This window comes from Mesorhizobium sp. M0174 (assembly GCF_040322275.1).
In the GTDB taxonomy this organism is placed as follows: domain Bacteria; phylum Pseudomonadota; class Alphaproteobacteria; order Rhizobiales; family Rhizobiaceae; genus Mesorhizobium.
In genome coordinates this window covers 1-54943 of the sequence record NZ_JAMYTB010000004.1, presented here as the reverse complement: position 1 = coordinate 54943, position 54943 = coordinate 1, and the positions used below count along the sequence as shown (strand labels likewise).

The 54943-nt window shown below is 64.0% G+C and carries 60 protein-coding genes and 1 tRNA gene (1 of these 61 cut by a window edge); 20 read left to right on the top strand and 41 right to left on the bottom strand.

Annotation, left to right across the window (positions count from 1 at the left end; translation table 11 throughout):
- Together NKJ13_RS09715 and NKJ13_RS09710 are read left to right on the top strand one after the other, a co-directional pair.
- Positions 1–173, top strand: partial view of an ABC transporter permease gene (locus NKJ13_RS09715; protein WP_352736705.1) — the 3' end only. Its footprint begins 1141 nt before the window's first position; only the last 173 of its 1314 coding nucleotides appear in the window; the start codon falls outside the window, past its left edge; its stop codon occupies positions 171–173.
- Entirely contained in the window at positions 170–1135 is a 966-nt protein-coding gene (locus NKJ13_RS09710; RefSeq protein WP_254815861.1) for a substrate-binding domain-containing protein, read from the top strand. The genes NKJ13_RS09715 and NKJ13_RS09710 overlap by 4 nt, the downstream gene beginning before the upstream one ends.
- A 68-nt stretch (positions 1136–1203) precedes the next feature.
- Here NKJ13_RS09710 and NKJ13_RS09705 read toward each other — a convergent pair whose 3' ends face one another.
- Genes NKJ13_RS09705 through NKJ13_RS09680 form a run of 6 tightly spaced genes read right to left on the bottom strand, consistent with a single transcriptional unit; the run spans position 1204 to position 8265 of the window.
- Positions 1204–1680 carry a MarR family winged helix-turn-helix transcriptional regulator gene (locus NKJ13_RS09705; RefSeq protein WP_502894214.1) on the bottom strand — a complete coding sequence of 159 codons (477 nt, stop codon included), beginning with the start codon at positions 1678–1680 and terminating at the stop codon, positions 1204–1206.
- Positions 1662–2246, bottom strand: coding sequence for an amino acid synthesis family protein (locus NKJ13_RS09700; protein ID WP_352467809.1), 585 nt, complete (start codon positions 2244–2246; stop codon positions 1662–1664). Before NKJ13_RS09700 ends, NKJ13_RS09705 begins: the two co-directional genes overlap by 19 nt.
- A complete protein-coding gene (locus NKJ13_RS09695) occupies positions 2239–3114 on the bottom strand; it encodes a UPF0280 family protein (RefSeq protein ID WP_352736703.1) in 876 nt (291 codons plus the stop codon). The genes NKJ13_RS09700 and NKJ13_RS09695 overlap by 8 nt, the downstream gene beginning before the upstream one ends.
- On the bottom strand, positions 3111–4655 hold the full coding sequence (locus NKJ13_RS09690) for a 6-hydroxynicotinate reductase (RefSeq protein ID WP_352736701.1): 1545 nt from the start codon (positions 4653–4655) through the stop codon (positions 3111–3113). The genes NKJ13_RS09695 and NKJ13_RS09690 overlap by 4 nt, the downstream gene beginning before the upstream one ends.
- Positions 4652–7405, bottom strand: a complete 2754-nt coding sequence (locus NKJ13_RS09685) for a molybdopterin-dependent oxidoreductase (RefSeq protein ID WP_352736699.1) — start codon at positions 7403–7405, stop codon at positions 4652–4654. The genes NKJ13_RS09690 and NKJ13_RS09685 overlap by 4 nt, the downstream gene beginning before the upstream one ends.
- Positions 7405–8265 (bottom strand): FAD binding domain-containing protein, encoded by an 861-nt coding sequence (locus tag NKJ13_RS09680; protein ID WP_352539932.1) that lies wholly within the window; start codon positions 8263–8265, stop codon positions 7405–7407. The genes NKJ13_RS09685 and NKJ13_RS09680 overlap by 1 nt, the downstream gene beginning before the upstream one ends.
- 272 nt (positions 8266–8537) lie before the next feature.
- Here NKJ13_RS09680 and pncA point away from each other — a divergent pair, with 272 nt between their 5' ends.
- Together pncA and NKJ13_RS09670 are read left to right on the top strand one after the other, a co-directional pair.
- Entirely contained in the window at positions 8538–9137 is a 600-nt protein-coding gene (gene pncA / locus NKJ13_RS09675) for a bifunctional nicotinamidase/pyrazinamidase (protein ID WP_352777698.1), read from the top strand.
- Between the two features lie 40 nt (positions 9138–9177).
- Complete coding sequence (locus NKJ13_RS09670) at positions 9178–10605, top strand: sodium:proton antiporter (RefSeq protein ID WP_352777697.1); 1428 nt, start codon at positions 9178–9180, stop codon at positions 10603–10605.
- Here NKJ13_RS09670 and NKJ13_RS09665 read toward each other — a convergent pair whose 3' ends face one another.
- From NKJ13_RS09665 to gcvA (NKJ13_RS09630), 8 genes are all read right to left on the bottom strand, one after another.
- On the bottom strand, positions 10606–11325 hold the full coding sequence (locus NKJ13_RS09665) for an ABC transporter ATP-binding protein (RefSeq protein WP_352686394.1): 720 nt from the start codon (positions 11323–11325) through the stop codon (positions 10606–10608).
- Positions 11318–12046, bottom strand: coding sequence for an ABC transporter ATP-binding protein (locus tag NKJ13_RS09660; protein ID WP_352506045.1), 729 nt, complete (start codon positions 12044–12046; stop codon positions 11318–11320). The genes NKJ13_RS09665 and NKJ13_RS09660 overlap by 8 nt, the downstream gene beginning before the upstream one ends.
- Positions 12043–13005, bottom strand: a complete 963-nt coding sequence (locus NKJ13_RS09655; protein ID WP_352751766.1) for a branched-chain amino acid ABC transporter permease — start codon at positions 13003–13005, stop codon at positions 12043–12045. Before NKJ13_RS09655 ends, NKJ13_RS09660 begins: the two co-directional genes overlap by 4 nt.
- Positions 13002–13883 carry a branched-chain amino acid ABC transporter permease gene (locus tag NKJ13_RS09650; RefSeq protein WP_352777695.1) on the bottom strand — a complete coding sequence of 294 codons (882 nt, stop codon included), beginning with the start codon at positions 13881–13883 and terminating at the stop codon, positions 13002–13004. Before NKJ13_RS09650 ends, NKJ13_RS09655 begins: the two co-directional genes overlap by 4 nt.
- A gap of 107 nt (positions 13884–13990) precedes the next feature.
- Positions 13991–15295: an ABC transporter substrate-binding protein gene (locus NKJ13_RS09645; RefSeq protein ID WP_352777693.1), complete on the bottom strand. Its 1305-nt coding sequence runs from the start codon at positions 15293–15295 to the stop codon at positions 13991–13993.
- 162 nt (positions 15296–15457) lie between these two features.
- A complete protein-coding gene (locus NKJ13_RS09640; RefSeq protein WP_352751772.1) occupies positions 15458–16915 on the bottom strand; it encodes a hypothetical protein in 1458 nt (485 codons plus the stop codon).
- Between the two features lie 22 nt (positions 16916–16937).
- The gene (pncB, locus tag NKJ13_RS09635) at positions 16938–18242 is read right to left on the bottom strand and encodes a nicotinate phosphoribosyltransferase (protein ID WP_254815847.1); all 1305 of its coding nucleotides are present in this window, start codon (positions 18240–18242) and stop codon (positions 16938–16940) included.
- Between the two features lie 191 nt (positions 18243–18433).
- Complete coding sequence (gene gcvA, locus NKJ13_RS09630) at positions 18434–19408, bottom strand: transcriptional regulator GcvA (RefSeq protein ID WP_352477004.1); 975 nt, start codon at positions 19406–19408, stop codon at positions 18434–18436.
- A gap of 182 nt (positions 19409–19590) precedes the next feature.
- On the opposite strand from gcvA (NKJ13_RS09630), the gene speB reads away from it, so the two are divergent.
- The 4 genes from speB (at position 19591) to NKJ13_RS09610 (ending at position 22917) form a co-directional block, all read left to right on the top strand.
- Positions 19591–20652, top strand: a complete 1062-nt coding sequence (gene speB / locus NKJ13_RS09625; protein WP_352506050.1) for an agmatinase — start codon at positions 19591–19593, stop codon at positions 20650–20652.
- Positions 20653–20788: 136 nt separating this feature from the next.
- Positions 20789–21598 carry a transporter substrate-binding domain-containing protein gene (locus NKJ13_RS09620; RefSeq protein WP_352477002.1) on the top strand — a complete coding sequence of 270 codons (810 nt, stop codon included), beginning with the start codon at positions 20789–20791 and terminating at the stop codon, positions 21596–21598.
- 6 nt (positions 21599–21604) lie between these two features.
- Positions 21605–22273 (top strand): amino acid ABC transporter permease, encoded by a 669-nt coding sequence (locus tag NKJ13_RS09615; RefSeq protein WP_254815843.1) that lies wholly within the window; start codon positions 21605–21607, stop codon positions 22271–22273.
- The gene (locus NKJ13_RS09610; protein ID WP_352736684.1) at positions 22270–22917 is read left to right on the top strand and encodes an amino acid ABC transporter permease; all 648 of its coding nucleotides are present in this window, start codon (positions 22270–22272) and stop codon (positions 22915–22917) included. Before NKJ13_RS09615 ends, NKJ13_RS09610 begins: the two co-directional genes overlap by 4 nt.
- Before the next feature lie 17 nt (positions 22918–22934).
- On the opposite strand, the gene NKJ13_RS09605 is transcribed toward NKJ13_RS09610, so the two are convergent.
- On the bottom strand, positions 22935–24338 hold the full coding sequence (locus tag NKJ13_RS09605; protein ID WP_352777692.1) for an MATE family efflux transporter: 1404 nt from the start codon (positions 24336–24338) through the stop codon (positions 22935–22937).
- 232 nt (positions 24339–24570) lie between these two features.
- Here NKJ13_RS09605 and NKJ13_RS09600 point away from each other — a divergent pair, with 232 nt between their 5' ends.
- Positions 24571–25152: a histidine phosphatase family protein gene (locus tag NKJ13_RS09600; protein WP_352686648.1), complete on the top strand. Its 582-nt coding sequence runs from the start codon at positions 24571–24573 to the stop codon at positions 25150–25152.
- A 19-nt stretch (positions 25153–25171) separates the two neighbouring features.
- On the opposite strand, the gene NKJ13_RS09595 is transcribed toward NKJ13_RS09600, so the two are convergent.
- From NKJ13_RS09595 to gcvA (NKJ13_RS09555), 9 genes are all read right to left on the bottom strand, one after another.
- Positions 25172–26758 carry an FGGY-family carbohydrate kinase gene (locus NKJ13_RS09595; RefSeq protein ID WP_352736680.1) on the bottom strand — a complete coding sequence of 529 codons (1587 nt, stop codon included), beginning with the start codon at positions 26756–26758 and terminating at the stop codon, positions 25172–25174.
- A complete protein-coding gene (locus tag NKJ13_RS09590; RefSeq protein ID WP_254815839.1) occupies positions 26755–27438 on the bottom strand; it encodes an HAD family hydrolase in 684 nt (227 codons plus the stop codon). Before NKJ13_RS09590 ends, NKJ13_RS09595 begins: the two co-directional genes overlap by 4 nt.
- Positions 27439–27453: 15 nt before the next feature.
- Positions 27454–28932 (bottom strand): mannitol dehydrogenase family protein, encoded by a 1479-nt coding sequence (locus NKJ13_RS09585; protein ID WP_352686362.1) that lies wholly within the window; start codon positions 28930–28932, stop codon positions 27454–27456.
- A 71-nt stretch (positions 28933–29003) separates the two neighbouring features.
- Complete coding sequence (locus NKJ13_RS09580; RefSeq protein ID WP_352509354.1) at positions 29004–29774, bottom strand: L-iditol 2-dehydrogenase; 771 nt, start codon at positions 29772–29774, stop codon at positions 29004–29006.
- Positions 29771–30775, bottom strand: coding sequence for an ABC transporter ATP-binding protein (locus NKJ13_RS09575; protein ID WP_352509355.1), 1005 nt, complete (start codon positions 30773–30775; stop codon positions 29771–29773). Before NKJ13_RS09575 ends, NKJ13_RS09580 begins: the two co-directional genes overlap by 4 nt.
- 52 nt (positions 30776–30827) lie before the next feature.
- Complete coding sequence (locus NKJ13_RS09570) at positions 30828–31652, bottom strand: carbohydrate ABC transporter permease (RefSeq protein ID WP_352736678.1); 825 nt, start codon at positions 31650–31652, stop codon at positions 30828–30830.
- 11 nt (positions 31653–31663) lie between these two features.
- Complete coding sequence (locus NKJ13_RS09565) at positions 31664–32536, bottom strand: carbohydrate ABC transporter permease (protein ID WP_352509358.1); 873 nt, start codon at positions 32534–32536, stop codon at positions 31664–31666.
- Between the two features lie 114 nt (positions 32537–32650).
- Positions 32651–33961 (bottom strand): ABC transporter substrate-binding protein, encoded by a 1311-nt coding sequence (locus tag NKJ13_RS09560; RefSeq protein ID WP_254815834.1) that lies wholly within the window; start codon positions 33959–33961, stop codon positions 32651–32653.
- A 214-nt stretch (positions 33962–34175) separates the two neighbouring features.
- Positions 34176–35087 carry a transcriptional regulator GcvA gene (gene gcvA / locus NKJ13_RS09555; protein WP_352509359.1) on the bottom strand — a complete coding sequence of 304 codons (912 nt, stop codon included), beginning with the start codon at positions 35085–35087 and terminating at the stop codon, positions 34176–34178.
- Between the two features lie 110 nt (positions 35088–35197).
- On the opposite strand from gcvA (NKJ13_RS09555), the gene NKJ13_RS09550 reads away from it, so the two are divergent.
- Positions 35198–35383: a hypothetical protein gene (locus tag NKJ13_RS09550; protein WP_254815832.1), complete on the top strand. Its 186-nt coding sequence runs from the start codon at positions 35198–35200 to the stop codon at positions 35381–35383.
- A gap of 75 nt (positions 35384–35458) precedes the next feature.
- Here the strand turns inward: NKJ13_RS09550 and NKJ13_RS09545 are convergent, their stop codons facing one another.
- Complete coding sequence (locus NKJ13_RS09545; RefSeq protein WP_023722533.1) at positions 35459–36418, bottom strand: sugar-binding transcriptional regulator; 960 nt, start codon at positions 36416–36418, stop codon at positions 35459–35461.
- Between the two features lie 361 nt (positions 36419–36779).
- Between NKJ13_RS09545 and NKJ13_RS09540 the strand changes: the two genes are divergently transcribed.
- Positions 36780–37412 carry an HAD family hydrolase gene (locus tag NKJ13_RS09540; protein ID WP_352509360.1) on the top strand — a complete coding sequence of 211 codons (633 nt, stop codon included), beginning with the start codon at positions 36780–36782 and terminating at the stop codon, positions 37410–37412.
- A gap of 22 nt (positions 37413–37434) precedes the next feature.
- Here NKJ13_RS09540 and NKJ13_RS09535 read toward each other — a convergent pair whose 3' ends face one another.
- The 7 genes from NKJ13_RS09535 to ureC all read right to left on the bottom strand — a co-directional run bounded on the left by NKJ13_RS09535 (position 37435) and on the right by ureC (position 43035).
- Complete coding sequence (locus tag NKJ13_RS09535; RefSeq protein ID WP_254815830.1) at positions 37435–38202, bottom strand: class II aldolase and adducin N-terminal domain-containing protein; 768 nt, start codon at positions 38200–38202, stop codon at positions 37435–37437.
- Between the two features lie 81 nt (positions 38203–38283).
- Positions 38284–38925, bottom strand: a complete 642-nt coding sequence (gene ureG / locus NKJ13_RS09530; protein ID WP_352686343.1) for an urease accessory protein UreG — start codon at positions 38923–38925, stop codon at positions 38284–38286.
- A complete protein-coding gene (locus tag NKJ13_RS09525; protein WP_352736675.1) occupies positions 38922–39362 on the bottom strand; it encodes a DUF3995 domain-containing protein in 441 nt (146 codons plus the stop codon). The genes ureG and NKJ13_RS09525 overlap by 4 nt, the downstream gene beginning before the upstream one ends.
- Positions 39359–40048 carry an urease accessory protein UreF gene (locus tag NKJ13_RS09520; RefSeq protein ID WP_352686341.1) on the bottom strand — a complete coding sequence of 230 codons (690 nt, stop codon included), beginning with the start codon at positions 40046–40048 and terminating at the stop codon, positions 39359–39361. Before NKJ13_RS09520 ends, NKJ13_RS09525 begins: the two co-directional genes overlap by 4 nt.
- On the bottom strand, positions 40041–40625 hold the full coding sequence (locus NKJ13_RS09515; RefSeq protein ID WP_352686338.1) for an urease accessory protein UreE: 585 nt from the start codon (positions 40623–40625) through the stop codon (positions 40041–40043). The genes NKJ13_RS09520 and NKJ13_RS09515 overlap by 8 nt, the downstream gene beginning before the upstream one ends.
- Before the next feature lie 56 nt (positions 40626–40681).
- Entirely contained in the window at positions 40682–41275 is a 594-nt protein-coding gene (locus tag NKJ13_RS09510) for a hypothetical protein (RefSeq protein ID WP_352509365.1), read from the bottom strand.
- Positions 41276–41322: 47 nt separating this feature from the next.
- Entirely contained in the window at positions 41323–43035 is a 1713-nt protein-coding gene (gene ureC, locus NKJ13_RS09505) for an urease subunit alpha (RefSeq protein ID WP_502901896.1), read from the bottom strand.
- 179 nt (positions 43036–43214) lie between these two features.
- Between ureC and NKJ13_RS09500 the strand changes: the two genes are divergently transcribed.
- Both NKJ13_RS09500 and NKJ13_RS09495 read left to right on the top strand, forming a co-directional pair.
- Entirely contained in the window at positions 43215–43598 is a 384-nt protein-coding gene (locus NKJ13_RS09500; protein ID WP_023677006.1) for a hypothetical protein, read from the top strand.
- Between the two features lie 126 nt (positions 43599–43724).
- Positions 43725–44219 (top strand): hypothetical protein, encoded by a 495-nt coding sequence (locus NKJ13_RS09495; RefSeq protein WP_352476984.1) that lies wholly within the window; start codon positions 43725–43727, stop codon positions 44217–44219.
- 26 nt (positions 44220–44245) lie between these two features.
- On the opposite strand, the gene NKJ13_RS09490 is transcribed toward NKJ13_RS09495, so the two are convergent.
- The 5 genes from NKJ13_RS09490 to NKJ13_RS09470 are packed head-to-tail and all read right to left on the bottom strand — an operon-like array spanning position 44246 to position 46638.
- Positions 44246–44551 (bottom strand): urease subunit beta, encoded by a 306-nt coding sequence (locus NKJ13_RS09490; protein ID WP_352476983.1) that lies wholly within the window; start codon positions 44549–44551, stop codon positions 44246–44248.
- Between the two features lie 7 nt (positions 44552–44558).
- The gene (locus NKJ13_RS09485) at positions 44559–45152 is read right to left on the bottom strand and encodes a HupE/UreJ family protein (RefSeq protein WP_352477099.1); all 594 of its coding nucleotides are present in this window, start codon (positions 45150–45152) and stop codon (positions 44559–44561) included.
- Positions 45153–45187: 35 nt separating this feature from the next.
- Entirely contained in the window at positions 45188–45445 is a 258-nt protein-coding gene (locus tag NKJ13_RS09480; RefSeq protein WP_254815822.1) for a DUF1272 domain-containing protein, read from the bottom strand.
- 19 nt (positions 45446–45464) lie between these two features.
- Positions 45465–45767, bottom strand: a complete 303-nt coding sequence (locus NKJ13_RS09475; RefSeq protein WP_023677011.1) for an urease subunit gamma — start codon at positions 45765–45767, stop codon at positions 45465–45467.
- Between the two features lie 28 nt (positions 45768–45795).
- On the bottom strand, positions 45796–46638 hold the full coding sequence (locus tag NKJ13_RS09470) for an urease accessory protein UreD (protein WP_502901895.1): 843 nt from the start codon (positions 46636–46638) through the stop codon (positions 45796–45798).
- A gap of 202 nt (positions 46639–46840) precedes the next feature.
- Here NKJ13_RS09470 and NKJ13_RS09465 point away from each other — a divergent pair, with 202 nt between their 5' ends.
- The 3 genes from NKJ13_RS09465 to NKJ13_RS09455 all read left to right on the top strand — a co-directional run bounded on the left by NKJ13_RS09465 (position 46841) and on the right by NKJ13_RS09455 (position 49149).
- Positions 46841–47095 carry an acyl carrier protein gene (locus NKJ13_RS09465; RefSeq protein WP_352509366.1) on the top strand — a complete coding sequence of 85 codons (255 nt, stop codon included), beginning with the start codon at positions 46841–46843 and terminating at the stop codon, positions 47093–47095.
- A 4-nt stretch (positions 47096–47099) separates the two neighbouring features.
- A complete protein-coding gene (locus NKJ13_RS09460; protein ID WP_254815821.1) occupies positions 47100–48308 on the top strand; it encodes a beta-ketoacyl-[acyl-carrier-protein] synthase family protein in 1209 nt (402 codons plus the stop codon).
- A 136-nt stretch (positions 48309–48444) separates the two neighbouring features.
- On the top strand, positions 48445–49149 hold the full coding sequence (locus NKJ13_RS09455) for a glutathione S-transferase family protein (RefSeq protein ID WP_352686332.1): 705 nt from the start codon (positions 48445–48447) through the stop codon (positions 49147–49149).
- Between the two features lie 21 nt (positions 49150–49170).
- Here the strand turns inward: NKJ13_RS09455 and NKJ13_RS09450 are convergent, their stop codons facing one another.
- Positions 49171–49299 (bottom strand): hypothetical protein, encoded by a 129-nt coding sequence (locus NKJ13_RS09450; protein WP_302893450.1) that lies wholly within the window; start codon positions 49297–49299, stop codon positions 49171–49173.
- Between NKJ13_RS09450 and NKJ13_RS09445 the strand changes: the two genes are divergently transcribed.
- Complete coding sequence (locus NKJ13_RS09445; RefSeq protein WP_352686329.1) at positions 49292–49534, top strand: hypothetical protein; 243 nt, start codon at positions 49292–49294, stop codon at positions 49532–49534. The two genes, NKJ13_RS09450 and NKJ13_RS09445, sit on opposite strands and share 8 nt — an antisense overlap.
- A gap of 78 nt (positions 49535–49612) precedes the next feature.
- On the opposite strand, the gene NKJ13_RS09440 is transcribed toward NKJ13_RS09445, so the two are convergent.
- Both NKJ13_RS09440 and NKJ13_RS09435 read right to left on the bottom strand, forming a co-directional pair.
- Positions 49613–50233: a nucleoside triphosphate hydrolase gene (locus NKJ13_RS09440; RefSeq protein WP_254815818.1), complete on the bottom strand. Its 621-nt coding sequence runs from the start codon at positions 50231–50233 to the stop codon at positions 49613–49615.
- Positions 50234–50309: 76 nt separating this feature from the next.
- The gene (locus tag NKJ13_RS09435; protein ID WP_352736673.1) at positions 50310–51416 is read right to left on the bottom strand and encodes a hypothetical protein; all 1107 of its coding nucleotides are present in this window, start codon (positions 51414–51416) and stop codon (positions 50310–50312) included.
- Between the two features lie 221 nt (positions 51417–51637).
- On the opposite strand from NKJ13_RS09435, the gene NKJ13_RS09430 reads away from it, so the two are divergent.
- Positions 51638–52531, top strand: coding sequence for a D-alanyl-D-alanine carboxypeptidase family protein (locus tag NKJ13_RS09430; RefSeq protein WP_352736671.1), 894 nt, complete (start codon positions 51638–51640; stop codon positions 52529–52531).
- A 37-nt stretch (positions 52532–52568) separates the two neighbouring features.
- On the opposite strand, the gene NKJ13_RS09425 is transcribed toward NKJ13_RS09430, so the two are convergent.
- Complete coding sequence (locus tag NKJ13_RS09425) at positions 52569–53309, bottom strand: AraC family transcriptional regulator (protein WP_502901894.1); 741 nt, start codon at positions 53307–53309, stop codon at positions 52569–52571.
- A gap of 374 nt (positions 53310–53683) precedes the next feature.
- Here NKJ13_RS09425 and NKJ13_RS09420 point away from each other — a divergent pair, with 374 nt between their 5' ends.
- Both NKJ13_RS09420 and NKJ13_RS09415 read left to right on the top strand, forming a co-directional pair.
- A complete protein-coding gene (locus NKJ13_RS09420; protein ID WP_352736669.1) occupies positions 53684–54604 on the top strand; it encodes a zinc-binding dehydrogenase in 921 nt (306 codons plus the stop codon).
- 150 nt (positions 54605–54754) lie between these two features.
- Positions 54755–54831 (top strand) — tRNA-Arg (locus NKJ13_RS09415).
- Positions 54832–54943: the final 112 nt, after the last annotated feature.

The following is a 54943-nucleotide window of genomic DNA, read 5'->3' as shown; positions in this document are numbered from 1 at the left end:
TGGTGCTGAAGGGGATGATCATCATCGGTACCGTGCTCGTACAGGAGCGCAATGCCGGTGATCTTCTCTTCTATCTGCGGCTGCCCGGTGGGCAAGCGCACAAGGAAACGGTCGCGGCAAAGCGGCCGTCGCAAGAGACCGCGTCTCTGAATATTGGAGGAAACAAGAAATGAAACGACGTGAATTGTTGAAGCTCGCCGGGCTGACAGCGGCACTCCTGACCACGACCGCCATGCTTGCCGGCGGCGCCCATGCGCAGGACAAGAAGTGGAAGATCGGCTTCTCGCAGGTGACGACCATCGAACCCTGGCGGGCTCAGTTCAACAAGGACATCCTGGCCGAAGCGGCCAAGCATCCGGAAGTCGAACTGATCATCACCGACGGCGAGGACAAGACCGAGAAGCAGGTGGCCGACGTCGAGAACCTGATCCGTCAGGAGGTCGATGCGCTCTTGGTATCGCCGAAGGAATCCGCCGGTCTGACCGGTGTCGTGCAGCAGGCGATCGATGCCAAGATCCCGGTCTTCGTGCTCGACCGCAACGTCGAAACCAATGACTACACGCAGTTCGTCGGTGGCGACAACAAGCTGATCGGCCGGGCTGCCGGTGAATATGCCGTCGAGCTGCTTGGCGGCAAGGGCAAGGCCGCCGGCAACGTCGTCGAGATCTGGGGCGGCATGGGCACCCAGCCGGCACACGATCGCCATGACGGCTTCCATGAATTCACCGACAAGGAGCCGGGCATAAAATACCTGCTCGACCAGCAGTCGGGCGACTGGAAGCAGGACCAGGCCTACAACATCATGGCGACCGCGTTGCGCAACAACGAGAAGATCGATCTCGTCTACGGCCATAATGATCCGATGGCCTATGGCGCCTATCTTGCCGCCAAGGACGTCGGACGTGAGAAGGACATCAAGTTCATCGGCATCGACGGCCTGCCCAATGAAGGCGTGCAGCTGGTCGCCAATGGCGAGCTGACGGCGACGTTCACTTATGTGACGCCGGGCGCCGAAGGGCTGCGGCAGGCGATCAAGTTCCTGAACGGGGAGAAGGTGGAAAAGACCATCACCCTGCCGACGCAGAAGATCACCAAGGAAAATGCCGCCCAGATCCTGAAGGACAACGGCCTCTGAGACGAGGCTTTCCTGCCGGGCGTTCAGCGCCCGGCAGGAACAACAATCAAACGCCGGCAGGCAGCAGATTAAGCCAGCTTGGCCAGCAGCTTCATGAAAATGGCCGCCTCCTTGGCGGAAAGCGGCGCCAGCGTTTCCTGCGTGATCTCGCGGGCAAGCGGGATCAGCCGCTCGATCGCGTCGCGCCCCTCGGCCGTCAGATTGACCAGCAGGCGCCGTTTGTCGACTTCGTGTTTGCTAAGTTCGACAAAGCCACGCGCTTTCAGCCGGTCGATGACGCCCTTCACGGTCGCCGCATCCATGGCGATCAGGCTGCCAAGCTGGTTCTGCGAGGTCTCGCCGACGTCGCGCAATTTGGCCAAAGCGGCAAATTGCGGCGGCGTCAGATCGGCGATGTGTGCGGCGAAGATCGAGACATGGCGCTGATGCGCCTTGCGCAGGATGAAGCCGACCTGCTCCTGCAAGCGATAGTCGTTCTCGTCAGGTTCCTCGGCCTCGACCAGCTTGAGCAGATTGTCTTCGGGGCTCACCGCAGCCCGTCCCATGCCTTGATATCCTTGGCCGCCAGCCCGCCCATGCGGTCGTGCACACGCGGGCCGCAGGTCATTGCGAGGCAGAACAGGATCTCGTCGGGACGCGGGCCATCGCTGATGCCGATTTCCATGGCATCGAAATGGCTGCGCACATAGGCGGCGTTGATGTGGCCGAGCGGCACATCGAGCCGCGCGCCGAAAGCGCCGACCTTCTTTGCCGACGGCACGATCGCCTTGGCGTCGCCGAGCCGTTCGCGCATGGCATAGCCGCCCGGCACATGCCACAGCGCGCCATGCTCCAGCTCGCCCGCCATGCCGACGATGGCGCCCTTGCCGTAACCGTCGATCTGTTTCACGTCGCCGCCCAATGCGGCAATAAGCCTGTCGGAGAGCAGCAGCCCGAGCGGCTTCAAATCCTCCATGGCGCTCTGCAGTTCCTCGACGTAACGGCCGGCGAACGGGTTCTTGACCACAGCCATGGCCGCCGCGCGGCGCCGCGGCACCTTCGCCACCGGCCCGCCCTCGTGAAAAATCTCTTCGGTCAGCACGGCGATCTTGCGGATCGGAAACTCAGGCATGAGCAATTTCCCTCTCTAAAGCTTTATTGGCGAGCCTCATCGGACCTGCGACGCGTGCCTGACCGCCGAGGAAAAGCGCCGCGGCGGCAATCAGGCCGCGCCGCCGAAACTCCTCGGCAACGGCAAATCCACCTTCCAGTGCAATAGCGATTTCAGCGGCGGAAAGCGGCCCCACGCGCTGCGTCACCAAACGGTCGCCGAGATCGCTGTCAGGCGCGAGATCGCGCGCCCGTACGCGCCTAACGGCTGGATGACCGGGCAGGTCGACGGCGTTGGCGATCAAGGTCGCGGCGGCATCGGCTGCAGCACCCGTTCGCGCCAGCACCGTGACCGCGTCGGCGATGCCCAGCGAAAAGGAGCGGCCGCGCCAGCCGCTTGTCGCGACGCCGCGGATCCCGTCTTCGGCGCGGATCGTGAGACGATCTGCCAACCCATGACCTGTCCCGGCAATGGCAAGCGTGATCGACTGGCCGTGGCCGAGGTGGATCGCGCTGTCGCCGCCATTGTTGACATAGGCGCGCTCGAGCTGGCGGCCGGCAAGCAGTGAACCAAGCACTTCGTCGGCTACCGAGCCGGCGACGGCCGCCATCGGTGTTATGAATTGTTTCGCTAGCGGAACGACCGCCGCTTCCATGCGGCGCGCCGTCGGGCCAGCGAAAGGACGTGGCCGCGAGCTGGCCGGGCGCCGCAGTTCGGGCAACTCTTCGACCAGTTCAACCAGGATTGTCTGGAAGCGCGCCACTGCCTGGTGATATGCGGCGCTGCATTCACTCGCCTCGCCGAATGCCTCGACGATCAGGTCGATCGGCCCATGATTGAGGTGAACCCTCCGGCCGTCCTCGAGCCAATGCGCCTGCGGGCCGTTCATCGCCCGGCCCCGTTTGCGGCCGCGCGACGCAACTGAGCCAGCGGCGGCCAGGGATTGTCCGGGGGTGCGGCCGTGCCGCGGCGCGGATTGAGATATTCGCCGCCCTTGGCCAGGATATCGTCGACGCTGCGGATTTCGGCTTCGTAGCCGCCAAGCCTGACATAATCGTCGCGGCGCATGGTGAACTCGATCGGCGCCACCAGCGCCGGCGTCGGCACATAGCCGAAGGCGCCTTCCGGCACGCGGGTGACGTCGACCATCAGCGTGATGCCGCCGCCCGGCCAGACATAGACCGGCGCGCCGCCGACCGTCACATAGGTCTTGAGGCCCTGCACCGAGCGGGTCAGATTGACCGGGTTCTCGGTGACGCCGGCGCGCAGCGAGCCGCCGGCGCCGCCGACGAAAAGCACGGTGCAGAGCGCCGGCTCGCAATTGTCCTCGATCAGTTCGACCGACTTCCGCAGCCGCTCCGGGAACGGTTTCTGCACAGGCTTCAATTCGTCGTCGAGCTCGTAATAGGCGAATTGCTCGCCGGTGGTCGAGACCATCAGCAGCGACATGCCGGGGCGCGCACCCTTTTTGGCGTTCCATTCACCAAGGATCGACAGCGGGTCGGAAATACTGGTGCCGCCCCAGCCGAGGCCGGGCTCCGACACCTTGAAATAACGGCCCGGGGTCGAACGGCGGCCGATGATCTTGATGCCGGTGTCCTGCCAGCCAAGCACCTTGCCGGCCTGATGCTCGGAGACCACGCCGGTAATATGGTCGTCGACGACCACCACCTCGTCGACAAGGCCACGCCACTGGGTGGCGAACATGCCGATGGTGGCCGAACCACAGCCGACACGCATGCGCTGCTCGAGCTTGCCGTCGATGACCGGCGGCTTGCCGGCTTCGACGATGACGGTGGCGCCGCCGTCGATGACGAGCTCGACCGGTTTGCGGTTGCACAGGGCGAGCATGGCGTCACAGGTGGCGCGCCCTTCAGCCTTCGAGCCGCCGGTCAAATGATGTACGCCGCCCAGCGACAGCATCTGCGAGCCGTATTCGCCGGTGGTGACATGGCCGATCGCCTCGCCTTGGGCACGGACCGTCGCCGTTTCGGGGCCGATATGACGATCGGTGTCGATCTTCACCTTGACGCCGCAATAGGAGAAGATGCCCTCGGTGACGACGGTGACCAGATCGACGCCCTCGACCTCCTGGCTGACGATGAAAGGCGCCGGCTTGTAATCGGGATAGGTGGTGCCGGCGCCGATGGCGGTGACGAAGCGGCGGCCGGTGTTGACCAGTTCGCCGTCCCATGCCTCGCCTTCCTCGGCAAAGGGTACGATTGCGGCGCCGGTCTCGGCCGCGTGGTCGAGGATGGTCAGCGGATCCATCCGCACGATCCTGCCGCCAACATTGCCGTAGCGATCGCAGGCGCCGGTGCGGCCATCGGCGATGTAGCACATGACCGGACAGGCATCGCAGCGGATCTTCTCGGCCACCAGCTTCTCGCCGGGATCATGCGTCTCGAAGCGTTCGGCAAGCTCGCTCATCGGCGCGCCTCCTTGTCGCGGATGGCGGCGCGGATGCGGGTCGGCGTCGCCGGAATTTTGGTGACCAGCACACCTGTTGCATGGCGGATGGCGTTGAGGATCGCCGGCGCCGTCGGAATCAGAACATGCTCGCCCAAACCCTTGGCGCCGAAGGGTCCTTCCGGATCCGGAACTTCTATCAGGACGGTCTCGATCGGCGGCACGTCGCCGATCGTCGGGATCAGATAGTCGTGGAGGTTTTCGGTGCGGCCGGGGATATATTCTTCCATCAGCGCCATGCCGATGCCCTGGGCGATGCCACCCTCAATCTGGCCCTCGGCAAGCAAGGGATTGATGGCCTTGCCGACATCGTGGGCGGCGGTGATTTTTATCAGCTTCACGGTGCCGAGCTTGAGGTCGACCTCCAGTTCGGCGATCTGAGCGCCATAACCATAGACGGCGTAAGGCTTGCCCTGACCTTTTGCATCGAGCGGCTGTGTCGGCGGGTCGTAGCTTTCCTCGGCCCGGAAGACAAAACCTTCGACGTCTGCCTTCAGCGAGGAAAGATCGATGCGGCGCGTCGCTTCGCCTTCCCTAACGCTCAGGCTTGTGCCGTCCAGCGCAATCGCCGCCTTTTGCGAGACATTGGCAAAACGCAAGATCTCCTCGCGCAAGGCGCGGCCGGCCCTTTCGGCGGCCTTGCCGGTGACGAAAGTCTGGCGCGAGGCCGAGGTCTTGCCGGCGTCGGGCGTGATCGCCGTATCGGCGCCTTTCAGCCGCAACTTCTCCAATGGCAGACCCAACGCGTCGGCGCAGATCTGCGCGATGACGGTGTTGGAGCCTTGCCCGATATCGACCGCCCCCTGATGCAGGACGACTTCGCCCGATATCGAGATGCCGACCTTGATGGTCGACGGATTGGGCAGCGAGGTGTTGCCGCAGCCGTACCAGCAAGAAGCGATGCCGACGCCGCGTTTTTTGATGCTGCTACCGGCATTGAACGCTTCGGCATCGCGAACGGCACGTTGCCAATGTGAACGGAGGGCCTCCAGGCAGTCGGCGATGCCGACGCCCGACTCGAGCCGCTGCCCAGTAACTGTTTCGGATCCGTTCCGAAGGCAGTTCTTCAGGCGAAAGGCGAGCCGATCCATGCCGAGCTTGTCGGCCAGGTCGTCATAGAGGGTCTCCTGCATGATCGTCGCCTGCGGCACGCCGAAACCGCGAAAGGCGCCGGCAATCGGGCCATTGGTGTGGATGGCGCGGCCTTCGGCACGATAGTTCGGCGTCGCATAGGGGCCGGAGGCGTGCACCGGCACGCGGTTGGCGACCGTCGGCCCCCAGCTGGCATAGGCGCCGGTGTTGAAATCGCCGGCGAAGACCATGCCGGTGACGCGGCCGCCGGCATCGGCGCCGATGCTCGCTCTCATCAGAGCCGGATGGCGCTTGGTGGTCGAGATCATCGATTCGGTGCGGCTGTAGGCGAGCGCCGCCGGCCGGCCGGTCTTCATGGCGACGAGGCCGATGAGCGGTTGCAGCGAGACGTCGAGTTTGGAGCCGAAGCCGCCGCCGGTGGCGGTCGGCACGATGCGCACCTTTTCCGGGGCAAGGCCGAGCACTTTTGCCGTGTCGTCACGGTCCATATAGGGCGCCTGCGTGCAGGCGACGACCACCAGCGTGTCGCCGTCCATGAAGGCATAGCCGGCTTCCGGTTCGATATAGGCGTGCTCGACATAGGAGGTGTCGATGGCGCCGGAAACGACGAAAGCCGCACCGGCAAGCGCGGCTTCCGGGTCGCCACGCTCGACGAAGCCGGAGGTGAGCAGGTTCGAGGGCCGGTTTTCATGGACCAGTTGCGCACCGCCGGCCTGCGCTTCGCCAGTTTCCAGAAAATGCGGCAACTCGGTCCAACTGACAGGAAAATCGGCAAGGTCGAGATCGAGGATAGCCTCGCGTTCGCCGGCAACCAGCGCCACCGCCTCACCGCGAAAGCGCGAAACCCCTTCGGCCAGCGCCGGCTGGTCGGCGAAGGGCGCGATGACGCCGAAACAATTCTTTCCCGGAATGTCGGCGGCGGTGAAGACGCCGGCAATGCCGGGACGGGATTTCACCCAACTGCCGAGGTCGCCAAAAGTGAAAGCGGCACGATAATGCGGCGAGCGGACCACCAGCACCGACAACGCGTCGGCCGGGAATGAATCACCGCCGAATTTTTCGTCGCCGGTGACTTTCGGCAGGCCATCTACGCGGATCGGGGAGGAGCCGACGGCATGGCCAGAGGATGGCATGCGCGGATCGAGGCCGTCGGCGTGGCGCCAAGCGTCCATCACCGCGGTGACGATCTTGCGGTAGCCGGTACAGCGGCAGAGCACGCCGCCCAGTGCATCCTGCGTTTCGGCCTCGCTCGGGCAAGGCGTCCTGTCCAGGAGTGCCGTTGCCGCGACCAGCAGGCCGGGCGTGCAGGCGCCGCATTGCGCTGCGCCATGGCTGAGGAACGAAGCCTGCAGCGCCGACAACCGGCCATTGGCGAGGCCTTCGACTGTCGTCACCACGGTGCCGGAGGCGGAAGCCGCGGGCATCAAGCAGGCGCAGACCGGCTCGCCGTCGACCAGCACCGTGCAGGCGCCGCAATCGCCGGCATCACAGCCGATCTTGGTGCCGGTCAGCCGCAACTCGTCGCGCAGCACCGCAGACAGCCGCCGCACCGGCGGCACACAAACGCTGACGGCGGCGCCGTTGACTTCGAAGGCGATGTCGGCGCGCTCCATGCCCATCAGGCCGCCGCCCTTTCGTCGGGAACAGCGCCCATCGCACCAAGCACGGCGCGGGCGACGATCTCGCGCGCAGCGTCCAGCCGATATTCGGCGCTGCCGCGCACGTCGCCGATCGGCGACAGCTCGTCCATCGGTGCGGATTGGATCGCAGTGGCCAGCGCGTGGCCGACGGGCCGGCCGCGTAGCGCCGCCTCGACACCCGCCAGGCGCCTGGCGACAACCGAGCAGGAACCGACGGCGACGGCCGCGTTCCTGACCATACCATCTTCGACGGCCAGGCGTGCGGCGGCCATGGCGATGGAGATGACGAGATAACGCCGCGCGCCGAGTTTCACGAAGGCGGAGCTGCCGGCGGTCGCGGGTTTGGGAATGCGGATTGCCGTGACCATTTCGCCGGGCTGCAGTGCGGTGCGACGGTTGCCGAGGATGAATTCTGCAAGGGGCAGATGCCGGGTCGCCACAGCGGAACGCAGTTCGACTTCGGCATCGAGCACCAGCAGCGCCGGCACGCCGTCGGCGGCCGGCGAGGCGTTGCAGAGATTGCCGGCAATCGAGGCAACGTTCTGGATCTGCACCGAGCCGACTTCCCGCGCCGCCTGCTTCAGCGCGTCGAAAGCCGCCGGCAGAGGATGGCGGACGAGATCGGTCCAGGTGGTGCGCGCGCCGACGAGCCAATGGTTTTCGGCTTCGGCAATGCCGCGCAATGCCACCAGGCCATTGATATCGAGGACATTGTCGCGGAAAGGCTTGCTGCCCTGTGCCGGATAGAAGTCGGTGCCGCCGGCGAGGATGCGCCATTGCCCTTCGCCCAGCAACGCGAGGGCGTCGTCGACCGTGGTGGGTTTTGCGTAACGGATCACGCTTTGCCTTCCCAGAATGGGCTTCCCGAGAGGGGATTCTGCCGAAAGATTTTCCCGAGCATTCAAGGCAGGAAATTCATTCGTATGCAAATGATATCAAGCCGGCAGGAATTGTCAAAGCCAGAGTTTGCACGGCTGTTGGCCCCGGTGCACCCGGAACGCATTTGTTATGCCATGAGAGGTTGACGCAGCCGGCCATCTGGTCAAGTTTCTGCGTCCGGTCGCGTTTTCATTGGAGCCTAAGCTCAAGACCAAGAAAATAAGGAGGCTCCATGGCCGACGAAGCGCTTGTCGTTATCGACCTGCAGAACGATTTCTGCCCGGGTGGCGCCCTTGAAGTGGCCGGTGGCGACGAAATCGTGCCGTTGGTCAATGACCTGATCCGGCGGACCGAGCACGTCCTGCTGACGCAGGACTGGCACCCTGCCGGCCATTCGAGCTTTGCCTCCAGCCACCCCGGCAAGAGACCGTTCGAAACGATCGACATGCCTTATGGCGAGCAGACGCTGTGGCCTGATCACTGCATCCAGGGCAGCTTGGGTTCGGACTTCCATTCCGGCTTGGCCTGGAGCAAGGCCGAGCTGGTCATCCGCAAGGGGTTCCGTCCTGCGATCGACAGCTATTCGGCATTCTTCGAGAACGACCGGACGACGCCGACCGGCCTTGCCGGCTATCTCCGGGAGCGGAATATCGATACGCTGACCCTGGTCGGCCTGGCGACGGATTTCTGCGTCGCCTTTTCGGCGCTCGACGCGGTCAAGCTCGGCTTTGCGACGTCGGTTCGGCTCGACGCCTGCCGCGGCATCGATCTCAACGGCTCCATGGAGACGATGCTGGGCCGGATGCGCGATGCCGGCGTGGCACTGATTTGAACGTCATCCAGCCGAACCTGACAGACTTTTGAGGGGCTTCATGCGGTTTGCGGCGTTGACGGCAAGTGCTGCATTTATTGCCGCGATCCTTTCTCCGGGAGCGGTTCTCGCGGCCGAAGCGCACGAATTGCCGGGCGCCGCCATGTCGCTGCGGTGGGTGTTGCCGTTTGCCGGGCTGTTGCTTTGCATTGCGACCGGCCCGCTGCTGTTCCATCATGCCTGGGAGCACCATTACGGCAAGATCGCTGCCTTCTGGGCAGCATTGGTGATCGGGCCGCTGGCAATCGCCTTCGGCATCCCGTCGGCCACGCAGGCGGTGCTGCATGCGCTGCTCACCGAATACATGTCGTTCATCATCCTGCTGTTTGCGCTGTTCACCATTTCGGGCGGCATCTTCGTTGCCGGCAACATACACGGCACGCCGCTGGTCAATGCCGGGCTGTTGCTGGGCGGGGCGGTGCTTGCCTCGATCATCGGCACAACCGGCGCCTCGATGATTCTGATCCGGCCGCTCATCCGCGCCAACGATAACCGGCGCTTCAACGCCCATGTCGTCATCTTCTTCATCTTCCTGGTGTCCAACATCGGCGGCTCGCTGACGCCGCTCGGCGATCCGCCGCTGTTCGTCGGCTTTCTGCGCGGCGTCGATTTCTTCTGGACGACAGTTCACCTGCTGCCCGAGACGCTGTTCGTCGCCGGCGTGGTGCTGGTGGTTTTCCTGGCGATCGACATCATCATGCATCATCGGGAGGAAGGCGCGCCGAAGATCAAGGATCCGACGCCCGACAGCAAGGTGCGCATTCGCGGCCTGGCCAACATCCCGCTGCTGGCCGGCGTAATCGCCGCGATCCTGATTTCCGCTGCCTGGAAGCCGGGAGTGAGTTTCTCGTTTCAGGGCGTCAGCCTCGAGCTGCAGAACCTGGTGCGCGACGCCGTCATCCTGATACTGGCCTTCACGTCGCCTGTCGTCTCGCCGAAGGAGTTTCGCGGCGCAAACGCCTTCAGCTGGGGGCCGATCGCCGAGGTGGCGAAGCTGTTCGCCAGCATCTTCATCTGCATCGTTCCGGTCGTCGCCATATTGCGGGCCGGCCTCGACGGCGCGCTGGCGCCGTTGGTGCTGCTGGTCAGTTCGCCGACCGGCGCGCCCGACAATCTCGCGTATTTCTGGCTGACCGGAGCGCTGTCGTCCTTCCTCGACAATGCGCCGACCTATCTGGTGTTCTTCGAACTGGCCGGCGGCGATGCGCAGCATCTGATGACCGAGCTCGCCTCGACGCTGGCGGCGATCTCGGCAGGCGCGGTGTTCATGGGCGCAAACACCTATGTCGGCAACGCGCCGAATTTCATGGTCTACGCCATTGCCAGGCATCGCGGCATCAAGATGCCGAGCTTCTTTGGCTATATGGCGTGGTCGGGCGCCGTGCTGATCCCGACTTTCCTGCTCGCCGGCTTGCTGTTTTTTGCCTGATCAGCCGACGCCGACATAGCGACGGACCGCCGAGGGATCGGCACGCAGTTCCTCGACATCGACCGTCTCGCGGTTGCGGCCGTTCTCGATGAAGCAAACGCGGTCTGCGACCGAGAGCACGGCGTCGACGCGCTGTTCGACAAGAATTGTCGACACGCCGAGCGCTCGCAGTTTCGACACGGTTTCACGGATCCTGGCGATCATCGACGGCATCAGCCCTTCGGTCGGTTCATCGAGCAGGAGCACCTGCGGTTCCAGACACAGGGCGCGGGCCATGGCCAGCATCTGCTGCTCGCCGCCGGACAGCGTGCCGGAACGCTGCCTGAGGCGCTGGCGCAGCAACGGGAAAAGATCGAGCACGTTCTCGCGCGTCGCCTTGCCCTTGTTGCGGGCCATCAGGCCGATCTCGATGTTTTCCGCCACGGTCATCTCGGCGAACAGCCGCCGGCCCTGCGGCACGTAGGCGACGCCAGCCTTGGGCACCTCATGTGCCGGCAGACCGGTCAATTCCCGGCCTTCGAGCCGGATCGAGCCGGCGCTTGCCGGCACCAGGCCCATGATCGCCTTCAGCGTCGTCGTCTTGCCGGCGCCGTTGCGGCCGAACAGGCAGAGCACCTCGCCCTCGTTCAACACAAGATCCAAGCCATAGAGCACCTGGACTTCGCTATAGAAGCAATCGAGCCCGGATATGGTCAACGCCTTGGACTGGGCCTCAGCCATGGGTGGTCCCCAGATAGGCGTCCTGCACCGCGGCATTGGCGCGGATCTGCTCGGGCGTGCCTTCAGCCAAGATCCTGCCGGCATTGAAGACGGTGATGCGGTCGGCGAGTTGCATGACCACCGGCATGTTGTGCTCGATCAAAAGCACGGTGGCACTGTCGGCGATCTCGCGCACCAGCTCGATGAAATTGTCGATCTCGCTATCGGCCAGCCCTTGCGTCGGTTCGTCGAGGATCAGCAGCCGCGGCTTCAGTGCCAGTCCCATTGCCACTTCCAGCAGCCGCTGGTGACCGTAGGACAATTGCCCGGCCGGCATTTGCGCCCGGTCGGCAAGGCCGGTGCGCTCGAGAGCCGCCATGACGCCGGTGTGAACCGCGCCCTTCGAGCGGCCGTCGGTCAGCGTGCGCTGCACCGGCAGGGCAACATTGTCGTAGGCGCTGAGATTGGCAAAGACGCTGGTGATCTGGAACGTGTAGGCGATGCCAAGGCGAACTCGGGCGTAGGCAGGCAGGCTGGTGATGTCGGCGCCGTCGAAGACGATCATGCCCGACGAGGGCTGGATGCGGCCGCTGACCAGGCTGACGAAGGTGGTCTTGCCGGCACCGTTGGGGCCGATGATGGCGCGGATCTCGCCCGGCATCAGCGCGAAGTCGACGCCGTCGACGGCGCGCAAGCCGCCGAAACTGCGCGACAGGCCTTTGGTGGTAAGCAGCGGCATCATGGCAACCACCCGAGCCAGCGCTGGCGGATGCTGCCGAGAATGCCTCTCGGGAAGAACAGCACCAGCAGGATGAGCGCTATGCCGACGATCAGCAGATAGGCCGAGGTGTAGCCGCTGGCGACGTCGATGACATAATACATGAACAGTGTGCCGATCAGCGGACCGAGCGTGGTGGCGGCACCGCCCAGCAGCACCCAGAGCAGCGGCAGGATGGAATACTGCACCGAGGCGAAGCTCGAGCCGACATAGCCGAACAGCAGCGCATAGGCAGCGCCGGAAGCCGCACAGATGCTGCCGGAGATGACGACGGCGGCAAGCTTGCTGGAGAACGTGTCGTAGCCAAGCATCTTGGTCCGCTCCTCGTTCTCGCGGATGGCGACCAGCACACGGCCATAGCCGGAGCGGACTATCGCCAGGCTTATGAGCAGCACGATCGAGAACAGTGCCAGCGCACTTATATAGCGCACGGTCGCGTTGGTGAGGTCGAATGACGTGCTGCCCAGGACAAGGACCCGCATCGGCTGCGGCACCACCAAGCCCTGGTCGCCGCCGGTCCAGGCGGCGAAATAAAGAATGAGGAGATAAAATACCTGAGCGAACATCATGGTGACGATCATGAAGGCGACGCCGGAGGTGCGCAGCGCCAGCAGCCCGATCACCAGCGCAAGCAGCGCGCCGCAGGCAAGCCCGGCTGCGAAGGCGGCCGGCACGCTCCAGCCGAGATGGATGACGGCAAGGCCGGCGCCATAGAGCCCGGCTGAAAAGAACATGGCATGGCCGAGGCTTAGCAGCCCGACATAGCCGAACAGCAGATTGTAGCCCATGGCGAAGACCGCCAGCACCATAATGCGGGCGAGCAGGCCGTGATGATATTCCGGCAGGACAAAACTAAGCCCGAAAAGCAGGGCGATGACGCCGAGATGCAGCGCATATGGCTTTGCCGGCGAAGCATCCTTCATCGCGATGCTGTCCCGAACAGGCCTTGCGGCCGGAACACCAGCACCATGGCGACAAGCACGGTGGCTATGATCTTGGCCAGCGTCGGCGAGAAGAACACCGAGATAATGCCGTCGGACAGTCCGATCAGCACCGCGGCGAGCACCGTGCCGCGCAACGAGCCGAGGCCGCCGATGATGACGACGATGAACGAGAGCAGCAGCGGGTCCTGCCCCATCAGATAATGCGCCTGGCTGATGGGCACGATCAGCACCGCGGCCACAGCCGCTAGCATGGCGCCGAGCGCGAAAACGCCGGCATAGACTCTGGTCACCGGGATGCCGAAGGCCTGCGCCGTCTCGCTGTCATATTGCGTGGCGCGCATGACGAGGCCCATTTTCGTGCGCGTCAGCACCAGCCAGGTCGCGACCAGCAGCAGCGCCGACGCGGCGATGATCGACAGCTTGTAGCCGGAATAGCCGAACCACGGCAGGAGGATGCGATAGCTGAACGGCGGCTCCACCGGCCGCGCCTCCGGGCCGTAGAAGGTCAGCGCCAATTGCTGGATGATGTAGAGCATGCCGATGGTGGCGACGATGGTGGCTTCCGGATTATAGCTGAGCCGGCGCAGCACCAGCCGTTCGGCGACCAGCGCGATCAGACCGACGATCAATGGCGCCAGCACCAGGGCGGCCAGGAAGCCGAGCGCAGGATGGCCGGATATCGCCGTAGAGATTGCCCAGGCAAGCACCGCGCCCAGCATGAAGAACTCGCCATGCGCGACATTGACAACGCGCATGACGCCGAACACCAGCGACAGGCCGAGCGCCGTCAGCGCCAGCACGGCGGAGGTGACGAGGCCTTCGAGGGCGGCGAGGAGCAGGTGAGGTCCGAAGTGCATCGGCTAAGCACCGGCGGATGCGCGAAGCACCCCCCTCTGGCCTGCCGGCCTGGCCGGCAGGCCAGAGGAGGGTGTCTTGGCGCTCACGCTTGCTGCGGCAGCCAAGCTCACAGCGCCTGCGTCGTGTAATCCCCTTCCGGCTCGTAGAGGCCGTCCTCGATCTTGGTCTTGTGGACGACATTCAGCCGGCCGCCTTCGACCTTGGAGATGTTCTGGATGCCAAAACACTGGTGGATCTTGCCGTTGAAGGTTTTCGGCCCCTGCGGATGCTCGGGCCCTTCGGCGAACTCGGTCAATGCCTCGGTCGCCTCGACCAGCTTGGCGCGGTCTTCCGGGCCCTTGTAGCCGGCGTCTTCCATCGCCTTCTTGACGACATAGAGCGTTTCCCAGCAGCCGAACATATGCGCGGCGGTGGAGACGTCCTTGGGGTCGCCGACGGCGGCACCATTGTCGTCGATGCCGACGGCGGCGCGATAGGCCTTCTGCGCGGGGGAATCATCAGGCTGCGCGTAGCGCGGCGAACCTTCCCAGAAATGGCTGCCGTCAAGGAATTCGAGGCCGGGGCTGTTGATGTCGGTAGCTTCGAGCGAATCGATGAAGCCGAACAATTGTGGCCGATTGGAGCCGTAGAACTCGCCGAGCTCCTTGACGAAGGTGAGCACCGCCGGGCCGACCATGACGTGGTAGATCACCTCGGTCTCCGCGGGGATCTGCGGGAAATATTTGGTGAAGGAGGATTCTGTCGGGGGGATGGCGATCTGGGCGATGACCTCGGCGCCTTGCGCCTTCAGGGCCGGCGGCAGGTAGTCGCGATGGTCGTAGCCGAACGCGAAATCGGGAAATATCTGCGTCACCTTCTTGCCGGCATTGGCGGCAATCCACGGCGCCATCGACTGGATCTGGCTCTTCACATCGGTGATGCCGGGCTGGAAGACGTAGCGGTTCAACTTGGTCGACGCGACGTGGTGGCCTTCGCTAACGACGAAATAGGGCATCTTGGCCTCGCCGGCGGCCGGCGCCGAGCCGATGACGACATGCGAAAACAGCGTGCCGTAGACGATGTCGGTCTTGTGCTGGGAGGCGAACTTGCCGACGACTTCGGCGCCCCGGCCGGGATCGGTGCCGTCATCCTCGATGATCACCTCGACCGGCCGGCCGTTGATGCCGCCAGCATCGTTGATAGCCTTGACGGCAGCGGCCGTGGTCTTCTCGTACCAGCGGCCGTAGGCGGCGCCGATGCCGGTGCGGTGCGACTGAAAGCCGATCTTGATCGGCGCCGAGCTCTGCGCCTGGCTGTAACGCACGAAACCCGGCGCGACGGCAAGACCGGCGCCGGCGGCAAGGCCCTTCAGCGCCGCGCGGCGGGTGAGAGCGGATCTGGAGAGATCGAAAAACCCATTCTTGTCAGTCACGGCAGTTCCCCTTGTTTTTGAGCTTTGACCAATGGCTGTAGCAGGCAGGCCACTCTTGTTAAGAGGGCCGAAAATTGCATGTGTACAAACTAAATCACCAAAGCTCTGACGTGGCAAGCGAGCTTTCCCCAAGGTCCGATTGACGGCCATCGCGCACCTCGTTCATCCGGCGCTCGGCGTCGCAAGCAGCCATAGGCCGAGCACGGTATAGGCGATCATCAGCACGGTGAGCGGGAACTGGCTGAGCGCGGCGCGAGCCGGACCGGGATGCAGCCGCCAGGCCAAGCCATGAGCGACAAGCACTGCAAGCATGTGGCCGGCAATGATGACGCCGGCCTGGAGGTTCCACAGCCACCACGCCGAGCCGGCGCCGGCGACAACGCCGGCTTCAATTGACATGTCGGCGGTACCGAACAGGTTCCAGCCCAGCGCAAGCGGGTCGGAAAGAGCGGCAATCGCATATTGGCCGTCGACCAGCAGCGCCGTCAGATAATGCGCGAAGTGGTAGGCGAGCGCGATCGGTACGATCGACCAGACCAAAAGCCCGGCGGCGTGACCGAGCGAATGCTTGCTGCCGGCAAGGTGCTGGCCAAGAAAGAGGGCGAGCGCGAACACCGCCGCAAGCACGGCAAAGCTCAGCGCAAGGCCGAAACTGCCGATGCCGATCAAAGCGGTGCGTCCAGGAAACTCCAGCGGATTGATCCCGAACCAGCCTAGCCAGAAGAAGGTTTTCGACAGGCCGTCGAAGGAGACAGACGACAGCGCAAGCAGCAGGAAAGCGACGCCGCTGAGCGGTAGCGGCGCGGCACCGAGCAGCTTGGCACCCGGCCAGCAGAGTTTGAGCCGGCCGTCCTCGTTGTGCTCGACGATGGCGAAGTGCGCTACCATGGCAAAGAACACCGTCAGGAACTCGCCGCGCTGGCTCCAGTCGCGGTATCCGAAGACCTGCATGGCGGCAAAGCTCAGCAGCCAATAGGCGCCGGCGGCCCAGGCCAGCCGCGCCGGATCGTCGGGCGCAGGGTCGATCAGCTCGAACCAGGCGAAGGCGAAGAACAGCACGAAAGCCGGCCAATAGCCGAGCCACTGGGGGAGCAACTGCGGCTGCGATCTGCCGAACAAGTGCGAGACGACGCGGCACGGCCCGTACCACGGATTGGCCCACGACCAGAGATCGCCGGCGAGCCCCTGCAACAGAGCCAGGCCAACCCAGAGCAATGTCCATACGGTCAGCGGCAGTGGATTGGAGAGCGGATCGCGGCTGCCGAACAGGCCGGCGGCGATCAGAATTGCAAAGCCGGCAAAGGATACCAGGCTGACGGCAGTTCGCGCGCCGTCGCCGAAGGCGAAAAGCGGCAGGCGTTTGCGCCAGAAGCGGTCGAGGGAGTCCGGCGGGAGTAGAGCGAGGATCAGGAAGCTGGCGGCAACGGCGAGCGCGCCACCCACGACGTAGTAACCGGTGGGAAGCAGCAGGACGTGGCCGCGGTCGGAGGCGTGGGCGAAGGCGGGAGTGGGCGAGAATGCAAAGCCAACAACGACGAGAGCTAGACTGTAACGACGGGGCTCTACGGCGTCCCCCTCTGTCCTACCGGACAGGACAGAGGGGGGCGCGAAGGAACTCATACTACGCAAGAGTCCCCCCACCTCACACTTTCACCAGTTGCTCCACGCGATCCTTCTGGCCGAATATCCGCAAATAGCGCTCGATCTCTTTCTCGTCGCCGGTCGACTTGGCCGGATTGTCGGAAAGCTTGACCGCCGGCCTGCCGTTGGCTTCGGTGACCTTGCAGACCAGCGAGATGGCGTCTAGCCGGTTGGTCTCGGTCGGCGCGCAGCCCTCGAAATCATTGGTCAGGTTGGTACCCCAACCGAAGGACATGCGCACCTTGCCGCGGAAGTGGCGGTAGGTCTCCTCGATGGTCTCGACCTCTAGCCCATCCGAGAAGATGAGCAGCTTCTGCTTGGGGTCCTTGCCCTTTTCGCGCCACCAGGAAATGATCTTCTCGCCGCCTTCGATCGGCGGCGCGCTGTCGGGGCGGAAGCCGGTCCAGTCGGCGACCCAGTCCGGTGCATCGCGCAGGAACGCCGCGGTGCCGAAGGTGTCCGGCAATACGATAAGCAAGTTACCGCCGTAGTAGCGCTGCCAGTCCTGCAGCACGTTGTAGGGCGACTGTTTCAATTCCTTTTCCGAATTGGTGAGCGCGGCGAACACCATCGGCAGTTCATGCGCGTTGGTGCCGAGCGCCTCGAGATCGTTGTCCATGGCGAGCAGCACATTGGAGGTACCGGTGAAGGCCTCGCCGATGCCCTCCTTCAACGCTTCGACGCACCAGCGCTGCCACAGGAAAGAATGGCGGCGGCGGGTGCCGAAATCCGAGATGCGGATGCCGGGCAGCGCCTTCAGCCGCTCAGTCTTGGCCCACATCTTGGCCTTGGCGCGGGCATAGAGCACGTCGAGCGCGAACGGCCCGAACGCTCGCATGGCCGCGCGAGATCGAAGTTCATTGATAATTGCCAGCGCCGGGATCTCCCACAGCGTCGTGTACATCCACGGGCCGCTGAAGGCGAGTTCGTATTGGCCGTCGCGCTTGGAAAGCTCGTATTCGGGCAGCCGGAAATTTTCCAGCCAGGCGAGGAATTCCGGTTCGAAGATCTGCTTGCGGCCATAGAAGGTGTTGCCGCCGAGCCAGATCATCTCTTTCTTCGAGAAGCGCAAGGTGCGGGCATGGTCGAGCTGCTCGCGCAGCTCCGTCTCATCGATCTCCTCGGCAAGGCGGACCGAGGTGGTTCGGTTGATCAGCGAGAAGGTGGCGTCGACCTTGGGATACATGCCCCAGATCATCTGCAGCATCAGAAGCTTGTAGAAATCGGTGTCGAGCAAGCTACGGACGATCGGGTCGAGCTTCCAAGTGTGGTTGTAGACGCGCCGCGCTATATCGGTCTTTGCCATCGCTCAATGCGCCTTCGCTGCTCGCTCTAGCTTTTGTCTATCGCAATCCGGACGGAAAACCGCTGCGCACTTTTCCTGGAATTGCTCCAAATGCCTCTTAGCATCGAATTTTTGAACGCGCCTCCCGCTTTGCGGGCTGGCCCGACAAAAAGAAGCCCCTGCGGCAAGCGGCGCCTGCGGCAGTTTCGGCCTCAGGATGCAGTCTTGGAGCCGACCACCTTGAGCGCTGGACGCTTGCGGCGAATGCCGATGCGACCTGCCACCGGCGCGTCGGCGCGGCGGTCGGCCTGCTCTTTCTCGGCAAACAGCCAGTCGATGAACAATTGCACGATCGGCGCCGACCGCATCTCGTTGCGGCAGACGACGTAGAAATCGTCGACCGCCGGCACGGAAAGGCTGAACGGGGCGACAAGCAGACCCCTGGCGAGCAGTCCGCTTGCCGTCACCGTATCGCCGAGCGCCACGCCATGGCCGTGCACGGCGGCTTCGGTCGCCATGCGCGCATCGCCGAGATGATGGCGGCGGCCGCGCTCCAGATCCAGTGCGTCGGCGGCGGCCAGCCAGGTGTGCCATTCGCGGCCGTCATCGCCATGCAGGAAGACGTGATCGGCGAGGTCGCGGACGGTGCGGATCGGGCGGTTGTTGATCAGCGTCGGACTGACCACCGGGAACAGTTCGAGACCCGACCATTTGCGCATCCAGCAGTCGGTCCAGCTGCCGTCGCCATAGTGCACGCAGACATCGATGTGCGGAGCGCGGACGTCCTTGGCGTCATTGGATGGGATCAGCGTCAGCCTGATATCCGGATATTGCGAGGTGAAGCTGCCCAGCCGCGGGATCATCCATAGCAACAGCAGAGCCGGCACGCACGATACCGACAGCGCGCCGGTGCTGGCCGGCCGTGTCATGCGCTGTGTGGCCGCCGCAATGCCGTCGAAGGCGGTCGACACCGCCGGCAGCAACTCGGCGCCGTGCGGCGTCAGCTTCACCCGCTGGCCGGCACGCTCGAACAGCTTGACGCCCAATGATTGCTCGAGCGCCTTGATCTGATGACTGATGGCGCCGTGGGTGACGTTCAGCTCGGCCGCCGCCTTGCTCAGTGAGGCATGGCGCGCCGTCGCCTCGAAGGCGCGCAGCGGGTTGAGCGGTGGCAAACGCTTGGCCATTTGGAACCTGAACTCTGTGAGATTTTCTCACAGCGAACACCCTAACAATATCAATTGATTTTTCAATGCAGCTACAGGACACTTTGCCCAGGCATTGCATCAAGACGTGAAATCTGCAGGCAGCCAACGCTGCGGCTATCGAGGCCGCCGTCCGCGCACCGCACCAGCCATGGAGGACCGACATGGGTTACGACCGCGGCAAGCTCGAAGCGTTGCGCCGCAAATATGGCGAGAGCCATGGCGGCGAAATGTTCGACCCGAAATTCCAGCGTGTCGCCGACAAGATCTTCTCCAAGACCGGCACGCGGCTGGCGCCCTATTCCGGCATCCCGACCTTCCTCGCGGCGCCCTATCGTGAAATCGCCGCCGACAATCCGGATTTCGGCGATCTGCAGGTGGCGATGATCGGCGTGCCGATGGATCTTGGCGTCACCAACCGGCCGGGCGCCCGTTTCGGGCCACGGGCGTTGCGCGCCATCGAGCGCATCGGCCCCTACAATCATGTGCTGGAATGCGCGCCGACGCATGAGCTGAAGGTCGCCGACATCGGCGACGTGCCGTTCCAGAGCCGCTACCGGCTGGAGACCAGCCATGACGACATCGAACGCCGCACCAACCAGATCGTCGACGCCGGCGTCCTTCCGCTTTCAGTCGGCGGCGACCATTCGATCAGCCACCCGATCCTGAAGGCTGTCGGCAAGAAGGCGCCGGTGGGCATGATCCATATCGACGCCCATTGCGACACCAGCGGCCTGTTCGACATGACCAAGTTCCACCATGGCGGGCCGTTCCGCAACGCGGTGCTGGACGGCGTGCTCGACCCGAGCCGCGCCATCCAGATCGGCATTCGCGGCTCGGCCGAATATCTGTGGGAGTTCACCTATGAGTCCGGCATGACCGTGGTGCATGCCGAAGAGGTAACCGGCCTCGGCATTCCCGCCATTATCGAGAAGGCGCGCAGGATAGTCGGCGACGGCCCGACCTACGTCTCCTTCGACATCGACAGCATCGATCCGGCCTTCGCACCGGGCACCGGCACGCCGGAGGTCGGCGGGCTGACGACGCGCGAAGTGCTCGAGCTGCTGCGCGGCCTGAAGGGCCTCAACATCGTCGGCGGCGACGTCGTCGAGGTGGCACCGCAATATGACGCGACCACCAACACGGCGCATGCCGGCGCGCAGGTGCTGTTCGAGATCCTCAGCCTGATGGTGTTCAGCCCGGCGATTGCCGGCAGGGCAGGCTGACGCAGCTCGACCATGATCCCGAAAGTGGGAACCGGTTTTCGGAAAAGATCATGGTCCACTAGAGAATCCAAAGGCGACCGCCGCGCTGGAGCCGGCGGTTGCATTCAACAAACAAGCTTCCAGCAGGGGAATGACAATGACACTTCACATGAAGCTCAAATCATCCATCGTCGCCGTGCTGATGTTCGGCGCGACCGGTCTTGCTTTCACCACCCAGGCCGCCAATGCCGACGCCATCGACGACATCGCCAAGGCCGGTGCCATCAATGTCGGCATCTTTTCCGACTTCCCGCCCTTCTCCTCGGCCAGCGCCGACATGAGCATCAAGGGCTACGACATCGACGTGGCGCAATCCATCGCCGACCAGCTCAAGGTCAAGCTCAACCTGGTCAGCGTGACCGGCCAGAACCGCATTCCGTACCTGACCGACAAGCGCGTCGACCTGCTGATGAGCGTCGGCTACTCCAAGGAGCGTGAGCAGGTGATCGATTTCGCTGCCGCCTACGCACCCTACTACATCGCCGTCATCGGCCCGGCAGCACTCTCGGTCAAAGGCAAGGAAGACCTTGCCGACAAGTCGATCGCCGTCAATCGCGGCACGCTGGAGGACACCTCGCTGACCGAGGCGGCACCCGCCTCGGCCGACATCCGCCGTTTCGACAACTATAATTCCGTCATCCAGGCGTTCATCTCGGGCCAGACCCAACTGATGGTGGTCGGCAACGATGTCGGCGCCCAGGTGCTGGCTCGCCAGGAGGAACTGAAGCCGGAGCAGAAATTCCAGCTTCTCACGTCGCCCTCGCATATCGGCCTCAACAAGAAGGAAGACCGCCTCAAGCAAGCGGTCAACGATGCGGTCGCCAAGATGCTGGCCGACGGCAAACTGGACGAAAGCTCGAAGGCCTGGCTGAAGACACCGCTCGATCCCGCCAATCTCAAGGATTGACGGCCAGTGACCTATAGCCTCGACTTCGGCTGGCTTGCCGGGGCGACAGGGGCGATCGCGCGCGGCGCGGCCACGACGATCCTGCTGATCGCTGTGACCACGCTGGCGGGAACGTTGCTCAGCATCCTCGGCGCGGCAGGGCGGCGGAACGGTCCGCTGCTGCTCAAGCGGGCGATCGGCTGGTATGTCGAGGTGATCCGCAACACGCCGTTCCTGGTGCAGCTGTTCTTCATCTTCTTCGGGCTGCCCAGCATCGGCGTCAGGCTCGATCCGGTGCTGGCAGCCATGTTGGCGATGACGCTCAACATGGCCGCCTACACGATCGAGATCGTTGGCGCCGGGCTCGACGCGGTGCCGCCCGGGCAGACGGAAGCGGCACTGGCGCTTGGGCTCAGGCCGCGCCAGGTCTTCATCAAGATCGTGCTGCCGCAGGCGCTCAAGGTGATCTATCCGGCGCTGACCAGCCAGATCGTCATCATGATGCTGGAATCCGCCGTGGTGTCACAGATCGCGGTGCGCGAGCTGACCTATGAAGCCGACATGCTGCAGGCGCGCACGTTCCGGGCTTTCGAGACCTATTTCGTGGTGACGATGGTCTATCTCGCCCTGTCGATCGGGCTGCGCCGGCTGCTGGTCGGCGGCGGGCGCCGGCTTCTCGGAGCCGGTGTGTCATGATCGAATTCACCTTCTGGGATATTCTGCGCAACCTGCTGCTGGCGGCGCGTTGGACGGTGCTCTTGTCGTTGGCTGCGTTTATGGGCGGCGCCGTGGTTGGTATGGTCGTGCTGTTCTTCCGGATCGCCAAGAATAAATGGGCACGGCGGCTTGCCTCCGGCTACATCGCGCTTTTCCAGGGCACGCCGCTGCTGATGCAGCTCTTCCTGATGTTCTTCGGCTTGCCGATGCTGGGCCTGCGCATCGAGCCGTGGACCGCGGCGGTGCTTGGTCTGACCTTCTTCGCCAGCGCCTATCTCGCCGAGATCTGGCGCGGCGGCGTCGATGCGCTGCCGCGCGGCCAGTGGGACGCCGGCGCCAGCCTCGGCCTGCACTACCTGCAGGAGCTCAGGCTGATCATCCTGCCGCAGGCGTTTTCGATCACCCGCGCACCGACGGTCGGCTTCCTGGTGCAGCTGATCAAGTCGACCGCGCTGACCTCGATCATCGGTTTCGAGGAGCTGGTGAGGACATCCAACGCGATCAACAATGCGACCTTCGAACCGTTCAAAGTCTATGGGCTGGTAGCGCTGATCTTCTTCGCCATGTGCTTCCCGCTGACGCAATACGCACGTTCGCTCGAGCAGCGGGCGGCCGCCCGCTGAGCCGGGCGACCAGCAATTCAACGCCCGAATACCAGCGGCGGCGCGATTCTGTCCCGCCGCAGCCAGCGCCCCAGCAGGAGTGCAGCAACCACCGCCAGTCCCGACGACAGGCCGATCCAGATGCCGACGCCATGGAAGCCGAAACGGAAGGCGAGCAGCACGCCGAGCGGCAGGCCGATGCCCCAATAGCCGATCGCGGCGTAGATCATCGGCACCTTGGTGTCGTGCAGCCCGCGCAGCATGCCGCTGGCTACCGCCTGCGCGCCGTCAAAAACCTGGAACAGCGCGGCAAAAGCGAGGAACGACACGGCAAGCGCCACCACCTCGGCATTAGCCGGATTGCCCACATCGATGAAGGCGCCGATCAAGAGATGCGGCCACAAGATCATCACCAGCCCCATCAGCGCCATGAAGGAGACACCGACGACATAGGCGGTCCAGCCAGCCCGGCTGACACCTTCCGGATTGCCGGCGCCGTGGGCGAGCCCGACGCGCACCGTCACCGCCTGGTTGAGGCCGAGCGGCACCATGAAGGTGACCGAGGCGATCTGGATGGCGATCGCATGGGCGGCAAGCGAAGCCGCATCGATCAGGCCCATGAGAAAGGCCGCCGCGTTGAAGATCGTCACCTCGAACGCCAGCAGGCCGGCGATCGGCAGGCCGAGCCGCAGCAGGCCCTTGAAGCGCGGCCAATCGGCGCGCCAGAAGCGTCCGAACAGACGATAGCGCCGGAATTTCTTCTCAAGCATCACCACCGTCGCCATGCCGGCGAACATCAGCGTACTGGACAAAGTGGTGGCAAGGCCGGAGCCGGCGATGCCCATCGATTGGATGCCGAGATTGCCGAACATGAACAGCCAGTTGAAGAAGGCATTGCAGGCGACGGCAACGAAAACGATGATCAGTGCCCAGCCCGGCCGCTCCAGCGCCGAAATGAACGAGCGCAGGACGATATAGCCGAAAAAGGGCAGCACCGCCCATTCGAGCCAGCGCAGATAGATACCCGCCTGATGCGCCAGCGCCGGCTCCTGCCCCATGGCCAGCAACACGCTCTCGCCGTGCCAGAGAAGGGCCCATATCGGAAGGCAGATGAGGATCGCCAGCCACAGACCCTGGCGCACGGTGCGGCGCAGGTCGCGCACCGAGTGGCGGTGACGGCCGAGCTCGGTCGCCATCATCGGCGAGGTCGCCAGCATCAGGCCAAGTCCAAAGATCAGCGGCATGAAATAGAGGTTGGCGCCAAGCGCGCCGCTGGCCAGCGTGTCCGGCCCCAGCCGCCCCATCATCATGACGTCGGTAGCGGTCATCGCGGTCTGGCCGAGATTGGTCAGCACCATCGGCCAGGCGAGCGCCAGCATCGCCCTGATTTCCCGACGCCAAAGGTTTTCCGGCGCGCGAGCGTCGGCTTCGATCGCAGACATTCCAGTTTTCCGCCTATCCGATTGCGGCACGTCGGCAAGAGCCGGAAGCCGCATCTCAGCGCAGAAACGGCCACGATCGGCCGGATTCCGCATTACGACGGGTTTGTCTATGAAATAGGCACCGGTGGCAAGGGGCTGACTTGCGGAAGGGTTAAGCCAGTCAGCTCAATGCAGGCTGTTGGAGAGGCTATGGAAGCCGCTATGGTCACGGTGGATTCATTTGAAAGGCACCCTGATGAGCGCGTTTCCCGAAATCTATCTGGTTCGGCATGGCGAGACGGAATGGAGTGCATCCGGAAAGCATACCGGCCGGACCGACATACCGCTGACGCCGGCCGGCGAGGACGCTGCGAGGCGGGTCACTGAGCGGCTAAAGGGCCTGTCCTTCTCGGCGGTGTGGTCGAGCCCGTCGCAGCGCGCCTTCAACACCTGTGCGCTGGCCGGCTTCGGCTCTTCGGGCGTAAAAAAGGACGATCTGGCAGAGTGGGATTATGGTGCCTATGAGGGATTGACCACCAAGCAAATCCTTGCCGAACGTCCAGGCTGGCGTCTCTTTCGCGACGGTTGCCCGAGGGGCGAATCAGCCGCGGACGTCGGCTCGAGGGCGGACCGCATCGTCAGCCAGCTGCGCCAGGCCAACGGCAACATCCTGGTGTTTTCAAGCTCGCATTTCCTGCGAGTGCTGGCTGCGCGCTGGCTCGGCCTGCCGCCGCAAGAGGGCGCGCTGTTCGTGCTGGATACCGCCAGCATAAGCGTGCTCGGTTATGAGCATGATCTCGACGAGCCGGTTGTTCGGCGCTGGAACCAGCGATAGCGCGTGAAAGCCGTTCGACCTATATGATCGCGTCCAGCGACCGCCTTTGCCTGTGCATTTCGAGGAACACGCGGTAGTCGCGGTCGAACCGGCCGGCGGCAGCCGGATTGGGCTCTCGCGTCCTGCCGCCTTGCTGCATGGCAACGCAGGCGGCATTCAAATCGGGAAAAAGCCTGGCCGCGGTGGCGGCAATCATGCCGGTGCCGAGCAGCACCGCCTCGTCCGCCAGCGGCTCGACCACCGTGCAGCCGGTGGCGTCGGCATAGAGTTCCATCAACAGCGGGTTCTTAGTGTGGCCGCCGGTGACGTGCAGCGTGTCGATCAGATAGCCGTTCTCGTTCAGTGCTTCCAGCACATGGCGGACGCCAAGCGCGATGCTGACGGCGGTGCGCCAGTAAAGCTTGCACAGGCTGTCGAAGGAGGAATCCAGTGTCAGTCCGCTAATGACGCCGACGGCATGCGGGTCGGCAAGCGGCGAGCGGTTGCCATGGAAATCCGGCAATACATGCAGCCTTGCGGCGAGGTTGCCACCCTCGGCGGCGCGCAGCTCGGCGACGCGGCGGGCGATCCTGGCATGCATTACGGCATCCGGCTCGCCGCCGGCGCCATGCCAGCGGATGATGTGATCGAGCAGCGCTCCTGTGGCCGACTGGCCGCCTTCCGACAGCCAAAGACCGGGAAGGGCTGCGCCATAATATGGCCCCCAGACACCGGCGAAAGGCTGCGGATCTGGCGACATCGCCATGACGCAACTCGACGTACCGGCAATCAGGGCCAGATGGCGGCCGATGTTCGTCGCGTCACCTGCGAAACCGCCGAGCACGCCGAGCGCGCCGGCATAGGCATCGATGACGCCGGCGCCGACCCAGCATTTTTCGGTGAGGCCAAGCTCCGCCGCGGCTTGCGCGCTGAGCGGACCGATATCTGCGCCGACCGGGCTCGCCTTCTCTGGCAAATTGCCGTGCTCGAAAAGGTCGCCGAGCCCGACCGCTTCGAAGAAGTCGCGCCGCCAGCCGGTCGCTTCATGGGCCAGATAGGTCCATTTGGCGGTCAGCGTGCATTGCGAACGGGCGAGCGAGCCGGTCGCCTTCCAGGTGAGGAAGTCGGTAAGGTCGAACAGGTAGCCGGCTTCGTTCCATGTTCCGGGCAGGTTGCGCTTCAGCCACATCAGCTTCGGCGTTTCCATTTCCGGCGACATGACGCCGCCGATATAGTCGAGCACGGCGTGGCCGCTTTCGGTGCATTCATCGGCCTCGGCAATTGCGCGATGGTCGAGCCAGACGATGGTGTCCCAGCGCCTTTCGCCAGTAACGGATACGCTGAGCTGGCCGCCATGCCGGTCCCGCACCACCAGCGAGCAGGTGGCGTCAAAAGAGATGCCGACGATATCCTCAGCCTTCACGTGCGCCTTTTCGCGGGCAGCACGCACGGCACTGCACACCGCCGACCAGATATCCTGCGAATCGTGCTCGGCGTGATCGGCCTTCGGCTGTTGCATGGCGATCGGGTGCTCGGCGCGGCCGAGCAAGGCGCCACCGGTGTCGAGAATGCCGGCACGGGCGCTTCCGGTGCCGACATCGACCGCGCAAACGAAACTATTGGTCAAGGTGTTCTTGCTCTCGCTCCCAGGCCTGCAATCAGATCGGGCAATTGCAGCATGTCAGCGAATATAAAGTCCGGCTCACTCGACGCAAGCCGCGCTTTCAAGGCCGGGTTGCCGGTGTGCGAGCCGCCGGTGAAGGCAAGGACGCGCATGCCGGCCGCCCGCGCCGCTTCGATGCCGGCCGGGCTGTCCTCGACGACGAGGCAGTTTCGCGGGGCCGCTCTCATTTTATCTGCTGCATGGAGAAAGAGATCGGGCGCCGGTTTGCCCCGCGCCACCATGGCAGCGCTGAACAGATGCGGCTCCAGCAGCCCAAGCAGCCCCGTAACCTCGAGCGCATAGCGGATGCGCTCCAGCGTGCCGGAGGAGGCGACGCAGCACGGCACGCCGAGCTTCGGCAGGACCTGTGCGATGCCTGGCATCGGTTTCAGCTCCTGGCGGAACTTGCGCATCAGTTCGGAGCGCATCTCGGTCAGATGCTGGTCGGTGAGATCGAGCCCGAAGTCGCTTGCGAGGATTTCGCGGACGCTCTTCATGCTCTTGCCGAGGAAGTGCTCGTAGGCAATGTCCTCGCTGACGTTGCCGCCGGCAAGCGCGATCATCTCCAGCAATGCCGAGACGGACAGCATCTCACTGTCCACCAGCACGCCGTCACAGTCGAAAATGACCAGTTCAGGCGTCATCGCGCTGGATCGGCTTCAGAGGTCGCCGGCGAGATAGCGCGTCAGTGTCGCGCGCGCGCCGTCCGCCCACAGCGATTTGAGCGCATGGGCGAACGCTTCGGCGAAGGGCGGCGAGCGGCCGACATCGCCATAGATGTCCTCCATGGCAAGCCAGGCGCCAGGCATGTCCCTGGCCGCCTTGGCCGTCGCCTGCAACCGGCCCCAGTTAGGGTCGTTGGGCTCGGTGACGGCACCGGAATCCGTCGTGCCGAAGCAGTAGCGACACCAGAGCGCAGATTCCAGCGCCAGGCCGGTGACGCTTTTGCCAGCCTTCAGCCGGTCGGCGATCGTCGGAATGATGAATTTCGGCTGGCGGTTGGAGCCGTCGAGGCAAAGCCGGCGTATGGTGTCGCCGATCTTCGGATTGGAGAAGCGGTGCTCGATGAGCTGGTAGTAATCTTCGAGGTCGGTGTCCGGAACCGGCGGCACGGTCGGGATGATCTCATTATGCTCGAGCTTGTCGAGGAAGCCGCGTACCAGCGGCTCATGCATCGCCTCATGGACGAAATGGATGTCCATCAGCCCGGCCGGATAGGCGATGGTCGCATGGCCGCCATTGAGGATGCGGATCTTCATCAGCTCATAGGGCGCGACGTCGCTGACGAACTGCACGCCGACCTTTTCCAGCGGCGGCCGGCCGTCGGTGAAACGGTCCTCCAGCACCCATTGCTTAAACGGTTCGCAAAACACCGGCCAATTGTCGTCGAGGCCGAACTCGCTGGCGAGAATGCCGCGCTCGCGGTCGGTGGTGGCCGGCGTGATGCGATCGACCATGCCATTGGGAAAGGCAACCTTCTCGCTCACCCAGTTTGCCAAACCTTCGTCGATCAGCCGCGCAAGGCCGATGACGCCATCTGAGGTGACATGGCCGTTATGGGGGATGTTGTCGCAGGACATGACGGTGAAGGGCACGATACCGTCGGCGCGGCGGCGTAGCAGCCCGGCGAGGATGAGGCCGAAGACGGTCTTCGGCGTCGCCCCCGGCTCAGCGTCGGCAACGATGTCGGGATGTGTCGGATTGAAGACGCCAGAAGCCGGATCGATGAAATAGCCGCCCTCGGTGATAGTCAGGGAAACGATCTTGATCGCCGGATCGGCAAGCCGCTCGACAATTGCGATCGCGTCGCCAGGCACCAGGAAGTCGATCATGACGCCGGTGACGCGCGCGCTCATATGGCCGCTGTCCTGCTCGACCACGGTGGTCAGCCAGTCCTGCTCCTGCAGCTTGCCGCGGCCGACCTTCTCGCCCTCGAAGACGCCGGCGCCGACGATAGCCCAGTCGTGGCCAACGCCCGAGTTGAACAGGTCGTCGAGGTAGACGGCCTGGTGCGAGCGATGGAAATTGCCGACGCCGAAATGCACGATGCCGGCCTTGAGCGCGGCGCGATCGTATTTCGGGCCGGCGACCTTGGGCGGCAGCTTGGCTAGGATGGAAGAAGAGAGTTTCACGGTCATCTGCTTTACCCTTTAGCGGGACGGCTCTTTCCCCCGTGGAGGAGACGGGGAGAAGAGCGCCTTCGCCCCCCTCAACTCATCCACTGGCCGCCATCGACATTGTAGGTCTGGGCGACGATGTATTCGGCCTCATCGCTGGCCAGGAACACCGCCATGCCGGTGAGGTCTTGCGCCGTGCCCATGCGGCCATAAGGTACGGCTTCGCCGACCAGTCTCTTCTTCTCGCCCCTCGGCCGGTTCTCGAACTTGGCGAACAAGGCATCGACATGATCCCAGTGCTCGCCGTCGACGACCCCCGGTGCTATCGCGTTGACATTGATGCCGTGTTTGATCAGGTCGAGCCCTGCCGACTGGGTGAGCGAGATGACCGCCGCCTTGGTGGCGCAGTAGACGGCGACCAGCGCCTCGCCGCGGCGCCCGGCCTGGCTTGCCATGTTGATGATCTTGCCGCCCTTGCCGCGGGCAATCATAGAACGGGCGGCGGCCTGCAACGTAAACAGCGTGCCGGCGACGTTGACCGAAAACAATTTGTCGTAGCTTGTCTTGGTGATCTCGACGATCGGCGCCAGGTCGAACAGGGCGGCGTTGTTGATCAAGATATCGAGGCCGCCGGCCCTGGTTTCGACCGCCTTGACGGCTGCATCGATCGACGCGAGATCGGTGACGTCCAGCTTCACGGCGTAGGTATTGCGGCCGATTTCCGAAGCCGCCTTCTCGGCAGCCTCGAGATTGATGTCGCCGATGGCGACGGTCGCCCCCTCCCGCATGTAGGCTTCGGCAAACGCCCTGCCGATGCCGCGCGCCGATCCGGTGATCAGCGCCGATTTACCCCGGAGCCTCATTGCAGCATCGCCTTCCCATCGGCGCCGAAACGATGCAGCTTGGCCTTGTCCGGCGTCAGATAGATCGTGTCGCCGTGATGGGCGGCCAATTCGCCGTCGGCACGCACCGTCAGCTGCCCGACGCCATCCGCCTGGACGTGCAAAAACGTGTCGGAGCCTAGATGCTCGGCAACGCCGACCGTCGCCTTCCAGTCGCCTGACGTCTTCGAAATGTTCATATGCTCCGAGCGGATGCCGACTGTCTTGGCGCCATATTTGGCGGCCGGCGCGCCTTCGATCAGGTTCATCTTCGGCGAACCTATGAAGCCGGCGACGAACAGGTTCTTCGGCGTCTTGTAGAGCTCCATCGGCGAGCCGACCTGCTCGATATTGCCGGCATTGAGCACGACGATCTTGTCGGCCATGGTCATCGCCTCGATCTGGTCGTGGGTGACGTAGACCATGGTGGTCTGGAGCTGGTGGTGCAGTTCACTGATCTCCAGCCGCATGGTGCCGCGCAGCGCCGCGTCGAGATTGGACAACGGTTCGTCGAACAGGAAGGCCGATGGCTGGCGGACGATGGCGCGGCCGATGGCGACACGCTGCCGCTGGCCGCCGGAGAGCTGGCCGGGGCGGCGGTCGAGGTAGTTGGTGAGGTTCAGGATCCGCGCGGCGTCCTTCACCTTCTTGTCGATGGTCGCCTGGTCCTCGCCCGCCATCTTGAGCGGGAAGGCGATGTTCTTGGCCACCGTCATGTGCGGGTAGAGCGCATAGGACTGGAACACCATGGCCAGCTTACGCTTGGCCGGCGCCTCGCCGGTGACGTCGCGGCCATCGATGATGATGGTGCCGCCGCTGGTATCCTCCAGACCGGCGATCAGACGCAACAGGGTGGATTTGCCGCAGCCCGACGGACCGACGAAGACGACGAACTCTCCGTCCTCGATGACAAGATCGAGGCCGGGGATGATGGACGTCGCCCCGAAGGATTTGGAGACGTTCTTGAGCGTGATGTTTCCCATGGTTTCCTCCCCCGAAGGGCTATCCTTTTCGTTTTGCGTCAGGCGATGCCCGCTACTTTACCGCACCGAATGTCAGGCCTCGGACCAGCTGCTTCTGGCTGAACCAGCCCATGATCAGGATCGGCGCGATCGCCAGCGTCGAGGCGGCCGAAAGCTTGGCCCAGAACAGCCCCTGCGGACTGGAGAAGGAGCTGATGAAAGCGGTAAGCGGCGCTGCCTCGGTGGTGGTCAGCCGGATCGTCCAGAACGCCTCGTTCCAGGCGAGAATGATGTTGAGCAGCATGGTCGAGGCGATGCCGGGCACCGCCATCGGCGTCAGCACGTAGATTATCTCGTTCCACAGCGATGCGCCGTCCATGCGCGCCGCTTCCAGGATCTCGCCAGGGATCTCGCGAAAATAGGTGTAGAGCATCCAGACCACGATCGGCAGGTTGATCAGCATCAGCATGACCATCAGGCCGATGCGGCTGTCGAGCAATCCGGTGTCGCGGAAGATCAGATAGATCGGAAACAGCACGGCGACGGCCGGCATCATCTTGGTGGAAAGCATCCACATCAGGATGTCCTTGGTGCGTTTGCCCGGCGAAAACGCCATCGACCATGCCGCCGGTATGGCGACGAGCAGAGCCAGGATGGTCGAGCCGACCGAGAGGAACACCGAGTTGAGGAAGAATTTGAAATAGCCGTTCTGCGCCTGGACCTCGGAATAGCTCTCCATGGTTCCCGACGGGAACAGGTTGAAGCCCTGGATGGCCTCCTGCTCCGACTTGAACGAGGTGATGATCGTATAGAGGATCGGGAAGAAGATCAGCAGGGCGACGATCCAGGCGGCCGCGGTCGCAATCGTCTTGTGCCGGGTGGTGACTGCACGTGCCATCTTATCCTCCCTTATTTGTCCAGGTTCTTGCCGACGGCGCGCATGGCGAAGAAGGCGACGATGTTGGCGAGAATGACGGCGATGATGCCGCCAGCGGACGCCTGGCCGATTTTGAACTCCAGCAATGCCTTCTGGTAGACGAGGAAGGGCAGGTTGGTGGAGGCATAACCCGGGCCGCCATTGGTGGTGACCAGTATCTCGGCATAGACCGACAGCAGGAAGATCGTCTGGATCAGGATGACGACGGTTATGGCGCGCGACATATGCGGCAGCGTCAAATAGATGAAGCGGCTGATGAAGCCGGCGCCGTCCATTTCGGCGGCTTCCTTCTGCTCGCCGTCGAGCGATTGGAGCGCGGTCAAGAGGATCAGCGTCGCAAACGGCAGCCACTGCCAGGCGACGATGATGATGATCGCCAGGAGCGGGTGCTGCCCGAACCAGTCGATCGGCTGCCCGCCGAAGAAACGCGCAATATCGGCGAAGACGCCGTATTGCGGATGCATGATCATGTTCTTCCAGACAAGCGCCGCCACCGGAGGCATGACGAAGAACGGCGAGATGACGAGGATGCGGACGATGCCTTGTCCCCACATCGGCTGGTCGAGCAGAAGGGCCAGCAGGATGCCGCCGATCACCGTGATCAAAAGCACGCTGACGACGATGGTGAGCGTGTTGAGGATCGACTGCAGGAATGCCGGGTTGGAATAGAACAGCGCGTAGTTCGAAAACCCGACGAAGCCGTCGCGCATCGGATTGAGTGGGTTGTACTGCTGGAAGGAGAACCACAGCGTGAATGCCAGCGGCACAATCATCCAAACCAGCAGCAGCACCACGGATGGCGCCATCATGAAGCGGGCAAGCGAACGGATCTGCTGAGTAGCCATGACGGTCACCCTTCGAGGTCGGCCAAGTTTTTCAGCGGCGTAAAGTTGGCCGCCCGAACTGGGATTCGGGCGGCCCGTGCCGGCTGCCATGGGCAACCGGCACCGGGAGGCGCCCTATTTGATGTACCCGCCCTCGGTCATCGTCGCGGTGGCGGCGTCCTGTGCCTGCTTCAAGGCGTCGTCGACGCTCGTCTGGCCGGCAAGGGCCGCCGAGAAGAGCTGGCCGACAGTGGTGCCAAGGCCCTGGAACTCAGGAATGGCGACGAACTGGACGCCGACATAAGGCACCGGCTTGACGGTCGGGTGCGTCGGATCGGCGGCGTTGATGGAATCCAGCGTCATTTTCGCGAAAGGCGCCGCCTTCTGGTACTCCGGGTTGTTGTAGAGCGAGGTGCGCGTTCCGGGCGGAACGTTGGCCCAGCCTTCCTTTGAAGCGACCAGTTCGAGATAGTGCTTCGAAGTCGCCCAGGAAACGAACTTTTGAGCGGCGTCGGCCTTCTGCGTGCCGGCGGGGATGGCCAGCGACCAGGCCCACAGCCAATTGCCGCGCTTGCCGAGGCCATTGTCCGGGGCCAGCGCATAGCCGACCTTGTCGGCGACGGTCGAGTTCTTCGGGTCGGAGACGAAGGACGCAGCGACGGTAGCGTCGATCCACATGCCGCATTTGCCCTGCTGGAACAGCGCCAGGTTTTCGTTGAAGCCGTTGGACGACGCGCCCTCGGGGCCGTCGGCCTTCATCAGGTCGACATAGAACTGCAGCGTGTTCTTCCATTCGGGCTGGTCGAATTGCGGCTTCCAGTTCTCGTCGAACCAGCGCGCGCCGAAGGAGTTCGACATGGCGGTCAGGAAGGCCATGTTCTCGCCCCAGCCGGCCTTGCCGCGCAGGCAGACGCCGTTCACGCCGTTGGCGCGGTCGGTCATCTTGTCGGCGGCCTGCTTGATGAAGTCCCAGGTCGGTGCATCGGGCATTTTGAGCCCGGCCTTGTCCATCAGGTCCTTGCGGTACATGACGAAGGAGCTTTCGCCGTAAAACGGCGCTGCGTAGAGCTTGCCGTCGACCGACAGGCCGCCGGCTATGGCCGGGATGATGTCCTTGACGTCATAATCGTCACCGAGCTTGTCGAGCGGCAAAAGCCAGTTCTGCTTGGCCCAGATCGGCACCTCATAGGTGCCGATGGTCATCACGTCGTACTGGCCACCCTTGGTGGCGATGTCGGTGGTGACGCGCTCGCGCAGGACGTTTTCCTCGAGCGTGACCCACTGCAGCTGAATGTCGGGATTTTTGGCGGTGAAGTCGTCGGTCAGCTTCTGCATGCGGACCATGTCGCCATTGTTGACCGTGGCGATGGTGATGGATTCGGCATGCGCGGCGAAAGCGAGGGCGCTGGCCGAGAACAGGCCTAGGGTGAACGTGCGAAGTTTCATCAAAATTCCTCCCATAAACCAAGATGAGCATTTGCCTTGGCTGTGGGCAATTACTCACTTGCGATGAATTATGTCAAGACGGAATCGTTGCTGCAGCGCAGCACGCCGGGTCTCGTGCGGCGACAAGCCGGGACGTTTGCGGCATGTCTGACGAAGAATTTCAGCCGGGCTGATTGGGCCCGGAGCTTTGCTGTCGGGCTTGCTGGGATTCAGCCTATTGGCAAGCGATCTCGCTCAGGATCCAATCGCGGAAGGCGCGGATCTTCGGCACGTTGCGCCGCGCCGTCGGATAGACCAGCCAATAGGCGTGGCCGTCGTCACCGACCAGCTCAAAGGGCTGGATCAGGCGGCCGTCGGCAAGTTCGGCCTTGAACAGCGCCTTGGTGACGATCGCCACGCCGTGGCCGGCAATCGCGGCATTGGCCTCATAGGCCTGCGCGCCCATGCTGGTGCCGGGGCGCTTGGCCAGTTCCTCGACCGGCAGGCCGGCGGCGGCAAACCAGTCCCGCCACCAGATGTCGCCCGGGTCGAGGATCGGCAGCCGCAGCAGGTCGGCCGGCTCCTTGACGCCGCCGATGCTTGCCGCGAGCTTTGGACTAAGGACCGGCGTGAAATCGGCCCTGAAAAGCATATGGGTCTCGACGCCCGGCCAGTTGCCGCCGCCGGAGCGGATGGCGATGTCGATATCCTCTCTGGCAAAGTCGACAACCCTGTTCGAAGTATCGACGCGCACCGCCAGCGACGGATGCGCTACCTGGAACGAACCGAGATGCTGAGCCAGCCAATTGGAGGCAAAGGTCAGCAGCGTCGAAACGCAAAGCACGCCGTCGGCGCCGGTGCGCGCGGCGGCATAGGCGCCGCTCAACAGCGCGAATGCTTCGCTGACCGCGGGCGCCAGGCGTTGGCCGGGTTCGGTCAGCACGATCTGTTTTGGCTGGCGCAGGAACAACGGCGCACCGATGCGCTCCTCCAGAAGCTTGATCTGATAGCTTGCCGCCGCCTGCGTCATGCCAAGCTCCTGGGCGGCCTTGGTGAACGAGAGATGCCGCGCCACCGCTTCGAATACCCGGATCGCCTGAAGCGGAGGAAGCTGCGAAACCAGCTGTCGTGAACTGAGCTCCGGCATAAGCCCTCCTTATGGGCAGTGATCGACGTTTGATTGGCGGCACCGGCCGGGCCTACCGATATTCCGTATTGAAGATCAATTACGCCTAGAGATAGCGAAGGCTGACGATCATGACCACAATACAGGAAAAGCTGCTTCTTGCTCCAGCCCATGGATGGTTTTCACGGTTGGCGCGAGGATTGGCAAGGCACGCGGCGCGGAAACGGGCCTATCTCGACGTCCGGGAGCTGCCGCCGCATCTGCAGCGCGACATGGGCTTTCTCGACGGCAACGATCCATGCGGCCGGCACCAGTAGTGACGCTCGTTTTATCGGGGATTCAGATGCGTTTCGATTTCACATGATCGTTTCCGACCGCCAGCGGCTCGGAGATCATGCGCCCGCTAGCAAGGCGGCGGCGGTCCGCTCATCGGTGATCAGGCCGTTGACCAGCCGCCGGTTGACGGCGGCGAAGATGCCCGGCAGCTTGCGGTCGCCCATGGCAAGCGCGATCACCAGCGACTTTTCGCGCGACGGCAGCGGTGCCGACGACACCCGATCATTGGTAATACCCTCGATCATACGGCCGTCACGATCGAACACCCAGCCGACGATCTCGGCGACGCCGCCGGCCTTCTGCAACGCCTTTAATTCACCCTCCGAAATGAAGCCGTCCTCGTAAAGCGGCGCCTTCGGGCCGAGATCGCCTATGCCGACAAAGGTGACGTCGGCCTCGGCCGCAAGCGCCAGCGTCGGCTGGATCATCGGCTGGCTCAGCAGCATCTCGCGCTCCTCCGGCGAGGAGGCGATGACCGGCAAAGGCATCGGAAACGAGCGCGCCTTGACCCTGTCGGCCATGGTGAAGATGACGTTGTAGAAGGCGGCCGAGCCGTCCGGCGAGATGTTGCCGGTCAGCGATACCACCTTGTGCTGCGGGCATTCCATCGGCGGCAGTTGCTCGATCGCGGCCTTCAGCGTGCGGCCGGTGCCGATCGCCATGACGATCGGCGTCGGCGACCGCAGCCGCCGTTCGATCTCGGCCGCCGCCGCCTCGGCGACGCCGATGACGGTAGAGGAAGAAGAAGGGTCGCTGGGCACCACCTCGACCAGATCAAGCGCAAAGCGCGATTTCAGCCGTGCCGCAAGGTCGAGGCAATTGGCGATCGGATGGTCGACGCGCACCTTGATCAATCCTTCGGAGACTGCGAGCGACACCAGCCGCTGCGCCGTCTGCCGGGAGATGCCAAGCGTGGCGGCGATCTGGTCCTGGGTGTTGCCGGCAACGTAATAGAGCCAGCCGGCGCGCGCCGCATCGTCCAGCCTGTTGCCGCCGCTATCCTGCCGCGAATTCAAGTTCCTGCCTCCCAACCCCGCCGGGCATAAGAGGCGGAGCGCCGTAGTTTCGCAGGGAATGAACTTGCGCGCAATTGCCTATTGCAAGAGCAATTGCTTAGGGCTGAGACTTGGGTATTTGGAGCGAAGTGGCGGGTCGACCCAGTCTCGTCGCAACAGCAAGGCTGTGGAGGTCGCACAATCTCGGTCCAAAGCGCGTCGCGTTCAATCGGGCTTATGCGATGCGCTTTAGACTCTTGCTTTCTATGCATGTCCGTATCGCAAAACCGCTGCACACTGTTGCGCGACATGCATTAGCGGGACGCCGCGGTTTATCTCCTGCGCCAAACGCTTTAAGGGATTTTTGAGAATGGAGCCTTGCATGACGCCGAAAGCGGTTTTCTGGGATATGGACGGCACGCTGGTCGACAGCGAGCCGCTGCACGAAGCGGCGCTGATCGCGGCGCTGCACAGTGTCGGCATCGTACCGCCGGCCGACCTGCATGAGCGCGTGCTCGGCATCGCCGCATGGCCAGTCTACGAAATGCTGCGCGACGAGTTCGGCCTCGACCTGCCTTTCGACGACTGGATCGTGCGCAAATACGATCACTATCTGCCGATGGCCCAAACGCTGACGCCGCGCAGAGGCGCGATCGAGATCTTCAACGAGCTGCGCGCGCTTGGCGTACCGCAAGCGGTGGTCTCCAACTCGGACAGGCTGATCGTCGATGCCAATCTGCGCGCCGTCGGCCTCGTCTATCCCGGCATGAAGACGGTCAGCCGGAACGACGTGCGTGAAGGCAAGCCGCATGCCGAACCTTTCCTGCGCGCCGCCTGGCTGGCCGACGTCGATCCCACCGAGGCCGTGGCGGTCGACGACAGCGTGACCGGCGCCACGGCGGGGCTGGCAGCGGGAATGAAGACGATCTTCTGGCCAGAGGCGCCCATGGAGGGGCCGCCGGGGGCGATAATCATCAACAGCGCCGACGAATTGCGAGCCGAACTCGGGCTTTAAGCCAGGCCCGGCGGGACCGCGCTCAACTCCGGTAGGCAGGCTCCTGCTCGTCGAGGATCGCCTTCAGTTCGGAAAGGTGGCGTTCGGCCTGGCCGGGATAGTCTTCCTGTTCCCTTGCCGCCTTTTCGGCGATCTCATCCGACAGTACCCGCAGCGGCCGCCCGGTCCACAGCGCCTTGATATAGGTTTCGGCGGCGCGCTCGAAATAGAACATGCGGTTGAAGGTGTCGGCGACGCTGTCGCCGATGACCAGCACGCCATGGTTGCCCATCACCATCACCTTGACCTTCGGGTCGACAAGAAGCTGCGAGCAGCGCTCGCCCTCTTCCTCGAAGGCCAGCCCGCCATAATGAGCGTCGACGACATGGCGGTTGAAGAAGATTGCCGAGTTCTGGTCGACCGGCGGAAGCGTCGAGTCGGCGAGCGAGGCAAGCACGGTGGCGTGGATCGAGTGGACATGCATGACGCAGCGCGCATGACGCACATTGCGATGAATGGCACCATGCAGGCCCCACGCCGTCGGATCGGGCGCATTCGGGCCGGAGAGCGTGCCGGGATCGTTGGCGTCGATCAGAAGCAGATCGCTCGCCTTGATGCGCGAGAAATGCACCTGGTTGGGATTCATCAGGAATTGCGAACCATCGTCGTTGACGGCCAGTGAGAAATGATTGGCCACCGCCTCGTGCATGTTGAGCCGCGCCGTCCAGCGGAAGGCGCAAGCGAGGTCGACGCGCTCCTCATAGAACGGCAGGTTGGTCAGCACTTCCTTCTGCAGGCGCGTGATGCTCATCGTAAACCTCCGTGAAAGAAGCAAGGATGCCGCGCGGCTGGAACACGCGCAACCGGTTTCGTTTGGTACAGGCGAGCGCCGTTATGCCGCCGTGCTGGTGGCCGCGCCGACCCGAAGCCCGCCATGCCCGACGATGAAATCGATCACCTCCTGCAGCCCCTTGCCGCGCGACAGGTCGGTGAAGCCGAACGGCCGCTTGCCGCGCATGCGGGCAGCGTCGCGTTCCATGATGTCGAGATTGACGTTCACATAGGGCGCAAGGTCGCTCTTGTTGATGACCAGGAAATCGGACCGGGTGATCGCCGGTCCGCCCTTCCTCGGGATCTCCTCGCCCTGGCAAACCGAGATGACATAGAGCGTCAGGTCGGCAAGGTCCGGCGAGAAGGTGGCGGCGAGATTGTCGCCGCCCGATTCGATGAAGACGATGTCGAGATCGGGGAATTTTCTGGTCATCTCGGCGATCGCCTGCAGATTGATCGAGGCGTCCTCGCGGATGGCGGTGTGCGGACAGCCGCCGGTCTCGACGCCGACGATGCGATCCTCGGGCAGGGCCTGCAACCTGGCCAGCATCATGGCGTCTTCCTTGGTGTAGATGTCGTTGGTGACGACGGCAATCGAAAACTCGTCACGCAGTGCCTTGCAGAGCTTTTCGGTAAGCGTCGTCTTGCCCGAGCCGACCGGGCCGCCAATGCCGATGCGAAGAGGACCATTGGGCGATATCATGCGGGGAACTCCGTGACGGCAAGAATGGCGAAGGCAAGCCCGATCAGCAGGCACAGCGGCGAATAATAACGCAGATCGAGCCGCGCGAAAGGCTGTTCGGGCGTTAGCCGGCGCCACCACGGCGTGAAGCCGGCAATGCCGCGCGCCAGGAAAACCAGCGCGATGAGCAGCGACGTGGCGGCAAGCCCGGCCTTGGGAAAGGGCGTAGCAAAGATGCCCTCGAGCGCCATCGGCCACAGTGTCGCCAGGCCAAGGCAGGCGGCAACGGCGAAGCTGGCGAAGGGTGCCGGCATTTCGTCGACGCCATGAAAGCCAATGACGGCGCGGGCGCAGGAGGCGACATCCCTGCCCGGCCAGATGCCGCCAATGCCCCAATAGACATGCAACGCGGTGATCAGCAGCAGGACGAGCGAGAGGGCGAAAGCGAGGACGATCATGAGCGGAACAGCCGCGAATACTGGGCCTCGTGCTTCATCGCCGTGATGTCGGAGATAAAAGCGCAGCCGCCGAGATCATCGAGGGTCGAGCCGGCAGCGCGGTCGGACGTAGCCAGGGCAAGCGGCTCGAAGCCGGCTAGCAGCGCGGTGGCGCCGGTCTGGCCGACGGCGCCGAGCCGGATCGCGGCCTGAACAAGGTTGGAGAAGAAGGCCTGCAGGAAGGCGGCCAGGGCGTCCCGCAGCGAAATGCCGTGATCGCCGGCAACAGCGCCGACGGCAACGCAATAGGCACATTCGGTCGGCAGGCGATCCAGCACCTGGCACGGCCAGGCGGAGGCTGCTTTCAGGAAAGCGGCGCCCTGCAGCATCGTCTCGGTATGACGCTCGCGCGAGCCTGCCAGAGCTTCGGCAAGGGCGACGATTTCATCGAGATCGCCGGTTTCGCGCGCCCTGCGCCAGCTTTGGGCAAACAGCACCGCATCATTCCAGCCCGAACCCATCTCGACGAGCGTTTCCAGCCACGCGGCGAGATCTTTGCTGTCGGCAACCAGCCCGGCATGCACGGCTTGTTCCAGGCCATGGCTGTAGGAAAAGCCGCCGACCGGGAAGGAAGGCGACAGCCACGCCATCAGCCGCAACAAAGCAATATTGGAAGGCTGGGCAACGCTGGAAGGCCGGTCAGTCATGGTCATGGTCGTGCGAATGGCTGTGGGAATGAGAATCGCTATGGCTATGGGAATGCGCTTCGGCGTGGCTGTGCGCATGTGCCTCGGCATGGGCATGGCCGTGCCCGCCATGCGCGGAATAGGCGCCGCGCACCGGCTTGAACGGTTCGGAGACGTCGCTCACAATGGCGCCCAATCCCTCCAGCATCGTCTTAATGACATGGTCGCGCAGGATGAGGATGCGGTTAGCCTCGATGGCGGCGGCGAGATGGCGGTTGCCGATGTGCCAGGCGAGCTCGGCGAGATGGATCGGGTCGCTGCCCCTGATATCGTAGAGCGGCTCTTCGGCCGCGATGATCTCGATGTGGCGGCCATCCTCCAGCACCAGCCGGTCACCATGGTTCAACGTCACCGGTTCGGGCAGGTCGACCAGCACCTTGTCGCTACCGGCCGTTTCGATGGCACGACGGCGCAGATGCCGCTCGTCATGGGCAAGCACCGCCCGGTCGTATGGCGTGGTGGTTCCGGCTTCGCCTGCGGCCAGGACGGCGACTGCGCGCGGGAATTTGGTGAAGTCGGTGCGAATATCGAGCTTCATGTAAAAACTGCCTCTCCCAAAAGCCTAGCCTATCGCGTCCGCCGCCCCAATGGCGCTCAAACAATCGTGTCGAAGAGCCGCAGGATAAACGATACCTGATAGACGAGCGCGCCGGCGACAAAGGCGATGTGAAAGCGGCGGTCGCGCAGCAGGACCGCAATGACGCAAAGCGCGACGAAAACCGGCGTGCGGATCAGATATTCGACGCCGAAATGGGCGAAATGCGCCGGCCCTTTCAGCAGCGTGTCGACCACGTCGAGCAGATAGGTCGCCGCCAGCAGGCCGAAGAACCAGGCCCGGCGCGAATAAAAGAAATCCTCATAGCTAGTGTAGTCCAGCATCGAGTCCGGAAACAGCAGCGCGCAGAGCAGGAACAGCGTGACGGCGTAGAAGATGATGAACAGGTATTTGCCGAAGGTCCAATTCTCGATCTGGAAGAGGCCGAACTCCCACCACCAGAAATGCACCAGCATCAAAAGCACCGACGCAACCCAGGCGAGGTGCACGGGATAGAGCCGGTACTGGCCGGGATGCTGGACGATGCGGGCGAGCCCCGACAGCAGGCGGGTGACGCCAAGGCCGATCACCATGCCCAGGACAATGCGGATATGCGGGAAGATGTCGTGGGCGTAGGGGAGTTGCTGGTCCATAGGCCTGGCGCGGCATGTTCTACATCGGTCGTTCTAACGCCTAGGGTTCAGAACAGGAAGTAGCGTTGCGCCATCGGCAGCACCGTTGCCGGCTCGCAGGTGAGCAATTCACCGTCGGCGCGGACCTCATAGGTCTCCGGGTCGACCTCGACATGCGGCGTGGCGTCGTTGAGCACCATCGAATGCTTGCCGATGCCGCCGCGGGTGTTCTCGACGGCCACCATCTGCTTGTCGACGCCGAGCCTGCCGCGCAGGCCGGCGTCGAGCCCGGCCTTCGAAACGAAGGTCACCGACGAATTGGTCATCGCCTTGCCGTAGGCGCCGAACATCGGCCGATAGTGCATCGGCTGCGGCGTCGGGATCGAGGCGTTGGGATCGCCCATCGGGGCGGCGGCGATCATGCCGCCGATCAGCACCATGTCCGGCTTGACGCCGAAGAAGGCCGGGTTCCACAGCACAAGGTCGGCGCGTTTTCCGACCGCCACCGAGCCGATGTCCTTCGACAGGCCATGCGCGATGGCCGGATTGATGGTGTATTTGGCGATGTAGCGGCGGACGCGGAAATTGTCGTTGTCGCCGGTCTCCTGCGGCAGCGAACCACGCTGGCGCTTCATCTTGTCGGCGGTCTGCCAGGTGCGGATCGCCACTTCGCCGACGCGGCCCATGGCCTGGCTGTCCGACGAGATGATCGAGAAGGCGCCGATGTCGTGAAGAATGTCTTCGGCGGCGATGGTTTCCTTGCGGATGCGGCTTTCGGCAAAGGCGATGTCTTCGGGGATCGACGGCGACAGATGGTGACAGACCATCAGCATGTCGAGGTGCTCGGCCAGCGTGTTGACCGTGTAGGGACGCGTCGGATTGGTCGAGGACGGAATGACGTTGGGCAGACCGCAGACCTTGATGATGTCAGGCGCGTGGCCGCCGCCGGCGCCTTCGGTGTGGAAGGCATGGATGGTGCGGCCCTTGATCGCCGCGACCGTGTTTTCGACGAAGCCGGACTCGTTCAGCGTGTCGGTGTGGATCATCACCTGCACGTCGTAATCGTCGGCGACCGACAGGCAGCAGTCGATTGCAGCCGGTGTCGTGCCCCAGTCCTCATGCAGCTTCAGCGAGCAGGCGCCGGCGAGCACCATCTCCTCGAGCGCGGCAGGTAGCGACGCGTTGCCCTTGCCCGACAGCCCGATATTCATCGGGAAGGCGTCGAAAGACTGGATCATGCGCGCCAGATGCCACGGCCCCGGCGTGCACGTGGTCGCCAGCGTGCCGTGCGCCGGGCCGGTGCCGCCGCCGAGCATGGTGGTGATGCCCGACATCAGCGCTTCCTCGATCTGCTGCGGGCAGATGAAGTGGATATGCGCGTCGAAGCCGCCGGCGGTCAGGATCTTGCCTTCGCCGGCGATGATCTCGGTGCCGGGACCGATGATGATGGTGACGCCGCCTTGGGTATCCGGATTGCCGGCCTTGCCGATCGCGACGATGCGGCCGTCCCTCAAGCCGATGTCGGCCTTGACGATACCGGCGGTGGCATCGACGACCAGCGCATTGGTGATGACGGTGTCGACCGCGCCTTGCGCGCGTGAAACCTGGCTCTGGCCCATGCCGTCGCGGATGACCTTGCCGCCGCCGAATTTCACCTCCTCGCCGTGAACGGTGAGATCCTTTTCGACCTCGATGAACAGCTCGGTGTCGGCGAGCCGGACTTTGTCGCCAACGGTCGGGCCGTACATCTGCGCATAGGCGGCGCGGGTGATTTTAGCCATCAGCAATTGCTCCCGAAATACAGCCCGAAAATACCGCTTGTCGAAGGCGGGCCCCACATTGCTGCCATCCTATGATCACGCAATGACCCGCTGAGCGACACTTTCCGATCCCATTTGGCGTTTGAGGTGGCCGGGTCACCCCAAAACGACCATTTGCCAATCGATGGAAAGGAACATCCATGCGCAAAACGACCCTTCTGGCAGCCGCCGCCACGCTGGTGCTCGCAACCGCCGCCAGCGCCCAGCAACAGCCTGCGCAGCAGCCCAGTCCGGCGCCGGCCGCGCCTGCTCCTGCCGCGCCCGGAGCGCAGCCACAGGCGCCCACCATCCAGGCGATCAACGTCGTCGACATCAAGGATCTGCCGGCGGACACTCAAGCCAAGGTCAACGAGGTGATCGCCAAGCGCAGCGACGCCGATCTGCAGAAACTGCGCGGCTCGATCGACGCGACACCGCAGGTCAAGTCCGCACTCGAAGCCAAGGGGCTCACCTCGGCGCAGGTGATCGCCGCCAGCATGAGCACCAATGGCGCGCTGACGCTGATCACCAAGAAAGCGAGCTGACGAGACAAGGCGGCGGGCCGGCGCCCGGTCAGCCCGCCGCCTCGCAAAGGGAACCTTCACGGGGGACGTTTCGTTTCGGTCCTGTCGCCCTGACACAAGCCTCGAAAAGGACCCCGAGAACGAGCGATGGCGATCACCACCTTCTCCGACACCAGATGGCTGCATGGCATTGCCGCGACCGCGTTTCTGGCCGCCAGCATTCCGCACGCCGCGCTGAACGCGCAGAGCCTCGACAGCGCCGAGACCGTCAACCGGATCGTCGGCTCGGAGGTCGGCCAGGAGGAGACCAAGACAAATGCGGAAGCCGGCAAGGTCAGCTCGGCGATCGACCGCACGCGTGAGAACATCGCTGCCGTGCGAAAGACATCCAAGCTCGACAAAGTCGATATCGTGTTTCTTACCGACGCCGCGCGCACCGAAGGCGGCCCGCCGCCGGCGATCGAAAGCAAGGTCAGGCAACATCGGGACGACATTGCCGAGCTGCGCAAGGAGATCGAGGCGAACGCATTGCTGTTCAACGCTATCGACTCGCGGCGAGTGCAGACCGAGGACGTTCTGGCGGTTGAATTCGACGATTCGGGAAAGGTCGTCATCTATGCGGCGGCCAAGCCGCCCGGCTGAGCCGAAACTGCTCGACGCCTTCGATCTCACAGCTTGCCCATGATCTTCTGCTGAAATCCGTAGACCTCGCGCTTGCCGCCGAACGGCACTAGCGTAACATCGCGCTCCTGGCCGGGCTCGAAGCGCATCGCGGTGCCGGCGGCGATGTCGAGGCGCATGCCCCGCGCCTTGTCGCGATCGAATCTCAGCCCTTCATTGGTCTCGAAGAAATGATAGTGGCTGCCGACCTGGATCGGCCGGTCGCCGCTGTTGGCCACCTTCATGGTGACCGTCGGCAGTCCCTTGTTCAGTTCGATCTCGCCGCTTGCCGTGATGATTTCGCCGGGGATCATCACTGCCTCACAGGATGCCGAAGGCGAGGCCGGCGCCAATCGCGGCACAGGCGGCGCCAGCGGCGCGGGCAAGCCCACTGAAGCGCCAGCCGAGGCCGAGACCAGCCGTGATGCCGACGGCATGGAGCAACGCGGTGGCAACGGCAAAGCCTGCGGTATAGCCAAGCCCAGCGGCATTTTCAGGCACCTCGGTGCCGTGGGCGTAGCCATGGAACAGCGCAAACAGGCCGATGACGGCGACGCCGGCCGAGACGGGAAGATCGACGGCGAGCGCAACCAGCAGCCCGAGTGCCACGACGGACGCCAATATGGCCGGCTCGACGAAAGGCATCGGCACATGCAGCATGCCAAGCGCGCCGCCGGCCAGCATGACGCCGACGAAAGCCAGCGGCCATGCCCAGATCGCCTTGCCGCCCCTGAGCGCCGCCCATAGGCCGACGACAATCATCACCGTCATATGATCGAGGCCGGAGAGCGGGTGGGAGAAGCCGGCGGTGAAGGACGAAACCGTGCCGACGCCGACATGGGCATAGGCCGGCATAGCTGCCGCCAGCAGCAGGGCCGCCGACAGCGTCGTGCATTTCATCGTAGCGGGGATCATCGGCGTAGCTTCCATCTTCGAGATCATCATGCCTCTCACGCCGCCTTGCGGGCCGGACCGCAGCCTTCTGCCTTGAGGACGCGCTTGGTCGAGGCCGGATATTTCGTCAGCAGCGCTGCCGGACGGATCGGGCGGGCCGAGAAGTTGCCGCCGCAATTCGGGCAGGCGCCGCCGAGCACGTTTTGTGCGCAGTCGGCGCAGAAGGTGCATTCGAAGGTGCAGATCACCGCGTCCGTCGCATCGGGCGGCAGATCCTTGTCGCAGCATTCGCAGTTCGGACGCAGCTGAAGCATTTTCCTCTCCTTGGCGGTTTTATCTGATCGGCTCGTGCACGGTCACCAGCTTGGTGCCGTCTGGAAACGTCGCCTCGACCTGCACATCGTGGATCATTTCGGCAATGCCTTCCATCACCTGGGCCCGGGTGACGACGTGGGCGCCGGCCTCCATCAGCTCGGCGACGGCGCGGCCGTCGCGGGCACCCTCGACGACGAAATCGGTTATCAGCGCGATCGCTTCCGGATGGTTGAGCTTGACGCCGCGTTCGAGCCGCTTGCGGGCCACGATCGCCGCCATGGCGATCAGCAGCTTGTCTTTCTCCCTCGGCGTCAGATTCATGCGTTTTCCTGCAGTGGCACAATCGAAATCAGAGTGACCATAATTTGGGCAGGCCCGCCCGTCCGTTGAGCAATTCGACAAGCGGCACCAGCCGCTTGCGGAGCTGGTAGCCGTCCTCGGCGAACAGCCGAGCAAGAAGCTTGCCAGATTTCCGCACGCTCCAGAAACTGACGCCGCCCTGGCCGCCGACCATGGCCCGGGCCGGCTCGAGCAAAGCTTCTGCCCGCGGCGACACCATCAGCAGCGTCGCCACCGCGATGCCGCCGCCGGCAACCGCCGGACGATTCAAGGTGGCGGCAATGTCGGGGCCGATGCGAAACTCCTCGGCGTGAATCAGCGCCCCGTCCTGGCGGACGCGCCAGCGGTCATGGAATTGGCCTTGCGAAGCCCGTTCACCCATGGCCAGGCGGCCGAAGACGGTAGCTTCCAGGATCAGCGCCTCGGCTCCGGCGGCAAGCTCCACGTCAAGCGTGCGGGCAAAGGCCGAGCGGTCGAAGACGATGGTTTCCTGCGGCAGCCAGGCAATGTGGCCGCCTTCGCCGGCGCTCAATTGCACCCGCACTTCGGCGCGGTCGGATGCGGCGCGATAGATTTTCTCGCAGGCCTGCGTCGTTATCGTTGCGGACGCGCCGGCACCGACATCGACCTCCCAGGCGAGACGGTCGCCACCGGTCAGCCCGCCGGCAGTGTTGATCAGGACGGCTTCGAGCGGACCGGCCGAGACTGCCGGCATGCGGATCTTGGCCGAGCCGTCCTGGTACAGGCGCCGAAGACGCGTGCGGCCTCCGTTCCAGTCGCAGCCAAGCCGTGCAACGCCGGCAACGCGCTGGGCCGGCGGCACTGAGGTCAAGCTATATGCGATCGTGTCCACGACACCAACGTTAAGCACTGCGGCGGCTTTGTCGATATATAGCTTGTTGCTTGACAGCGTTTCGGTTTCTATAGAGGGAGCCACCTTGGTACGGTCACCGGCGCCTGGCGGGGGTAAAAGGCGACGATGACGACGTAATCGAGCACAAAAGGGGCGCTGATCAGTTGGCGTCGGGAAACGACAGAGTTGGGGAAGAAACCGAATGGCTGACCAGCTGGCAAACGATATCATCGCCAAGATCAAGGCTCATGCCGAGCCGGGCGGCGAGGAAATCACCACCGGTACCGAACTGACCGCGCTTGGCATCCATTCGCTGGAACTGACGGAGATCATCTTCGATCTCGAGGAAGAGTATGGCATCGAAATCGAGATGAACACGGTCGATGCCTGGAGCAATCTGAAGAATGTCGGCGACATGGTCGAGGCGGTTCGCGCGCTGATCGCGAAAAAAGCCTGACTGAATGCACAAGCGGATCGTCATCACGGGCATCGGCGGGTTATGCGGCCTCGGCACCAATGCACCGGCAATCTGGAATGAGATGCGCGCCGGCCGTTCGGCAATCGGCGCGATCGACAATCCGCTGCTGCATGATCTGAAGGTCAAGGTCGGCTGCGAAATCAAGGCGCTTCCCGAGCACGGCATCGACCGCAAACAGGTCGTGTCGATGGACCGCTTCAGCCTTCTGGCGACGATCGCCGCGCGGGAGGCGGCACAGCAGGCGGGATTGAACCCGCACGCGGCCAACACCTACCGGATGGGCACCATCGTCGGCGTCGGCGTCTGCGGCTGGGAGGCAATCGAAGAGAACTATCGCGCCATCCTGCTCGAAGGCAAGAACCGCGCCGGCATCTTCACCGTACCGAAAGTAATGCCGGGCGCAGCCGCCGGCCATGTCAGCATGAATCTTGGTCTGCGTGGACCGGTGTTCGGCATCACCTCTGCCTGCTCGTCATCCAACCACGCCATTGCCTCCGCGGTCGATCAGATCAGGCTCGGCCGGGCCGACGTCATGGTCGCCGGCGGCACCGATGCGCCACTGGTCTGGGGCATCCTCAAGGGCTGGGAAGCCCTGCGGGTATTGTCGCCGGACACCTGCCGGCCGTTTTCGGCCGACCGCCAGGGGCTCGTGCTCGGCGAAGGCGCCGGCATGGTAGTGCTGGAAACGTATGAGCATGCCATGGCGCGCGGCGCCGCTATTCTTGCCGAAATCGCCGGCGTCGGCCTTTCCGCCGACGCCTCCGACATCGTCGCGCCAACTATCGAAGGGCCTGAGGCGGCGATGCGCTTCTGCCTCGTCGACGCCGGGCTCAATCCGGAGGACGTCGACTATCTCAACGCGCATGGCACCGGCACCAAGGCCAACGACCAGATCGAGACGGCGGCGATCAAACGCGTGTTCGGCGACCATGCCTACAAGCTTTCTGTCTCCTCGACCAAATCGATGCATGCCCACTGCCTCGGCGCATCCGGCGCGCTGGAAATGATCGCCTGCGTGATGGCGATCCGCGAAGGCATCGTGCCGCCGACCGCCAATTATCGGGAAGCCGACACCGACTGCGATCTCGACATCACGCCGAACGTGGCACGCGAGCGCGCGGTGCGCACCGCGATGAGCAACAGCTTCGCCTTCGGCGGCACCAATGCGGTGCTGGCGGTCAAGGCCGTGTGACCACACCCTTTGCGGGCCTTTCACCGGGGCCGGTGAAACTTTCCATGCGCATATTGATCGCGCCAGGCGTCGCGCCTAACTCACTGCGACCCGCCATGACCATGCCGCTCGGCGCGGTCCCCGACCAGGAGTTTCGATGACCGATCTGTCCGCGTTTCCGATCGCCAGGCGCTGGCCGGCGAGCCACCCCGACCGCATCCAGCTTTATTCGTTTCCGACGCCGAACGGGGTGAAAATATCGATCGCGCTGGAGGAACTTGGCCTGCCCTACGAGCCGCATGCCGTCGACATCGGCAAGAACGAGAGCTGGACGCCGGAATTCCTGTCTTTGAACCCGAACGGCAAGATCCCGGCGATGATCGATCCGGACGGCCCGGGCGGCAAGCCGATCGGCCTGTTCGAATCCGGCGCCATTCTGCTTTATTTCAGCGACAAGACCGGCAAGCTGGTCCCGGCAGACGCAACGCTGCGTTACGAGACGATCCAGTGGGTGTTCTTCCAGATGGCTTCCATCGGGCCCATGTTCGGCCAAGTCGGTTTCTTCCACAAATTCGCCGGGCGCCAAATCGCCGACAAGCGCCCGCTCGAGCGTTATCGCGACGAGTCGCGGCGGCTGATCGGCGTCCTCGAAACGAGGCTCAAGGGCCGCAACTGGATCATGGGCGACGATTACACCATCGCCGACATTTCGATGCTTGGATGGGTGCGCAATCTGATCGGCTTTTACGAGGCGCGGGACCTCGTCGGTTTCGACGATTTCCCGGGCGTGGGCGCATGGCTGGAGCGTGGCCTTGCCCGGCCGGCGGTGCAGAGGGGCCTCACCATTCCGGCCAGAGCCTGATCAGAACCCTGACTGCCCCGGCTATTTTGCCTTGGTCCGGGGTTTCGAGCCGCCCTTGCCGACTACGGAAGCGGCAAGCGACGCCGCACCTTTGGCGGTCGCAAGCACGGCACCGGCGGCGACATTGGCCGTTGCCTTAACGGTGCGCATTGCGCTGCCTGCGATCGATCCTCTGCTGCTTGCCGACCTTTTGGCCTTGGGTGCAGCGGCTTTGGCCGCGGCAGGCATCACCTTTTTCGGCGCCGCCTTGCCAAAGCTGGGCTTTGCCGCATCCTTGGAGTGGGCCGCTCCTGCCGGGCCGGCGCTGGTTTTCGCTCGAGTGATTTTTGATCGTGTTACCTTGCCCTTGGCGGGCGCAGGCTTTCTTGCCATGGTTTCCATCTAACCGTTCCCTCATGCAATTGCCGTGTCCGGGATAACGGCCTGAAAGTGTTAAGGTTCCGGCCGAACAGTCCTTACCAGATCAGGCCTGTCCACCGACCACCAGGTCGGCGGGCCGCCGACGGGCAAGCACGCGGTCGATGTTCGGCATGTCGTTGGAAGCAATCCAGGCGCGCGCGTCCTGGTCGGACCGGCCGTGCTCGTGCCATCGCTCGAGCAGTCGGCGCTCGAGCTCGGCGCGCGGCACGTCGACGAAGATAGAGTAGTCGAACAGCGGCGCCAGCCGCGTCCATGGCTCTTCGTCGAGCAGCAGGTAATTGCCTTCGACCAGGATGAATTTGGTCTCGGCGGCGATGATCGCAGCGGCAGCGCGCGACAGCTCCATGCTGCGGTCGAACACCGGGATGGCGATATCCGGCTCGCCAGCGCGGATGCGCTTCAGCAGCGCTTCGAAGCCGGCAAAATCAAAGGTTTCCGGGGCACCTTTTCGCTGGCGAAGGCCGCGCCGCTCGAGCACGACGTCATCGTAGTGGAACCCGTCCATCGGCACGACTTCCGCCGTGCCTTCCGGCAGCAGGTCATGCAAGCCTGCCGACAATGTCGACTTGCCGGCGCCGGGCGGACCCGCAATGGCAACAATGAAGCGCGGCGCCTTGCCGGCGCGCTTGAAAATGGTAGCGGCGAGATGGGCGATCTCAGACATTGGCATCCGTTAAGATGGTTCTGGCGCATTTTGGCGGCAGTTTTCGAAAATTTCAAACGCGGCTTGTGCCAGGCCTTCAATCGGGCCTGGACTGGCTGATCCGCAGGAAATCGTTGTCGAAGCCGATGTCGCGCTCGGCACCGTCAGCCGCCAGGATGCGCATGCGGCCCGGCGAGGTCGTGACGTCGCGCGGCGGCTCGCCGGATGGCCATGGCAGTGCGCCGATGACATGGCGGAACGAAAAGCGGCGCCCTTCAGCAAGGGCAAAGGCGGTCGCCACGCCTTCATGCTTCAGCCAGTTGTCGCCGAGCGACGCGGCATGGCCGACGGCCGTGCGGCCGTCCTCGATGCCGAGCACGCCGCGGTGGCGGCCGCTCCATGGCGCGTAATCGCGCCCGCCATTGCTGACCCACAGCATGGTGACCGGCAGTTCGGCCGGGTTCTTCAGCACCAGCACGAGGTCGGCTTCCGCCTGGCGCGCCAGCGCGGTCCAGCCCGGTCCGCCATGGTCGGCCTCGACCAGCGTGACGAAGTCCTCACGCAGCTGGTCCATGCGATAGGCGGTCAGGTCGATCGTGCCGCCGTCGGCGGCGGGAAAGCGCGTCAGGTCGGTGCTGCGCGCCGGGTAGGCGAGCAAAGAGCGGCCGCGGGCCGGATCGGGCTCCGGCGCTTCGTTCGGCGTCGCGGCAAGGCGCTTCGGCGAGAAGGCCAGGCTGCCGCCGGCTTTCATCACCGTCATCGGGTGATGGGCGACCGGAATGGCGCCGGCCCCGCCGGAAAAGACGTGTTCCTGATAGAGAAAGGGATGATCGTCGCGCACGATCAGGATCTTGTCGACGGTTGCGCCGATGACCCGGCGCTGCAGCCGCAAGACGGCGCGCCAGCCATCGACCGTTGCCGCGCTGTCGACGACGTCCCAGCGACTATTGGCCGGCCAGCCATGCAAAGGTGCCGCTTCGACGTCGCTGACCGAGAACGGCGCGCACAGGAAATCGCCGGACAAGTGGACGGTACCTTCAGGTAGATCTTTCGGCAGCGTCTCGCGCGGCTCGCCGACCCAGGGGGCGCGATGCAGCGGCTTAAGCCGGCGGCCATCGATATCGATCGCCATATCGGCGAGATGGCCGACGGCAAGATCGACCGATACCGAAATGCCTTTTGCCGTGATCGTGACCGTATCCATGTGCACCTACCGATTCTGCCGGCGCCAGCAAAGCCCACTCGCCGCCGGTTGCGCAAGCGCGATGGCCGGCAATTCCCATCAGCCGGCTCGGCACAGCGGCCATGTCGGCCTGTGGACAGGGCACCAATCCAGGGCCCCGACCGATATTAACCAAATGGACTGTGCCTTTGCGGTAAGATAGCTTCGCCTCGTCTCAGAAACAGCCTGCCTTCGGAACCGACTTGTCCGCCTTGCGCTTCTTTCCGCTCATTCACAATTACGTCGCGATGCTGGCGCTGCTGCTGTTTGCCGCCGGCTGCACGACGGTGACGCCGCCCGACAGCGTGCTGGCCGTGCCGGCGCCGCCGCAGAAATATGCCGCGATGGTCATCGACGCCGGCACCGGCAAGACGCTGTTCGAGGTCAATTCCACGGCGCCACGCTATCCGGCGTCACTGACCAAGATGATGACGCTCTACCTTCTTTTCGAGGCGCTGGAGTCGGGGCGGATCAGCAAGGAGACGCAAATTCCCGTGTCGGACTACGCCGCGCGGCAGCCGCCGACCAAGCTGCGGTTCAGGCGCGGCGAGACGATCGACGTCGATTCGGCGATCCGCGCCATCGTCGTCAAATCGGCCAATGACGTGGCGGTCGCCGTTGCCGAATATCTCGGCGGCAGCGAAGAGGCGTTTGCCGGCATGATGACCGCCAAGGCGCGCCAGATCGGCATGAGCAGCACCGTCTTCCGCAACGCCTCGGGCCTGCCGGATGGCGACCAGCACACGACGGCGCGTGACATGGCGGTGCTCGGTATGGCGCTGCACACCCGCTTCCCGCAGCATTTCCACTATTTCTCCGACAGCGACTTCATGTTCCGCGGCAGGCTGGTGCGCGGCCACAACGACATGCTCGGCCGGGTGCGCGGCGTCGACGGCATCAAGACCGGCTACATCAGAGCTTCGGGTTTCAACATCGTTACCTCCTATAATGCAGACGGGCACAGGCTGATCATCGTGGTGATGGGCGCCGACAGCGCGCGCCAGCGCAACGACCACGTCGAGGCGCTGATCCAGCGCAGCCTGTCGACGGCGACGGCGAATGCGACGACGCGGCTGCTGTATGCCGAGCAGCAGTGAGGGTTGACGTCCGGGTGGGCGCCGGATCGGGGGCTCATCAGGCGACAAACGCAGAACCGCCGTTTTGCGCGACACTGCTGAGATACTTTGCCGGTGGCTTGCCAAGCGCTTTCTTGAACATGGTGATAAAAGCGGTGACCGATTCGTAACCGAGATCGGCCGAAACCTGCTGCACGCTGGCGCCGGAGGCCAGCTCGCGCATCGCGACGATCAAGTGCAATTGCTGGCGCCAGCGTCCGAAGGTCAGCCCTGTCTCCTTGACCACGAGACGTGCGAGACTGCTCTCGCTGAGCGCGACGCGATTGGCCCATTCCGCCAGGGTGCTGCGGTCGGCAGCATCTTCCGCCAGCGCCGCGGCGATGCGCCTCAAGCGCGGCTCGGACGAGATCGGCAAATGTAGCTGCTGGACAGGCATGCGCGGCAGTTCGGCGAGCAGTACCCTGGTCAGGAGCTCGCCCCTCCTATCATCGTCCTCACCGCGATCCGCCAGCTCTATGATGAGCTCGCGCAGCAACGGCGAGATCGAAAGCGTGCAGCACCGGTCCGGCAGGTCGGTAGCTCCCGGTTCGATATAGACGAAGAAAATCCGGGCATTGGCGGTCGCGATATTGCTGTGCTGCATGTCGCCGGGAATCCACACCGCGCAATGCGGCGGCACCATCCACAAGCCGCTGGGAACGCGACATGTGACGCCACCGCCGAGCGCGAAGACGAGTTGCCCTTTGCGGTGGCGGTGGTCCGGCACCTCCGCCCTGGTTTCGGTAACGTCAACGCGCACGGCGATTGCCGGTGCGAGGACGTCATCGGGATTGAAATTCGGCCGGGGTAGCGAAGCGGCTGTCTCATTTTGACTGATTTTAGCGATCAATTGGCATGATATCTAAATTCTGCCATCGGCAAAGTCGATAGGCTCGGAGTTGCGAACAGGTCAGGAGCTTGCAAAGACGATGAGAAAGATTGTTCAGACGCCCGGCGGCCGTACTGAAAGACCGGGCGGTGGATCGCATCGTCAGCGGCCATCGGAGACGGCGACGGCTTGGCGGCCCGCTGCCTCGACGTGCGGCTGGGCTCCGAGACCCTCCGCCCCGCGCCTGTCCCGCCAAGCCGGGCACGTCCGAGGCATGGCACGCCGCAGCAAGGAGGCATGACGCCATGCTCGCTTTAGTCACCTCTCTCGACAGCGCCGCCGGGTTGCGGCTCACCGAGCTTGGCGAGCCCGAGCCCGCCCCGCACGAGGCGCTGGTCTCGGTCCGCGCAGTCTCGCTGAACCGCGGCGAACTGCGCCTGCTCAGCATCCGCCCGAACGGCTGGGTGCCTGGCCAGGACGTCGCCGGAATTGTCGAGCGCGCCGCGGCCGATGGCTCCGGGCCGGCCGTCGGCGCCCGGGTTGCGGCTCTGGTCGACCAGGCCGGGTGGGCCGAACGTGTCGCCGTTCCAACCGACCACCTCGCCATCCTGCCGGACGACGTCAGCATCGTTGCCGCCGCCACTGTCCCTGTCGCAGGCACGACCGCGCTGCGCACCCTGCGCCTCGGCGGCGACCTGGCCGGCCAGCGGGTCCTGATTACCGGCGCAAGCGGCGCGGTCGGCCGTTTCCAGATCCAGATCGCCCGCCGGCAGGGCGCGTCGGTGACGGCGGTCGCCGCCGCCCGGCATGCCGCCGATCTCCGCAACCTGGGAGCCGAGCGGGTCGTCGAAACGGTCGAGCTGGCCGAAGGACTGTTCTCGCTGATCACCGAGTCGGTCGGCGGCGATAGCCTCGCCCGAGCGATCGAACGGGTGGCGCCTGGCGGGACCGTCGTCATGTTCGGCTCGAGCAGCGGCGAACTCACGCCCATCGGCTTCCGCCAGTTCGTGCCGGGTCACGAGGGCGCGCGGCTGCAGACCTTCGCCTACTACGCGTCCGGTCCGGAGGTCGGCGCCGTCATAGCCTCGCTGCTCGCGCTGATCGCAGCCGGCCGGCTCGAAACGCGGGTGGTCCTGACCGTGCCGTGGCGGGACGTCGGCCAGGCCCTCGACGCGCTGCGGCAGCGCAGCATCAGCGGCAAGGCAGTGCTTACCGTGACCGCATGAGCAGCCGCGGCCGCCGGACGGGACAGGGGGCTGCTACGGCAGTTTGAGCCCGTCCGCGATTGCCCGTTGAAGCCGGCGCCTGCTTCCGCTAAGAAGCCGTGGCTGGCCGGTTTACCGGCTGGTTCGTTTTCCGGATCGCCGATCCTGAAGGCACCCGTAGCTCAGCTGGATAGAGCGCTGCCCTCCGAAGGCAGAGGTCACAGGTTCGAATCCTGTCGGGTGCGCCAAATCTCAAGGGTACGACCCGGAGACATGGGTAACAGAATGTACCTAAGACATGGGTGACAACCTCGTGCCGAACGGGTTGTCGATGGTCTGCAAGGTTCTCTGTTCCAGGTC

Coding starts and splice junctions, on each gene's coding strand:
- NKJ13_RS09605 (WP_352777692.1), bottom strand. CDS start 24,338: ATGTCTGCGATCGAAGCCGACGCTCGCGCGCCGGAAAACCTTTGGCGT.
- NKJ13_RS09435 (WP_352736673.1), bottom strand. CDS start 51,416: ATGGATACGGTCACGATCACGGCAAAAGGCATTTCGGTATCGGTCGAT.
- NKJ13_RS09575 (WP_352509355.1), bottom strand. CDS start 30,775: ATGGGAAACATCACGCTCAAGAACGTCTCCAAATCCTTCGGGGCGACG.
- NKJ13_RS09660 (WP_352506045.1), bottom strand. CDS start 12,046: ATGATGCCGCTGCTTACCACCAAAGGCCTGTCGCGCAGTTTCGGCGGC.
- NKJ13_RS09650 (WP_352777695.1), bottom strand. CDS start 13,883: ATGCACTTCGGACCTCACCTGCTCCTCGCCGCCCTCGAAGGCCTCGTC.
- NKJ13_RS09705 (WP_502894214.1), bottom strand. CDS start 1,680: ATGGGACGGGCTGCGGTGAGCCCCGAAGACAATCTGCTCAAGCTGGTC.
- NKJ13_RS09640 (WP_352751772.1), bottom strand. CDS start 16,915: ATGAGTTCCTTCGCGCCCCCCTCTGTCCTGTCCGGTAGGACAGAGGGG.
- NKJ13_RS09685 (WP_352736699.1), bottom strand. CDS start 7,405: ATGGGCATGGAGCGCGCCGACATCGCCTTCGAAGTCAACGGCGCCGCC.
- NKJ13_RS09515 (WP_352686338.1), bottom strand. CDS start 40,625: ATGAAGCTCGATATTCGCACCGACTTCACCAAATTCCCGCGCGCAGTC.
- NKJ13_RS09455 (WP_352686332.1), top strand. CDS start 48,445: ATGACCGATCTGTCCGCGTTTCCGATCGCCAGGCGCTGGCCGGCGAGC.
- NKJ13_RS09655 (WP_352751766.1), bottom strand. CDS start 13,005: ATGAAGGATGCTTCGCCGGCAAAGCCATATGCGCTGCATCTCGGCGTC.
- NKJ13_RS09565 (WP_352509358.1), bottom strand. CDS start 32,536: ATGGCTACTCAGCAGATCCGTTCGCTTGCCCGCTTCATGATGGCGCCA.
- NKJ13_RS09610 (WP_352736684.1), top strand. CDS start 22,270: ATGATCGAATTCACCTTCTGGGATATTCTGCGCAACCTGCTGCTGGCG.
- NKJ13_RS09535 (WP_254815830.1), bottom strand. CDS start 38,202: ATGAGCATCACGCGCCTGCAGAAGGAAGTGCTGACCAACCTGCCGTTC.
- ureG (WP_352686343.1), bottom strand. CDS start 38,925: ATGATATCGCCCAATGGTCCTCTTCGCATCGGCATTGGCGGCCCGGTC.
- NKJ13_RS09495 (WP_352476984.1), top strand. CDS start 43,725: ATGGCGATCACCACCTTCTCCGACACCAGATGGCTGCATGGCATTGCC.
- NKJ13_RS09550 (WP_254815832.1), top strand. CDS start 35,198: ATGACCACAATACAGGAAAAGCTGCTTCTTGCTCCAGCCCATGGATGG.
- NKJ13_RS09580 (WP_352509354.1), bottom strand. CDS start 29,774: ATGAGGCTCCGGGGTAAATCGGCGCTGATCACCGGATCGGCGCGCGGC.
- NKJ13_RS09590 (WP_254815839.1), bottom strand. CDS start 27,438: ATGACGCCTGAACTGGTCATTTTCGACTGTGACGGCGTGCTGGTGGAC.
- NKJ13_RS09585 (WP_352686362.1), bottom strand. CDS start 28,932: ATGACCGTGAAACTCTCTTCTTCCATCCTAGCCAAGCTGCCGCCCAAG.
- NKJ13_RS09620 (WP_352477002.1), top strand. CDS start 20,789: ATGACACTTCACATGAAGCTCAAATCATCCATCGTCGCCGTGCTGATG.
- NKJ13_RS09700 (WP_352467809.1), bottom strand. CDS start 2,246: ATGCCTGAGTTTCCGATCCGCAAGATCGCCGTGCTGACCGAAGAGATT.
- NKJ13_RS09475 (WP_023677011.1), bottom strand. CDS start 45,767: ATGAATCTGACGCCGAGGGAGAAAGACAAGCTGCTGATCGCCATGGCG.
- NKJ13_RS09670 (WP_352777697.1), top strand. CDS start 9,178: ATGCGGTTTGCGGCGTTGACGGCAAGTGCTGCATTTATTGCCGCGATC.
- gcvA (WP_352509359.1), bottom strand. CDS start 35,087: ATGCCGGAGCTCAGTTCACGACAGCTGGTTTCGCAGCTTCCTCCGCTT.
- NKJ13_RS09570 (WP_352736678.1), bottom strand. CDS start 31,652: ATGGCACGTGCAGTCACCACCCGGCACAAGACGATTGCGACCGCGGCC.
- NKJ13_RS09560 (WP_254815834.1), bottom strand. CDS start 33,961: ATGAAACTTCGCACGTTCACCCTAGGCCTGTTCTCGGCCAGCGCCCTC.
- speB (WP_352506050.1), top strand. CDS start 19,591: ATGGGTTACGACCGCGGCAAGCTCGAAGCGTTGCGCCGCAAATATGGC.
- NKJ13_RS09690 (WP_352736701.1), bottom strand. CDS start 4,655: ATGAGCGAGCTTGCCGAACGCTTCGAGACGCATGATCCCGGCGAGAAG.
- NKJ13_RS09490 (WP_352476983.1), bottom strand. CDS start 44,551: ATGATCCCCGGCGAAATCATCACGGCAAGCGGCGAGATCGAACTGAAC.
- NKJ13_RS09510 (WP_352509365.1), bottom strand. CDS start 41,275: ATGGACCAGCAACTCCCCTACGCCCACGACATCTTCCCGCATATCCGC.
- NKJ13_RS09500 (WP_023677006.1), top strand. CDS start 43,215: ATGCGCAAAACGACCCTTCTGGCAGCCGCCGCCACGCTGGTGCTCGCA.
- NKJ13_RS09480 (WP_254815822.1), bottom strand. CDS start 45,445: ATGCTTCAGCTGCGTCCGAACTGCGAATGCTGCGACAAGGATCTGCCG.
- NKJ13_RS09485 (WP_352477099.1), bottom strand. CDS start 45,152: ATGATCCCCGCTACGATGAAATGCACGACGCTGTCGGCGGCCCTGCTG.
- NKJ13_RS09695 (WP_352736703.1), bottom strand. CDS start 3,114: ATGAACGGCCCGCAGGCGCATTGGCTCGAGGACGGCCGGAGGGTTCAC.
- ureC (WP_502901896.1), bottom strand. CDS start 43,035: ATGGCTAAAATCACCCGCGCCGCCTATGCGCAGATGTACGGCCCGACC.
- NKJ13_RS09465 (WP_352509366.1), top strand. CDS start 46,841: ATGGCTGACCAGCTGGCAAACGATATCATCGCCAAGATCAAGGCTCAT.
- NKJ13_RS09420 (WP_352736669.1), top strand. CDS start 53,684: ATGCTCGCTTTAGTCACCTCTCTCGACAGCGCCGCCGGGTTGCGGCTC.
- NKJ13_RS09710 (WP_254815861.1), top strand. CDS start 170: ATGAAACGACGTGAATTGTTGAAGCTCGCCGGGCTGACAGCGGCACTC.
- NKJ13_RS09520 (WP_352686341.1), bottom strand. CDS start 40,048: ATGACTGACCGGCCTTCCAGCGTTGCCCAGCCTTCCAATATTGCTTTG.
- NKJ13_RS09460 (WP_254815821.1), top strand. CDS start 47,100: ATGCACAAGCGGATCGTCATCACGGGCATCGGCGGGTTATGCGGCCTC.
- NKJ13_RS09440 (WP_254815818.1), bottom strand. CDS start 50,233: ATGTCTGAGATCGCCCATCTCGCCGCTACCATTTTCAAGCGCGCCGGC.
- NKJ13_RS09525 (WP_352736675.1), bottom strand. CDS start 39,362: ATGATCGTCCTCGCTTTCGCCCTCTCGCTCGTCCTGCTGCTGATCACC.
- gcvA (WP_352477004.1), bottom strand. CDS start 19,408: ATGGCCAAGCGTTTGCCACCGCTCAACCCGCTGCGCGCCTTCGAGGCG.
- NKJ13_RS09450 (WP_302893450.1), bottom strand. CDS start 49,299: ATGCGCACCGTTAAGGCAACGGCCAATGTCGCCGCCGGTGCCGTGCTT.
- NKJ13_RS09540 (WP_352509360.1), top strand. CDS start 36,780: ATGACGCCGAAAGCGGTTTTCTGGGATATGGACGGCACGCTGGTCGAC.
- NKJ13_RS09665 (WP_352686394.1), bottom strand. CDS start 11,325: ATGGCTGAGGCCCAGTCCAAGGCGTTGACCATATCCGGGCTCGATTGC.
- pncA (WP_352777698.1), top strand. CDS start 8,538: ATGGCCGACGAAGCGCTTGTCGTTATCGACCTGCAGAACGATTTCTGC.
- pncB (WP_254815847.1), bottom strand. CDS start 18,242: ATGGCAAAGACCGATATAGCGCGGCGCGTCTACAACCACACTTGGAAG.